The organism is Clostridium sp. UBA1652, from assembly GCF_002320975.1.
Taxonomy (GTDB): domain Bacteria; phylum Bacillota; class Clostridia; order Clostridiales; family Clostridiaceae; genus Clostridium_T; species Clostridium_T intestinale.
The window spans coordinates 1-57,671 of the sequence record NZ_DCLI01000096.1 but is presented as its reverse complement, the minus strand read 5'-3'; the positions used below and the strand labels follow the sequence as shown (position 1 = coordinate 57,671).

Sequence of the window (57,671 nt, the reverse complement as noted above, 5' to 3'; positions counted from 1 at the left end):
GTAGCATACCACGTAGTGGTTGCATTAAATTCCTTTTAACCATATTGCTGTAGCACGTCACGCAGTGACTGCATTAGATTCATTCGTTTTATATTACTCATTGATTCATTAGTTTATTAATCCTGTAGCATGCTACGCACTTATGCCCTGTAGAAGATCGTAGATCTTCATTAGAATCCTTTTAAGTAGCTGCATTAAATTCATTAGTTTTTTACACACAAAAAAGGATTAGACTGAAGCTGAGAACCGCTTCTACCGAATAGTAGTGCACCATATTGCTGTAGAAATTCGAAGAATTTCATTAAATTCATTAGTTTTATATTACTGTAGAAGTCTCGCAGAGACTTCGTTAAAATTATTAATGCTCTAGGAATAGATTTACCTCTAGATATAAAAACTAGTTCTAACGAAATAAAAAGTAGAAATAATCATATTTGAGCTAAATATCCCCATATGATAACATAAAATAAATAATCTATTTAAAAAGGAGATTTATCCATGAGTATAATTTATAACAGAAAAAGTATTAGAAAATATACTAATGAACAGGTAAGTGACGACCAAGTTAAAGATTTATTAAAAGCTGCTATGGCTGCTCCTTCTGCTGGCAATTCTCAGCCTTGGGATTTCATAGTAGTTAGAAATAAAGATACCTTTGAAGAAATCATGAAGATTAGTAAATATTCTACTCCTCTAAAAACAGCTTCTGTTGCAATAATAGTATGTGGTAATAAGGATAAAGAAAAGTTCCCTGGATATTGGGTTCAAGATTGTTCTGCTGCTACAGAAAACATACTTTTAAGAGCTGAGGAAATTGGTCTTGGTGGAGTTTGGCTTGGAATTTATCCTGAAGAAGGCAGAGTTAACGGCTTAAAGAAAATTTTTAATCTTCCAGAAAGTATTACTCCTTTGGCTGTTATTTCTATAGGGTATCCTGATGAAAATAGAGCTACAACTAACAGGTTTAATGAGGACAATATCCACTTTGAAACTTGGGGAAATAAAGATTACTAGATTAATTAAAAGCTCTTGCAAATTCACTTTAATTTGCAAGAGCTTTTTATCTTTATTCTAATATTAACTTTTCATAAATCTTATCTAGAAATTCATCTTCATTAATGTTGTCCATTTCTTTTCTTGTATCTATTACTCTATCTTCTGACACCACAACATATGATTTTTTCTCATCATCACTATAAACTCTAATGTTTTCAGGAAGTTTAGTTTTCTTTAATTCTAAATCACTTCCGTAACCTTTCAGTCTTCTTAAAAGTGTTACCTCTTGAAACTTAATTACTACGAAAGATTTGCTTTTAAAGGATGTATAACTAAAACTATTTTCATCCCCATAATAACTATAATCTACTCTATCAGCTATTATACTTTTATCATAAACGTTAAATGGATCTTTCTCTTGTTTATATCCAAAATCCTCAATGCTCATTTTAACCTGTTTTACCCCAGTGAATTTATCAACGGTGGAAAAAAAACTTAAAGAAATTGTTGCTCCTATAATATAAACAAATGCCACTGAATATCCTAAAATCAATATTCCATTAGAATACTTATAATATTTTGGGGAGTTAAAAAGGTATATAATACCTCCCATAAATATCCCAAATACTACTAGTGATATAAAAAATATAGATAGGGCTTTTGTATTGTGTATATTTTCATTAATAACAGCTAAAAAGCTAAAGAAAATTATACCAAAAGCACCTAGGTTAGAAAGTATATTTTTCCTTTTTAACTGTTTATAATTATTGTAAGGCATAAATTCATTTTTGCTTAAACTTCTTTTTGCTTTTACTCTCCATAAGAAAAAGTTAATTACTTTAATAGTACTGCTAATTCCTCCAACACTTATTGCTAAAAAGGTTATTATCGATAAATTAGAAGCTAAAAAATCATCTGGTGAACTTATAAATAAACTCATATAAACCCAATAAGCACACATCAATATTAGTATTATTTTTAGAACAATATTTGATAAGGACATTTTAGAAACCACCCTAAACTTTTCATTTTGGTCTGTATGAATGTCTATTGTCTTATCATTATCCTCTGCATAAAATATAAAATTGCTCTCTAGTTTATCTAAATATCTCCACCCAGCAGCTTTACAATACTCTATATAATCGCCAAGTCTATCTTCCCTCACATTAGGTATATCTACATAAAATCTTAAGTTTTGAGGCTCTATTCTTTTAAATCTAAAAAATGGTCTGTTTATTGTATCTAATAACCATCCTTGTTTTGCCATCATCTCTAGGTATTCTTCTACAGCTAAACATTCATAAGGCTCAAAAGTAAAATACCTTGTCTTTATCTCCTTCATCCCTAATTCTCCTTTAATAACTTCTCATATACTACATCTAAAAACGCACCCTCATCATCTGTTTTCATTTTATTATACAATTCTAAAACCCTATTATCTGAAGAAATTATATATCTTGTCCTACCTTCATTCCCATAAACTTTAACCTCTTTAGGAAGCCTAGTATCCATAAGCTCTAGGTTAAAATCCTTTAACCTATTCTTTAGCCAAACTTCATGTGATTTAATAGCTAGTCTATAATTGCTATGAAAAACTGTATAATCTAATAAATCTCCATAGTTATACTCTAATTTCTGAGCTAATATACTTGAGTTAGTGTAGGATATTAATCTATCATTATGCTCTTCATATCCAAAATCACTTACACTAAGATTAAACCCTTCAGTTATGTTTTTCTGTTCATCAATTCTACTTATAACCAAAACCACTAGCCCCACAAAAAACGCTAAAGTAATAACCACTGTAAGAGCCTCTGCCCCAATTCTAAGTACAACATTAGTACCCTTAGAAAATCTCTTATTGTTCTTAATATATTGAACCCCTCTTAGAAGAATACTTACAACTATAAAAGCTATCGCCGTAGCAATATTTACAGTTTTATCTCCATTTTTTTCAAAGATCATAAATAACGGAACCCCTAAGCCAATCAAAACAGCATATGCTTTTATAAAAAGATTTTTGCTTTTTAATTGTTTGTAGGTATTATATTCTATATATCTACCATCCTCTAATGTCCTTTTGGTTTTTATAGCCCATTTCGAGAAACTTGCCAAGCTTATAAAGCTATAAATAATAAAAACAATAGTCAAAATTACTGCAAGTACTCCTATATTTGAAGTGAGAATACCATCGATATTAAAAAATGCTTGTATACAAATGTTTAAAATAGCTAAAATTGTAATAAATAATGTATTTGATAATCCTGACAAAGATGATTTAACTATAGCCTTAAATTTTTCATTATTATCAGTCTTTATATCAATAGTTTTATCATAATCCTCAGTATAAAAAACTTGAATTTTGTCCTGTTGACATACATATTCCCAACCAGCAGCTTCACAATACTCTCTATAGTCTAAAGCTTTTTCACTATTTTTTGGATCAAGAGTGGAAATCCCTTCAAATATATCAACTGAAAATTTTAATCTCCTAGGTTCTATTCTCTTAAACTTAAAGAAGGGTTTTCTTAGTGATTCTATCATCCATCCCTTTTCCGCCATTATCTCTAGATATTCCTCTACTGCTGAACACTCATAAGGAGAATATATAAATAAAGTTGTTTTTTTATCTCTCATACCCTAGTTCTCCTTCAATAACTTCTCATATACTATATCTATAAATGTATCTTTGTTCATATCCTTAAAATCAGCATCTATTTTCAATACTTTATCCTTTGACACAAATATATATGCCTCTTCATTTCTATAGGTATACACATTAATATCTTTTGGAAGATTAGTTTCAAATATCTCTAAATCATCCCAAACCTTATTAATCATTTTTACCAAACTTTTTTCTTGAAGCTTAATTAAATAACTGTACTTACTTTTAAACAAAGTATAATCTAATCTATTCTCCTTATTACTAGAAGAAAAATACACTAATTTTTCAGCAACCATACTTCGTTTATAATTAGCGTGTACATCATTACTTTCCTCATATCCAAAATCATTAATGGTAAGTTCAATTTTATCCTCTGGAACTTTATTTCTATCGTAATTATCTAAAGTATTAAATGAAAGTATTACTCCAGTAATGGCTAAAAATATAAATATATATGCAAACCCTCCACCTATAGCTAAGGTAATATTAGTTTGTCTAGAATATCTTTTCTTTCTAATATATCTAGTAATAAATATAGTACCTATAACTGTACCGAAGATTAGTATTAAAGATATTACAGCAGCACTTCTAGATAAATTATCATTACTTAGTATAAATACTGCAAGTAGCACCATATAAATTATAGTAATTGAAGATATGAAAATATTTTTTAACCTTAATTGCTTATAATTATTATATTTTATAGATTTATTCTCTCTTATTCTTTTTCTTGATTTTAAGGCCCATATAATAAAGCTAATTGGTTTAGTAGAGTATATTAATACTAAGCTAAACATTAAAAGTAATGAAAACAAAGAAAAATTAGATGTTGCTGTATAACCGATGTCTCTACTAAAATCCATTTTAATATTAAATCCCCATACCAAAACAAGAAAAAAATACAAAAACATATTTCCTAATGAAGCCTTAATCACTGATTTAAACTTCTCATTCTCATCTGTGTGAATATCTATAGTCGAGTTATAATCCTCAGTATAAAAAACTTGAATCTTATTATCTTGGCATACATATTTCCATCCAGCAACTTCGCAGTATTCCCTGTAGTCTAATGCATCATAACTGTCATCGGGATCATATTTTGAGATTTTATTTAATATATCAACTGAAAACTTTAGCTTCTTAGGTTCTATTTTTTCGAATTTTAGAAATGGTCTGTTTATAGATTTAATTAACCATCCTGATTCAGCCATAGCTTCAAAATATTCTTCTAATGCAGAACATTCATATGCTTCATAATCAAAATAAACCTTCTTTTTATCTCTCATCCCCTAGTTCTCCTTTAACAGTTTCTCATATACTACATCTAAAAACTCGTCTTTATCAATACTAGAAAGATTGGTATGCATATCAATCACCTTACTTGGGGTTACAAATATATATGCTTCATTTTTCTCATCAGAATAAACCTTAACATTACTTGGTAGGCTCGTATTTCTTATTTTTAAATCCTCTTCAAATCCACTAACCCACTCTACTATCCTATTTTCTTGTAACTCAACAATCCAAGGATACTTACTACTTAGAACTGTATAGCCCAAGCTATTGTTTTCATCACTATTTGAGTAACGTACTCGTTCTGCAAGTAAACTCCTCTGATAATCCCCATAAAAATCACTCTCATTTTCCTTATATCCAAAATCACTAATTGTAAGGTTACTCTTGGTTTTTGCTCTTTCATTTATATTGTCTTCACTTAATAAAGATGTTGAAATTGTTATTCCTACTAGTATTAGTCCTATAAATACTGCTGCAAAACCTCCACCTATTGCTAAAGTAATATTAGTTTGTCTAGAGTATTTTTTCTTTCTAATATATCTCGCGACAAATACGGATATTATAACTACTGATATCATTAAAACTAAGAAAGTAATATTCCCATTCTTATATTTAGTTTCATCAAGAATTGATAAATATAAAAAAAGCCCTAACCAAATTACCATATAAGAGTTTAATAAAATATTCTTCCTTCTCAATTGTTTATAGTTATTATAAGGTATAGATTTATGTTCTTTTACTTGTTTCCTTGCCTTAAAGAACCAAATTATGAAACTTATTATTTTACTGCTATATATAAATATAAAAATACATATACCCACCGATGCAAAGAAGCTAAAATTAGATGTTAGTGCATAGCTTATATCGCCTATGAATAACATTTTTACATTTAATACCCAAAGCAACACAAGAAAAAGATATGAAAACACATTCCCCATTGATGCCTTAACCACCGACTTAAACTTCTCCCCCTCATCTGTCTGGATGTCTATAGTCGAGTTATAATCTTCAGTATAGAACACTTGAATTTTTTTATCTTGGCATACATATTTCCATCCAGCAGCTTCGCAGTATTCTCTGTAATCTAATGCATCATCACTGTCATCTGGATCATAAGACGAAATCTTATTTAATATATCAACTGAAAACTTTAATTTCCTCGGCTCTATTTTTTCAAATTTTAGAAATGGTCTGCTTATAGATTTAATTAACCATCCTGATTCAGCCATAGCTTCAAAGTATTCTTCTAATGCAGAACATTCATATGCTTCATAAAGAAAAACAACAGTTTTTTTATTTCTCATAGTTCTCCCTCCATATTTGATAACCCATCATTCACCATAGTAACTAATCTTTTATATTCCTCTACAAGTATCTCCTTGCCTTTATCCGTAATTATATAACTTCTTTTTCTACCTTGAACTTCTGTCTCCATTATTATATTTTCCTTTTCAAACTTTCCAAGGAGAGCGTATAAAGTCCCTGGTCCAACCTTAACACGACCATTAGATATTTCTAATACAGCTTCCATGATGTCTACCCCACATCTTTCTTTAAGCAAAGCCATCAATATATAGTACATTGGTTCAGTCAGAGTCTGAAGCTGTTCTCTTGCCATTTGTTATCACCTCTTTAATATCGAGTATCGATAATATTATTATATTATCGATACTCGATATTTGCAACAAATTTATATAATTTTCCATAAAAAAAAGAAATACCAATACCTTCTTAATCATTTTTACCCCTCCAACATTCCATAATTTTCACATATTGCTATTGTATTGCAGTAGCATTATAAATACAATTATAAGTATAGACAAACTGATTTCTTCTAAAGTTTTTTATATTTAAGAAATAAATAGACCACTTTGTGAGTACTCATGTATATGTACAAACTTATACTGCTGATAAAGTAGTATAGAATATTTAATTTACAAAACAGGAGGTTATTAATTAATGGGATTTTTAAAAAGAAATGAAATTAAAGAAAAAGAGGTGCCTATTATGCCAGAACCTAAAGTAGAAGTTAAAGAAATTGAGCCAAGCTTTTCTCAGAAAAAAAGTTTATCTCAAAGAAGGAATCTATCCTTATTTGAAGGAGATACTGTTAAATATCTAATAGAGAATTTTCCAACTATGTCTATAGAGATTCAAAATGGTCTTAACAATTTAGCTGATATTTTAGAAGATACAATAAACTACATTGAAGATAGGTCAAGCGAAATAATCAAAAAGAACAGAGAATTTACAACAAGCCAGGAGCATAGAGATACTTCAATAGCTATCTACGACGTTGTTCAAAACATAAACAACTATGTTAGCTGGATGCAAGATGAATATGAAAGCAATATGAGAAAAGAAGCTCCTACTGAAGATTCTAAAGCAGCAATCCTAACTAATGAAATTAAAGAAAAATCAGTAAATACCACTAAAGAAGCTTCTCCCTCTCAAGCTACTACAGAAGAACAAATAGAAATATATAAAGACTTTTCATTAAAGGACCCTAAAGGATTTACACTTCACAATCACAATGTTTTAGTTGAAGACTGGGACGACTTACTTGTAAAAACTGCAGCAATTCTAACAAAACAATACAGATCAAATAAAAATAGTAATAAAATCATAAAAAATATCCAACCACTTGAGAAAAAATCTCCTCAAAATTCTTTTAGAGACACAGTTATAGAAATGCTTACAGAATACAAAATAAATCTAGATGAATTCAAAATCATAATTAAAAATAAATAGTCTATAAAGACTTAAGGTCATGCCTTTATAAAGCATGACCTCATTTTTTAGCTATAACTGGTACCCAAAGTTCACGTCTTGGCTTATGACCAGCTCCATAATAATGTTATGAAAATAATAGAAAATTATTTATATAGAATTATGCTTCTACAACAATATTTTCATTAACTAAATTTGATGAAATAAAACTTTTATATAACAAAAATGCAATAACAGTAACAATAACATCAGATATGACTTGTGAGCCGATAACCGCATTTACTCCAAAAAGTTTACTAGTAATAATTAGAACCGGGATAAATACTATTAATTGTCTAGATAATGTAATCATCAGGGACTGCATTGGTTTTCCTACCGCTTGGAACATAGCATTAACAATATTGCTTATACCTAGTATAGGATTAGACAATGTAATAATACATAAAAAAGTAGTTGTGACACCAATAAATTCAGCATCCTTTATAAATAATGCCGCTATAGGATTTCTAGCTAATATGAATATAATAGTAAAACATACCCCCATTGTAATAGAAAATCCTGTAGTAAATCTAATAGTTTCCTTCAATCTCTTATAATTCTTGGCACCATAATAGTATCCAATTAAGGGTGCTACGCCCTGAGCCAAACCAACAGTTAACATTACTGCAAAAGAGTTCACCTTGCTTGCAATTCCATAAGCTGCAATTACTATTGATCCATAGGTTGAGATAGTATTATTAAGTATAATGTTTGAAATTGATAACAGTACAGTTACCATAGCACCAGGTATACCAACCCCTATTACATTAGATGCTATTTCCTTGGATATTTTAAAATACTTAGGAGAAATAGATAAAACTAATTTCTTTCTACCAAAAAGATATAAATAGTATAATACATTCATAATGTTTCCAATAATAGTTGCTAAGGCTGCTCCTGTTACACCCATACTAAATGGAACAATAAATATATAATCTAAAATAATATTAGTTACTGTTCCAATTATTAGTCCCATAGACGCTTCTTTTGCCATACCTGTAGAACGAATTATATGAATCAGCATATTACTGTAAAATATGAATGGCGCTCCAAGTATTATAATTTTCAAATAGTTATAAGTATGAATAAAGTTTTCATCCCCTGCACCAGTTAAATAAGTTATGGGCTTTAATCCTACAATACCCACAATTAATACTAATAAACACAATATTAAACCACTATAAACACAAAAAGCAGATACATTTTTTATTTTTTCATCTTCTTTTTGTCCTAACAAACGAGATATATAGCTACTTCCCCCATAACCAAATACAGCTCCTAAGGACATAATTATCAATGATACTGGCAATGCCAAAGTAACAGCAGCAATCTGATACTCATCATTAGTTAATGATACAAAATATGTATCTGTAACATTATATATTATAGTTGATAGTTGTCCCAACATCGTAGGGATTGCAAGCGTAAGTACAGCTTTAGGAACACTAAATTTCTCAAATACTTCATTTTCCATATTTTTCACCACCTCCAAAAATATAATATCAATTTAAATTGCTTTTAGTTGTGACACGTGTCATAATCATATACAAAATGGAGGTATTATATGAAAACAATTAAATCCCAAGAAAAATTAAATGAGTACTTAAATAAATATAATATACTGTCATTATTTGATACTCCTAACCTAGAGTTTTTCTTATTTGAATATAAAAAAGGAGAAACTATTGTTAACTCAATAAATCCTTTGAATTATTTTCTTTTTCTAGTAAGCGGTTCTATACGAATTTATTCAATACTTGATAATGGTATGATTTACTCAATTCATAAACAAAATGATTTCTGCGCACTTGGTGATATGGAATTCGCAGGTTACACCATTTCACAAAATTATGTAGAAGCACTTAGCGATGTATATTGCATTGGGATTTCTTTTCATAAATATAAAAATCTTTTACAAAATGACAATAGTTTTTTAAGATTCATAATTAAGTCCCTTGCTGATAAAATGAACCACTCTTCTACTGATAATAAATATAGTGCTCCACTAGAAGAGCGTATTTTTGAATATTTTAAACTAAATTATACTGATAAAGTAATTGAACATATGGGAGATATAGCGTTAACCTTTAATATTAGTACACGTCAGATACAAAGAATATTAAAAAGACTTGTTGAAAAAGAGTTGTTAGAAAGACTGGCAAAAGGTAAGTATAGGCTTGTTGACGATAAAAAAAGTGGCTAGCGCCACTTCTCTAAAAGGCAGGTGATAGAAGTCACTCGTATTGATAATTATTTAGGTACAACAGGAACCCAAAGTTCATGTCTTGGCTTATGACCAGCTCCATAATAACATTCTATACATGGAAGATTCCCAAGCTCATAACCTGATGTGGGAATCCATTCAGAATATAACCTCTTCCATGCCTCCACTATATTAGGGAAAACTGCCCAAGTGCTTGATGGAATTATAAGTTCTTCCAAGTCTTCTTGTTTATCTTCCGTATACCTTACTCCCATAAAATACTCAAACTCATCATCCATAATGGCAGCTTCTTTTCCGCAAACTCCAAGTAGACCTTCCATTTTACATTTAGGATTCTCCCATGACATATCAATTAATCTTTGAGTGAAACCTTCTTTTTTGGATTTACTCCAAAGAGTAGGTATAGTTTTAAAAGCTCTATTTGTCTTTACTAACCCTTTCTTCCCTACTATTCTTATTTCGAAATCAATATTCTCAATCCTATACTCCATTTCCTTATCTCCTTTTATAGATATTTGAAAAGAGATTTTTGGAAAGGCTTTTAGTTGTGCTCCTGAATTACGTGCCTCTGAAGGTTTTATTCCATGAGTTTTTTGAAATGCTCTTGAAAATGAGTCCCCAGATTCATACCCGTATTTAATAGCTATATCTAGTATACGTATATCAGTTTTTTGAATTTCAAAGGCAGCAAGAGTCAATCTTCTACGCCTTATATATTCTGATAAAGCTATTCCACTAATTGCCGAAAACATTCTAGAAAAATGATATTCAGAACAATAGGCCCTTTTTGCAATTTCTGAATAAATAATCTCGCCTTGAATATTTTCTTCTATATATTCTAAAGCAGCATTCATTCTCTCTATCCAATCCAAAGCCATCTCCCCTTTCATACTCATTTTAAAGGAAATATAAACTATGAGTCCGATATTCCTCGCACCAATATGTAGGTTTAAGAATGTTCATAAATTCGGACATTCTTAAACGTTGCATTTTAATATTAAATAAATTTTTTAAATAAATTTCTCTTCCCATCCTTAAGCTTATTAATATCATGATTTATACTATAAAGCCCAACTGAATATAGTACAATTGAAAGCCCTACACAAAATCCTTCAACCACATCAGGAATATTTATAAACCCTCTTCCAAAAAAATATACTAGGGCTGCTAAACTTGCAAAAAGTAAATATTTATTAGACTTAATTTCTCTCATAAAAATCTCTCCTTAAAATTTATTTCTATAATAAACCTTTAAAATTCCCTTTACTAACGCCATAAAAATCAACGCTCCCATTAATGATAAAAATACTATTTCATTAAAGAATCCAGAAATAATAGTTGCTGTTGCAATTCCACCTAAACAAATATTAAGTCCTGTCCCGCCTATTTTATCTTTAATAAGCTTTCTTCTCTCATCCATTTCTTCAATATATAATTTTTTAAGTTCCGTTTCACTTTTAAGTGCTTTTCTATATCTAAAAACAAACATAACCATCATGAACTCTAACCCAACAAATATTCCTAACTGAAACCCATGAATCATATCAGCTATATCAACATTTTTTGTATAAATAGTAGACCTATAAATATTTGATAAAGCTATAAAACTAACAGCTAAAAGATTAAAAGTATTCATAACAACAATTCTCTTATTCAACACATTTTTAAACTTTTCCATTTTTACACTTCCTCCACTTCTGAAAAATCAAATACTTCTTGTATCGTAAGCCCAAAATTTTTAGCTATTTTATAGGCTAGAATTAAAGAAGCTGTATACTTTTCACCTTCTAATGATGTAATAGTCTGCCTTGTAACTCCAACCGCCATAGCTAATTCTTCTTGCGACATTTTATGCTTTTTTCTTAACTCTTGAATTCTAGTCTTCATTAGTCTCCTCCTTGCAAAGTTCGCTTTACAATTTTAGTATAGTATACTTTGCATTATTTGTAAAGTATACTTTGCATAAAAAAGAAAAAAAATAAAAAGCTAAAGCAATTTTAATACTTTAGCTTTTCAATATGGTATATCTAACAAATAACTTCATATCTTTCATTAACAAGGGCTTCTACAGTATTATCTATATCTTTGTTTTTAACAAGAATATAATCTGTATCATAAGTAGAAATCGCAAATATAGTTATGCCCTTTTGAGCCAAAATTGTACTGATAGATGCCAGTATTCCTACTAAAGAAAAAACTAACGGACCCTTGATTTTAAGAATTTTCCAATCCCCTTCACACTTTACATCAGAAGGAATGAATTCTTCACTACACACTATTGATAACTCATCAGCTGTTCTTGTTATAGAAAAAAAATCCCCATTTTGCGCCCAATTAGGAATTAACTCATTTTTATCTAATCTGCATACGCCGTATATACCATCTAATAACTCCATCGTTAGTATTTTCTTATTCATCTTCTTATCCTCTCTCATTTAAATATACTTTATATCCATAATTATATATTATACTGTTTTGAACAAAATATTTAAATAGAAGGATGTAACTCTAATCTATTTCTTTTTCTCACCAAATTAATTCTAACCCTACACCTACTTCCTTCACTGGCAAACTCTTATACATTTCCGCTCTAACCTCAAAAGAAGTACAATGACAAGGATATAATTCATTAATATTATTCTCATTTAAGTAATCAATTGTATTTCTAACTTGCTCATCCACTTCAAACAGACTTAACTGGTTTCTTTGATAAGTTCAGATTACGCTTTTCTTTTAAGTCTTCCTTTAAAATAGGTGAACAGATTTTAATATTACCTAAAGATTTTTCGTTAAAAGCATCTGGATGTGCTGTAATAGTTATTTTATGTTTATTATTTTCTTCAAAATAATGTTTTAATCCACCAGTATGATCATCATGTCCATGGGAAATTACTATATGGTCCAAATCACTTAAATCTATACCTAGTGCCTTAGAATTTTTGATAAATAACTCTGAATATCCTAAATCAAATAATAATCTAAATTTAACCATTAAATCAATGTGACTATATTTAGTAGAAGCCACCTAAAGAATTTTGTAACATGCTATCTTTAAAATATAAATTTATAATAAAACTTAGTTATGTACATATACTACACTAAGATATTAAAAATTTTAGAAAGAAGGTAGTAATATGGGTAAAATTAAAATTCAAGCTATAGACAATGCTCCATTACTTATTACTGGGGATTTAGATGATGTAGAAATACTCGATGGTGAAGGAAATGTTATGGAAAAACCTCAAGGTGTATGGCCAGAGGGAAGATGTTATTTATGTAGATGCGGCTTAACAACAAATCCTCCATTTTGTTCTGGTGCCCATAAAGGTGTATTTAAAAATGAAGCAAGAGCTAAAAAATAATATTATAGCTAAACAGCGGTTATATCTTAAATATACTGCTGTTTTTATTTTTATTACTTATATACATAATATGGTATAATTTTAATAACAAAACCTAAGCTAATTATGGGAGAATATATGAAAAAGATACTAAAATCAAAGAGAGTTATTATAATGTTCCTACTTCTTATAGGTGTTGTTTGGCAAGGAGTGATGCAAAAGTATGAAAATAATAAATATGAAGCTCCTGGAACATACGTAAACACTGGTAATTATGATGCTCATTGTTATGTTAAGGGTAATGGTGATAGCACTTTAGTTTTCATTACAGGCTCAGGCACGCCTTCTGCTTATACAGATTTTTATTATTTACAAGACACTTTAGCTAAATACTCAAAAACAATCTCTTTTGACCATGCTGGGTATGGTTGGAGTTCTAGAACAAAGGCCAGCAGAGATATGAATAACCTAACTACTGAACTATCCACTATAGTGGATTCTTTAAGCAAAGAAACTAAACCCCTAATATTAGTATGTCATTCTTTAGGATCACTAGAAGCAATTAATTTTGCTCAAAGGTATAAAGAAAAAGTTGCTGGAATAGTGTTTCTAGATGGGGGAAGCCCTGAATTTTATAGCACCTCTTCTGAAATATCCTCTATAGCTTTTAATAGAGGGACATCCCTTCTTCGTTTTTTAGGAATCAATAGACTTTTAGGTAATTTTTCTTTACTTCTTCCACTGTATGGTGAAAATATAAGAAATAAAAACCTTCCAGAAAACTTAAAAGAAGTTGATAAGTCAATGTACTATAACTATACAGGCGCTTCAATAAACTTAAGCAATTTAAAATCTATAAATGAAAATGCAAAAACAGTTCTTAATTATGGTTCTACTATCAATATCCCAATTCTTGTATTATCCTCTGATAGTGGAGAAGAGTGGGCAAAGGCGCAAGAAGAGCTTTCATCTTGGTCAACAGATAGCCGTCATATAACACTTAAGGACTCACAACATTATATTCATTGGTCAAATTCTGATGAAGTGGTAAGTTATATAAAAGAATTTACAGAGGAGCTTTCCAAATAATTAATATAATCTTTTGCACTTTGATCTATTTCTTCACTGATTACCTGAAATAACGCTCCAAAAACAGCAAAATAAGGTAATGTTATAGCCCCAACATGCTTCATACTAGCCTTAAACGGTGTAATCACTTCATCAACTGTAAAAGAAACTGAACCTGTAGGTGAGTAATTTTCTTTTTTATCTCCTATTGATAAAGCAATTCCAAACTTTTTATCTTTTAATTTATTTCCTTTTGAACCATATGCCCAACCATAGGTAAAAACATCATCAAACCACTTTTTTAATAAAGGCGGATAGCTATACCAATATAGAGGACACTGTAAAATGATATGATTATGTGCTTCAAGCAGCTGTTGTTCCCTTTCAACGTCAATATTCCAGTCTGGATATTCTTTATAAAGCTCGTGAACCATAATATCATTAGGGTATTTCTCTAATTCCTCTTTCCACCTTTTGTTTACCTTTGAATTATCAATGTCAGGGTGAGCTAATATTATAAGAGTTTTCATAAAATCACCAATCCTTTCTATATACATCTGATTATCTTTAATCCTTTCAAGACTGATTTTACAGCACTTGAAATTAGCTTTATAATTATTATTGTCCTAAAAATATATATTGTAAATACACACAATAAAGTCAGTAAGATACTTACTTTGAAGTGTGTATTACTCTAATATAAACTGATAAACTATAATAAAATTGGAGGTGATATTTTGAAACAATATAATTTAGGAATTGAAGCAACTCTAGAAATCCTCGGTGGTAAATGGAAAGCTTTAATTGTATGTCTACTTATGTCTGGCGCTAAAAGAACCAGTGAGTTAGAACGTCTTATTCCAGATATCTCTCAAAAAGTACTAATACAACAACTTCGTGAACTAGAAAGAGATGGAATTGTGGGAAGAATAAATTATCATCAAATGCCCCCAAAAGTTGAATACTATGTTACTGAATATGGGAAAACAGCTAATAAAAATATAGATGTAATGTGTACTTGGGGAAGAGAAAATATTAGACTTAGAAAACTCCAAGGGGAGGATATAAATCTATTAGAAAATTGACTGCATCAAACTTAACGGAGGAGCTAACCAAATAATTAGGTTAAAAATAACTATTTATAGCTAACCTAACCAAAAAGTAGCTTCTCTCATCATCCATTTCAAAAACAGGCCTTGGTGAATAATTCTTTTTCATAACATCAATAATTTTAGATAAACCTGTAGCCTTTCCTTGTGCTAATTTCATAGCTTTTAAAAACTCACCTATTTTTCTATTTCTATATCTTCTTGCAAATACTCTTCCCTCATTAATATCCTCAAGCCTTATGGACTTGTCTGCACCTGGATAATTAATTATTATTATTTCATCTTTATATATTCTGACCTCAATAGGCTCGTTCCCTAAATAATCTCTGTGATAAACGCTATTAACCAAAGCTTCTTTAATAGCCTCATAAGGGTAGCTAAATATTCTTACCGCTTCAGACTTATCATTAACTTTTATAAATTTCTCTTTTATAACCGAATTGCTAATGTATACTAAAGCACCTATTAACTGAGTATATATTGAGCCTGTAAAAATCTTCTCCGTAAAATCTGCTTCAAAAGATTTCTTTGTAAAATCTATTACTTCAATCTGACACATAGGAAAAAACTTTTGAGGAAAATTACTAAACATTAACAACCCTACATTTTTAACTTTTAATCCCGCTTTAGAATTTTCAACTATTCCAAGCTTTTTCCCTAAAGCTTCTAATGAAAACTTACTAACCTCCCAATAAAGCTCACTTTCTGATGTTCTAAAATATTCTTTAATTAAATCTCCACTGAGCTCTTCAATTCCTCCATTAACATTTACCTTGTCGTCAAAGGGAATCGCATAATTTTCATCATAGATAATATCTCTAGTAGCTTTAGCTAAACCTACACTTCTAGAAGCATTTAACTCAACCTTTTCTATAACAAATCCACCTTGATCCTTTATAAATTTATAATAATACCTTATGGAATCATCTATTATTCTGCTAATTCGAACATTAGCATTAGGATGCATCATTCTTAAATCACTAACCATATTAGCAGTAGATTTTCTAAGTTTAATATTTTTACTCACATTATATACTTCTGCTTCATTTCCTATATCAAATATATTCAGATCTACTTGTTTATATAAATTTTCACTATTTATATCCTTATAATCAACCCTTGTAAGTGTTTCATCCTCTTTTCTTTTATCAACTTTCTTTGACTCTTCTTTAGGTTTCTCTCCAAAATAAAACTCATCTATAATTTCACCCTTAACTTCATCAGTATCATGCCAATGTGCCTCACTTAAAATATCACTACCATTATCGACACCTATTTGTGTATCCATTTCTTTTTTATTCTTTCCCATAAAAAACTTCCTTAAGTTCCCAATTTCTTTACTCTCTATATTCTATGTGAACATATTGAAATAATTTCTACATTTGGACATTTTGACACTTTGCCACTTTGACATTTTGACACTTAGCTATTTTGACATTTTCACACTTTTATTCTCAGCTTCATTAAACTCCTTTTATATCTTAATACCGCCCTAAAACCGACAAATTCTATTTTATTAGTTAATTTTGTAGCAATCTTCGACTTAAAACATAATATAATCTTATAAATAATTATTAGGAGGTCGTTAAAATGATAATTGATAATTTAAAATCATTATCTTTAACCATTGAAATTGAAAATGGCGTAGACTCAAAAGGAGAAAAAGTTTTCAAGAAAAGAACGTTCTCCGGTATAAGACTAGATGCCCCCTATGAAAATATTTATAACGTGGCAGATGCAATTTCAGAGATTTTAGAAACAGAAACTGGAGAATTTTTGCTTAACAAGATTATAATCATTGAAAAAACTCCAGATGAAGAATAGGAGGTGTAAGTTATGGAGAGATCTTTAACCCTAACCTTCGTGACATCAAATGGCAGCAAGGCAACTTTAACTATACAAGGTGTTAAAGACGGCTTAACTAAAGAACAAGTTAAGGCATTGATGGATGTTATTATAGCAAATAATATCTTTCTTACTAAAAATGGCTCATTATTAAGTCCGTCTAAAGCTAAGGTTACTGAAAAAAGCTCACGTGATATGATCTAGTTCTTTAAAATAAAGGTCCCTATACCTTAGACCTAAGAAATCTACTGTATAGGGATTTGTTTTTATTATCTCCATGATTCATGATGTGTATATAATGTAGGTGGAACACCTATTAGATTAACATCAAATTTTAATGAAGGTTCTACCTTAGAACTTGCATTGTGTATTCTCATTGATATTGTCCAACCTCCATCACAAACTACATGTATTGTATTTCTTGAACTAGGTTTGAAATCTATATCAAAGAATCTTTTTGGCATACCTAATTGAGGTATTCGTACTTGTGGTTTTATTTTTCCTGCAACACGATTTAATGTCCCATAAAGACTATATGCTTGAACTTGAGTAACTTCTCTTTTGTCATTAGTTATTACTTTGTAAAAATCATTTACTCCTAAAAGGTAACTTAGTAATTTCCCAGGTATTTGTCCGGGATTCTCTACATCAAGTCTTCTTAGTTCTTTCATAAACGCTTTTAATAACGGTATATAAAAACGTTCTTCTTTATTCTCAACTTCTCTCCAAAAAACACCCTTACTTTTTAGAATTCTTAATTCTTCAAACATAGAGTTTATTTCTTCAAAATATTGTGGTGAGCAAGGAATGCCAAACCATACTTGTCCAAAATTTATATTAGGTGATAGTCTACTGTGTTTTACAGCAGAATGATTATGCTTACAGCTCAATCCTACTTCCCACTGGTTTTGTTTTCTAATACACAAAACATCTCGTACATCCCCAGATATTCCAGCTGAATCTTCTTGTATTGATAAATACAATGGACTATTATCTAACGGATTCTGCAGTTGTGGTTCTAATCTTAAAATTACCCTTATAGCTGCATTTGCTGCCAAATCCATTTTTTCTTTTGTTTCTTTACTAGCACTATTATAAAAATCTCTAGCTACATTTAGTGAACTATTATCTTCTATAACAACCTCTTGTTGCATAGAGAGTTCTAAATTAATAGAGTTTAAGCAAGCATATTCAAATGCTTTTCCCATCCGTGTTTGTATAGCCAACCTCTTTTCCCCCTTTTTTTAACTAGCTACCTTAATTTATAATTGCTTCTAGCAGTACATTGCTAGTAATCTTATTATCAATATATAAATTAAGTCTTGAGTATATTTCCTCAGCAACAATTTCCGCTAACTTAACTGGAACTGCATTTCCTATTTGCTTATATTTACTAGTTATATCTCCTACAAACTCTAAATCTGATGGAAATGTTTGTATTATTGCCGCTTCCCTCCATGAAAACCTTCTAGTTGCTCCGTTATCTCCGAACCTCCATAAATCTGTGCCTAGCTTCTCCATATTAGGACTAGATGGATGTAATGTTACCTGTTTAGCCATAGCCGGTATAGTATAAGAAACATCATCCCAATCCCGTTTACGATTTCTAGACATATATCTTGAACTATATGGAGCATTACAAATATCTTCTGGAAGTGGTTCAGGGATATTAGATAACGCATCTTTTAATGTCACTTTATATGGTAATGGTTTAGGAAATTGAAATTCCTTTATTCCTAAATCATTTCTAAAACCAATTATAATCACTCTTTGTCTATCTTGCGGAACTCCATAATTACTCGCATTAAGAAGTTCATAAAATAATGTATATCCTTTTGAATACATATCTTGTTTAATAGCTTTAAATATTTCGCCATTTCCCAAGGTAAGCATTCCCTTTACATTCTCTCCAACAAACGCCATTGGTTGTTTTTCTTCTAAATATTTAACGTAGTTTTTATAAAGTCTATTTCTACTATCATCTAACTTACGCGGTCCAGCTAAAGAAAATCCCTGACAGGGCCAACCACCAAGTAGTATATCTGCCTTCGGAATTGTATCTACATTTATTTTACTTATGTCTCCACATACAACCTCGGCATCACTCCATAAACGATGCGTTGCGCAAGCATCCTCTTCTATGTCATTCGCCCAAATAGTCTTAAACCCAGCGTTTTCAAACCCTAAATCTAAACCTCCTGCACCACAAAAAAAAGAAACTACAGTGAAATTTTTATTAATTTTGTTAACCTTTCTCTTATTACCAAGCTTCATTATTTGCACTCCTTTACCAATTAATAGTATATATCAAAACTGTATATTCCACCACATTCTTAGATAATTATATCAGCTAATTAACTAAAAGGCCAGCTAATTATTGCCTTTTTAATCTTATTAATTACTTAACTCATTTATATAAGTTTATATTACCACATTTAGAACATACGTTTCTATAGATATATTTACCATTTTTAAAACATGTTATTCATGTTATTCATTATCTTGTTATTGCCAGCACTTTCGACAAATTACATTTTCCAAACTAATTTTGTAACAATCTTCGACTTAAATCATATTATATTCTATATTTAATTTCCAAAAAGAATTAAGGAGATATATTTATGTCAGAAGATAAAACTAATTATTTATTAAGTAGGGCTATGAAAACACGTGAAGTGGTTAGTATTCCAGTTTCTTTATCTAAATCTATAGAAGGAAAGTACTTTGTAGGTCAGACTGAACCTTTACATGTATGTAAGGGGTCAGATGCTTGGGCAGGTTTAGTAAATCCTCGTAATTCTGATGTCATCTTATTCGTAAATGTATTTACTATTTCTAATTTTTCTGATGAACATTTAACTGCCGAAATATGGCTTAACGCTAGTCTTCCTGAGAATTTAGATAAATCATATAATGTTTCTCCAACCAATACTGCTATAAAACCTCTTCCTAAAAATAGGATTAACATTCTATCTTCAGATTCTGATATAGTTACTCCTAAAAAAGGAATTAATGTTTATAAAAGAATTGTGCAACCTAACGAAACATTAGTTGCTGAGGAAGACGGAAAATTTATTATAGCTCCAGGTGGAAACTATTCATTAATTATAAAGTCAACTAATTTAAATCATAGCAAAGTTGTAGTTGCATTTGGTTGGTGGGAAGAAGAAATATGCTAAAATAAACAAAGGATCCCTATATGGTAGATTTTTAACTACTGTATAGGGATTTGTTTTAGCTTCTATAAATTTAGTAGCTCTTTTTTCTTTTTATCAAATTCTTCTTGGGTTAATGCTCCCATATCCAGCAACTGCTTATATTTTATTAATTCATCTGCAGGAGATGTAGAGTTTACTGAGTTCCCTCTATGTGAAGTTTTCATTTCCTTATATAGTTGCACTTCCTTATTAACTGTATCAGCAAAAAAGCTTACAGTTACATTTGGTACATTCTGTATAGTTCTTGTAACAGCTCCATCTGTAATAGCTATTTTACCAAGTCCTAATCCTTTATAATGGGATATACTATTAATTTTATCTAATGGAATATCTATTAATCTTAATCCATAAAGCATACCTTTATCCAGCATTAATACACGTCTATCAGTACATACTATAATCCATGTATTACCTTCAGTAAAACCACTAGTTATAGCTTTAATATGTTCATCTTTATTAAGTACATTTGGCAACTCCATTATTTCTTTTTTAGTTCCCCAATCATCCTTATATGGCAAGTTTTCTATTTCTTTTTGAATATCAGCGGCACTTTTCTTATTTACTTTTCTATTTTTATCTCCATAATTCTCTTTTAGATATTCTACAGCTATTTCGCCTTCTTTTTTGTACTTATTAGAATATACTAAATTTATAATTTTACCTCTTACAGTAATTTGTATCAATCCATTTGTAGCAAACGTAGGTCTAGAAAATACATCCACTGCCTGTATTTCTGTAAGCAATATTTCTCTTTTATTATAAATTATCCTATCGCTAAGTAACGTCCATGGCTTTTGCATCATAGCTTTAAACTTTAAATTCATTTCATTATTAAAATCCATTATTTTACTCCTATATCAGTATAATTTATTTATATAATCTTATCACAACTATGCTTATTTTTCTATTTACTGATACTTCCATCTAATAATATTGATTTTCTTGTACATAACAAAATTTTTACCTATATAAACATTTTATATTTCCCACTTTATTCCTCTATATATTTTCTACATTTATAGTGTTACTTATAGAAAAAATCTCAAAAAAATAGTAGCCCCACATCGCAATTGGAAAGCTACTATTTTTACACAAAAATAAGTGATACCAGTTGCCTGAGCAACTATAGTTGTATATAGTAGAGTGTTAGCGCACTCTACTTTTTTATCTCTCATTTACGCCTATAAGCGTAAATTAAAAATTTAGTATCTTATTTATATTATATCAAATTTTAATAAAAAATAAACAAATAAATTTTTGTCACGTATATTACATCTATTGTTTCCTATTTATTATATTCCAAAAATCAGCTTCATTTATTATATCAATTCCAAATTCTTGAGCCTTAGTTAACTTACTTCCTGCATTTTCACCTACAACAAGCATATCAGTTTTCTTACTAACACTATCTGTACTTATAGCTCCATATCTAATTGCAATAGATCTCATTTCGGCTCTATCTTCTTTCATATCTCCAGTAAAAACTATTCTTTTATTGTTAAATACATTCACTATAATATTATCTTTAGCATACTCTAATTTTTTTCTGTCTTCTTCTCTCTTTTTACTATCATTTTCATAATTCCTTACTCTTTTTTCTTTTTTATCTTCTCTGTATTCCCCTAACGATATCCACTTTTCAATCTTAACTATTTTTAATATTTCTAATAAATCCAAAACATCCTGCATAGCATTATGAGATTGCTCTTGCTTTATACCATAATGATTTAGTAGATATTCGAGCTTATAACTCTCCAAGGTTTCCTTAGATTTTATATTATCTCTACTACAATAAAATTCTTGTTTATCATCTACCCAATTCCAATATCTTAGGAATCTTCTATCAAAACTAGCGTTATGTGCAATTATAGGACATTTATGCTTTGATATGAAATTTTTGAAATTTTCTTTTGATACTTCATCTTTTTCAATTGCTTCTAATCCCGCTCCATATCCTTGCTTATATTTTTCTTCATCATTTATAATTGCAAGGTGAAGGCTATCAACTACTCTAAAATCTTCAACCGCAATTACAGCCACTTCCCTTATCCCATCTTCCGATTTAAAACTCATTGGTGTTTCAATATCTAAAATTATAAATTTCTCTTTTTTCTGCATATCTAAAAAATAGTCAGGATGAATACTATGCAATTCTCCATTTATGTATAATATAATTTCATTACCATCTACATATCCTGCTACATCACATTCTACAGCCTCTTTAGTATAGGCTCCTTTATAGTAGAATTTCTTTATTTCCATAGCTTTAGGTGAAATAAGCTTCCATTCTTTTAGCTTTTCCATTTTTTCTTTTTCTGAATCAAACGCTCTCCATTCTCTTGTTGGATTTATCAATATTATTCTCCTCCTATAATTTTATGAAATAAAAATAACTTGTCCACTGTTCTATTAATTATAGTTTTCTGTAATTCTTCTAAATAATCTTGTATTTGAAGTAATTCTGCTTTATATTCTGCTTCTTTTTTCTTATCTTTTAATGAGGTATTATATTTTACTATTAGACTATTAATACTTTCTTCCGTTATCCAATTATATATTTTAGACATATTTTCCTTCAGTTCTTGAATCTTACTCTCTTTATTCTCAGATATTTTTAGACTTTCTATTATATTTATTGTCGTAGCCCTACTTGAGCAGATAATTCTAAAATTCTCTGATACCTTATCTATATCTATATCTCTTCTCTTGTCTTTATCTTTAGTCCATTTATTATTTATACTGTTTATTATTTGTTGCTCTATTGCCTCTAGCATTCATCCCACTCCCCACATAACATTACATATATTAATATTATACTATTATTCCATATTAATCAAAATAGCATATTAACCCTTGTATAAAAATAAAAAAATAGTAGCTTTAATTTCTAACACTAAAGCAACTATTTTTAACTATAAATATTTAGTTTATACGATAAGCCACCCATCTAAAAAATCTTCCTATATTTTTAAATGAAGCTATATTACAAAGTAGTTCTGTGAATTTTCCAAACTTCCTATAAAATAAGTTAAAGGCTAGAAATGGAATCCATTGTTTTTTAGATTTTGGAAGTCTTTTTATTATATTTTTGAAGGTATATATTTCTTTATAGATCCATAAGTAACCATCGTACAGTTCTTCTGGTGTAATATTTTTAGGTTTATATACCACATGTGAGGTATTATAATTTGATAGGTTAAAGTCTACAATTCTATTTTCCGCTAATAATGATTCATATAGTTTTGTTCCAGGATAGGGGGTAAGGATATGGGAGGTTACTGTTTCTATCTTGTTTTTAATTATCCATTCTAAGGTGTCTTTAAATACAGCGGCATCATCTTCATCTAATCCAAAGACAAAACTTGCATTTATCATTATTCCTCTTTTATGAACTTCCTCCACAAGTTTTTCATATCTTTTTACACTGTTTTGTATTTTGTGAACACTTGCTATTGATTTGCTGTTTATGCTTTCAAAACCTATAAAAAGACTTTCACAACCTGCTTCCTTCATCTCATCTAATAACTCGGGCATATTCCCTATATTAGAGGTAACCGCAGCATTCCACTTTAACTTAAGAGGTTTTATTTCCTTTAAAAGCCTTTTTGTCCATGGTGGATTTCCTATAAAGTTATCATCAATAAACATTATATGCTTTGTTTTTAAAGCTTTTATATCCTTAATTACATCCTCTACTGGTCTATTTATATATGTTCTAAGTCCACTTTTGCAGCTATTATAACAAAAATCACATTCGAATGGGCAACCTCTACTTGTACTAATTATGTTGGTGTATAAGTATTTATTAGTGTCAATAAGCTCATACTTTGGTGATACTATTTCACTTCCTTCTATATTGTGCATATCAGAATATATCTTTTTTAGGGAGTTATTTTCTTTATCTTTAAGAATTTTTTCCCAAACTCTCTCAGCCATTCCAACGCATATAACATCAAAACTTCTACTAGCACTTTCTGGATCTGCGGTAATATGTATCCCACCTGCTACTACTGTTACTCCACGCTTTTGAAATTCTTTGGATATTTCCACAGCTCTATTCATAACATCTACAGTAACAGTTATGGCTACCAAATCTACAGCTTCATCAAAATTTATACTCTCAATGTTCTCATTTTCAATAATAACTTCATGCTTTTTTGGAGTAAGATTAGCTATTGTTAATAAAGCTAATGAGGGAGACATTCTTGTTTTTAATTTTGTATCCATAGGTCTTTGGCGCATTGCAGGTTGAATTAACTTTATCTTCATATATTACCTCACATAATTTAATTACTAACTTATTTTATAAGCATCATGAAATGTCCTTTAAGCTGAATTTTCTTACTGCTAAGCTAACTAACCCAGGAATATAGATAAGTATGTAGACAATCATCCATATACTTGGAGCTGTACTTGTTATACCGCCTGAGCCCATGAAAGGACCTGTAATACCAATATTTCTAAATATGGACGAAATCATCTGCCTGTATATTATATCGAAGGGTGAAATTAAGCTAGAAATAATCCCTAGATTTATAAGACTTTGATTTGAGAGCATGGAGCCTACCTGTTCCATTACTCCACCTATAAGTCCTAAAATATATATTGAAATAACAAATATTCCATTGCTTAGTGTTTTAAATGTAGCGCTTCCTAAAATAGAAAGAGCTAAAATAGCTATTGGTTCCAAAGTAAAAAATAAAAGACCTTTTATTATATTTAGTGGTTCAAGGCTATTTACTATAGGAAGTTTAAATATTGTACATATTGTAATTATTGATATAAAGAGAAAAACTGAATATATCACTGATAATGCTCCAAGTCCAAGATATTTTCCAATTACATAACTAGATCGTTTAATTGGACGTGTTATTATAGAATGTATTACACCACTTTCAATTTCTGAAGAAATTGAACCTATAGATGCCATAATTGTGAGAAATGCCACAAGCATACTTGAAAAATAAAACCCTAAAAATGATATTATATTTGAAGCTACATCAAGAGCATTTATTGTATTTAAAGACCCTGCTCTTGCAAGATCCTCTACTGCAAAATGAGTGATTACCCCAAATAATGTAAGGTAAACAAGAGTAAGTGCTGCAACAAGTATTAATATTTTTTTCCTTAAAGCCTCCTTAAAGGATGCTGCTGCTATTGCAATCACCTTTGCTCACCCCCTTCTATCAAATTTAAAAATACATTTTCAAGTGAAATTTTCTTTGGTGAAAGTTCAAATAGTCTTCCTCCTCCGTTAATTATTATAGATGCTATGCAATGTATGTCAGTTTTGCTCTTAATTTGCATATTTAGCTTGTTGTTTGATTGTGTAAGAGAGCTATCAAACTCTTTAAGCTTACTTAAAATTTCATTACTTAAATTTTCTGCATTTATCTCAAGGATTAACTTGCTTTCAAGTATGTCATCCATTTTTCCGTACTTAATTATACTGCCCCTTTTAATTATAGCCGCACTATCACACACAGCTTCAACCTCACTTAGCAGATGACTGTTAAGTAACACTGTTTTCCCCTTAGACTTCAAGGTCGTCATTATTTCCCTTACTTCTTTCCTACCCACAGGATCAAGTGCTGAAGTAGGTTCATCTAAAAAAAGCAGATCTGGATCTGTTAAAAGAGCACATGCTAATCCAATACGTTGCTGCATACCCTTGCTATAGGTGCCTACACGATAACTCTCATGACCTTTAAGTTTGACAATATCAAGAACCTCTTCTATCTTTGATACTGCACTTTTTTTGTCCAACTTATATAAGGAAGCATGAAATTTTAGGAGGTCTTCGCCTGTCATCCAATCCTGATATTTAAAGTTTTCAGGCAGATATCCTATTTTCTTTCTTACATCGATATCACCAACAGGCTTACCCAATACAAATGCTTTTCCACTGGTTGGAAATAATAAGCCTACCATCATTTTTATAAATGTACTTTTTCCTGCCCCATTAGGACCAAGAAATCCAAAAATTTCTCCCTCACCTACTGATATTGATATGTCTTTACAGCCAATTTTATTTCCATAATATTTTGTTAAACTTTCTGTCTCTATTACCATCCTATCACCTCATAAGCAAAGCTTTATTTAACAGATTTTGCAATCTTTAAAAGCTCTTCACTGTCTACTTGTCCGGATACAACATAGATAATACCCTTATCGTACCAAATTACTGCTGATTCAAAGTTCTCTTCTGAATTTCCATAATCCTTAGACATATATCCTTTTGCACCGTTTATATTAACTTCTGTCATTTCTGATTCTATCACTGGAATATACAGAGTGCTTTTCCAATCCTTCATAGACTTAAGCTGTGATTGTAGCCTTTGAGGAATTATAGGCATTTCTACAACTGCATCATACACTGCGTCAATATCCACATCATCAGGTACTGTTATTTCTGGAGATTTTGTCTCCATAATTGTTATAGGTTTATTGTTTATACTGTAGTTCATAGTCACCTGAGAAGCAAAATCTATTTTAAAAGTCTTACCATCAATATTTGCTGGCAGAATTTTTGTAGCTCCATAGGATTTCATTATTTCATTTACATTCTCTGCCTTAAGTGTGAACTCAATAGCTGTAGGTTCAACAACATTAACACTTGGTACTACCCCATCAAGAACTGATGGAAAAGCTACTGTAACATCTGTAATGTTTTTTACATCTTCTTTTGAAGAAACTTTCTTCTGTCCTCCTTGTACCTTTATGTTTCCCATCTTTTCAAGGCTTATCTCTCCCTGCCCACTTGAAAGCTTACTCTGAATCTGTTGAATATCATCAAGAGTTACAGTCACTCCTTTTAAATCCTGAGCTCTAAAAATAGATAGTGTTTTTGAAATTGCTGCATTAACTGTTTGACCATTTATAATTGCCACAGCTAGTATAGCTGTACAAATTAAAGCTATAGTTTTTTTATTCTTTAACATATAGATAAACCCTCCTAAAAAAATTGATGATTTTTAATCTTATTCTAATTTGTAAATAAAGAATATCATATATTTTATTGTTTATCAATAAATATTTATCTATTTTCACTTTATATTTATTTTTTAACAACAAAAAAAGCAGTCCTCACTTGTAGAACTGCTCTTTATACACTCTTTATACTTTACTATAATTTTTATATTAAAAAGTATCATCTATTAATTAAAAAGAATATCATAGATTAAAGTAATTATGTCTGAGGGGAAGCTGTGAATTTTAATGGGTGGAGTAATTTTGAAGATTTTGCTAGAGCCTGCGGCTATACTAAGTCAAACAATGAAAATGAATCTACTAATGAAGGTTGCAAGGATATCCCCAATGGATTTCAAAGCTTAAATCCTGAACTATTCGTTATTATAGGAGCTATTCTTGGAGAAATATTGGCAGGTAATATGCCTTTTAACGTTCAGAATGCACTCGGAAACTGGTTTGAACTACTTGGACAAGTAATATTAACATATAATGCACAACAACAATATTTCCAAGGTGGTCCAGGGTTATATTATAATCCTAAAAATTATAATATAAACAATCCATATTGTGGCCCGAATAGTCCTACTGCCCCAAAACCTGAAAATACTCAAAGTCAAGCTGATAAAATCAATGAACTAGAAGCCCGTATTAATTCCTTGATGGCTGAAATAGAATTGATTAAAAATAAAACTAATGATTAACTAAGTTTTCTATCTTAGTTTCATCATTAAGTGTTCATTTATTCCCTCTCTATACAAACTTGGTATGTAGCCTACTTCAGTATATCCGACTTTTTCATATAGCCTTTTTGCATCTGGATTAAAATCTCCAACCACTAAAAATACTTTTGAAAAGTCTTTAAAACAAGTATCTTCAAAGTATTGTAATAGCTTTCCGCCTACTCCATGGTTACGACTTTCTTCTTTTACTGCAATTATATGTAGATATGGAAATGCATGAAATGCTCCACTTAAAATAAACCACAAAAATCCCAAACAGTTGTTGTCCATATCTACTGCTACATATATTTCTTCTTTAGAAAATCCTTCTTCTAATGCCTTCCTAGCTCTTCCTGATTCTGTGAAATATCTTTTTCCTAGTTCTGAATTTATTAGGGCTTCTCCGCAGTCATTTATGTGATTTAGGTTTCCTTTTATTATCTTAATGTTCATATTTTGATTATCTCCTAAAATTTAATTATACATTTTATCAAAATCTACTATTATTCCTAAATTACTATTCTTATTCAAACTTTCATTTTTAATTCTATTTTTATAATAAAGAAAAGCATCCTGATTTATACAGAATGCTTCTAACGACTATATAAAATAATATATAACTCATTTATCTATAAAAATCACTTTTCTATTTCGTTTCGATAATTACTAATAAATCTCTAACTCCAAACACTATGAAATCTCCTTCTTATAAATCCCCATACATTTTTCTAGGGTTTTAATCATCTTACTAACTATTTTTCATAAGTGTCTATTTTGTATTATAAATGGAAATTTTACATAATATTGTTGAAATTTGCAATAAAGTTTCTTATAATATAAATGTATTAAGATCCTTCTTGCATAAAAGGAGGTACACTTAATGGTAAATAATTTTTCAGTTATATTAGCTGCTATACTGGGATTTATAGAAATACTTGATTATAATATTAAGAATAAATCTTTTAAGAAACTTCTTAAATTTTGTCAAGTGGCAATTATATTTACTGCTGTTGGGTTCCAACTCGGAACTTCAGTGTAATATTCATAAGATAAAGAATAATTCCACAATATTTCTGTTTAGTTTGGTTTCTCTACCATATTAGATAATAAATAACATAAATGTATTGTGTGCGGAAGGTGATTATGCACCTGCTAAACAAGAGAAAAGCACTGGCTGCAACCAGTGCTTTTTGCTGTTAATAAAATTTAATAATCTATATTTATTAAAAATATAGTATCTTAATATGTATGCTTAAACTAACAGCGTTTTTTTTAGTGAACCCATATATTCACTAATAAAATAAACAATAAAAAGTATGTGTGGGTTACACTCACTTTTCTCAGTTATTAGCTTACTATTATTCTACACTATTCATAGCCATATAATCAACAGTTTTTAGTTAATTTTTCCCATAAATTACTTCATTTTTCTAAATTTATTATTCTTAAACCCTAATTTTCTTTTGTAAAAATAATTATTTTACTGATTTTATTGATATAATCGTAATTATGAATAATGCTAACTTAATATTTCTATCTATAGTCAAATTGCCCAAATCATATATTTGAAACTGCCAATTACAGTATTATTTGTATAAAAAATAAAAAATAGTAACCCCAGATCGCAATTGGAAAGCTAATATTTTTACACAAAAACAAGTGATACAGTTGCCTAGCAACTATAGTTGTATATAGTAAAGCGTTAGCGCACTCTACTTTTTTTATTTTGTTCATTTCTTACTTATCTTATATCAGATTTTCTTAAATTATCATAACTAAATTTTATTTGTTTTTTAGTTTTAAAATAAAAAATACAACCATGTAAAACTATCCTATTATGGGTATCTTTTTGCAACAAAATTTATTATTCATATACCTTATCCACCCTAAACATTCTATTCTCAGTTATTATTTTGGCTCCTTTATTTAACCTAGGACAATATGAATATTTTAATCCTAATTCAACACAAATACCATCTTTTACTCCATTTTTACTTATAAATATTGCTGGATTCTCACCCCACTCAATAGGCGCTCCATATGAACTAGAATTACCTGTAGTAAACACTGACCATTCTTGTTGGCTATAAGATATATCTGTTACTCCTTTTGAATCAAAAAAATCTTTGAGTTTTTTGAGGTTTTCATTCATAGGCAAAGGGTTTAACTTTTCCATTCTAAGCAATTCTAACTCCATCTTTAATTTTCTATTTTCTTCTTCTAAAAACATTCGACTTTGATTATACTGTTCCTCTTTGTCTTTAGATATAATTTCATCTGCCTTTATCCAACCAACTAAATCATATTCTTTCTCTATACTGTTTAATTGCCTATGAACTTCTGCCCTAATTCCATCCATATTATTATAGAATCCACATATTTTACTTTTAACTAATTCTTTGAATTCACAATATTTATTTCCTTCGAATGTTTCAATTATTTCTCCTCCCTTTATTTTAATTCTTCTTTCAAGCTCTTCATCACCCAGTACAACTGCAAAAAAAGGCTTACTTTTTCCTAGAGCATATTCATATTCTAAATGAGTATAACTCTTACCACTTTTGGGTTCTATCGAACCATATCTTCCACCTAAAATTAACATATATGCGTCAGAATCATCTATCCATTTGTAAATTGTATCCATTTGACTTTTTCCCGATTTAAATAACTCCATCCCTGCTGGTATATGCCCTGCATCTAATATAGCCTTAACAGCAACCTCTCTATCCTCAATTAAATCCTTATACGTAGATGAAATAAATACTTGTAATTTCTTTTCCATATAACAAACTCCTTACTCAATCGTTATATTTTACCACACCGTATATGTTCATAAAATCATCCTTAAATAATAAAACCTATATTATATATATTAATATTTGAGAACTTACCTCTTACTTATTATTCTTCTTAAATATATTTGAGCACTCTATACTACTAAATAATTTAAATTAATCTTTAGAGTTTATGCTATTATTCATATTCATACATTTTAATACCACTTACCTATTTAACCTTTGGTTTATGAAGTTATGGAAAAATACCAAAAATGCTATTAGTGTATCATCCTACCGTATTTAATTCTCATGTCTTACTATGCTTAATATATAAATTATGCTATACTATCCAAGTAAAACTCGTATCCGTAGAAGTGGATGGCTACGGTGGTTTATACGTTTCTCCCACCTTGGGCTATTGGTGATATTTCACTATAGCTTAAGGGGGTGGTATTGGATATGCACCTCTATCTTGTAGAATAAAACTTTTATAGTTTTATTCATCAATTCCTTAATTTCAAAAACAACTGCCGCAATTTTCTTTCCATCAGTAAAATTAAATGATTTTAATGAAATACTTGAGGTATTTCTACAGCAATAATGTACATAATCTTTTTATTTCAACTGTAAAAATCAAAGTGAAATTTATTGCTTTAGATATAGAAGTTTAAGAAAAAGAGAAAAAGTACCCCTCCTCAAGATTAGTGCTTTTTCCTTGCTAACATAACTCAAATTCAATAGCTCCAGAACTAAAACCTTTCTAGAAAAAGTTCGGTGTTCCCTCACTAAGCTTTTTCTCATTTACACTTCAAGTGTAAATTGTGTTAAATATTCTTTATATTATATAATTTATTAATCTATATATAAATAAATTACAAATAATCAATTATTCCATCTTCTAGCTGAAATTCCTTCATAGTAACTTTTTTACCCTGAAGTATACTTTCAAAAGCATCATAATTATCTTTTAAAGATGGAAATATTTCATCTATAGATTCTATTTTTTTCTCACTACATATAAAGACTATTTCAGTAATTAAAATTGCTAAATAATCATATAAATGCTCTATATAACTTACTAAATATTTACTTTCTTTCAATGCTGAATGAGCAATTTCATTTCTTACTCTATATAATCTTTGAATATGCCAAGAAATAGTTTCATAATACTTCTTTATCTTCAGCACAACTGAAAGATTATCTTTTAATATGTCTTTTAATTCACCTAATCTATAAATTAATAAGGAGTTTACAGCGCATAGTTGTTTTATTTCATTAAATGTTTCATCATCTCTAATAGCTCTAATTAACTCTCTTACCATTTCTTGTTTATAATCATTATTAAGGTCTATAGCTCCATTGGTCAAATTTAATTCAACTTTACATCTAATACAATCTTCACCAAAATTTCTTACTATTTTATAAATATATCTCTTACATACTATAGGTGGTAGAACTTCTTTAATATGTGAAATAATATTGCTATATTGTCCAGTTCTCATAAATGACTCCAAAGCTATCCATAAATTCATAAATTTTTCTTCTGGATAAACTGATAATAAACTAATATTTGTATAATTAAACACTCCCTTAAATGCATTATTTGTTAGCTTTAAATTTTCATTACTTTTTGAATATACTTCCATTGCATTTTCAAAAACCTTATTTGAACTGTCTAAAAATAAATATGTTTTATATAAATCTTCAATTTTAAAACTCCAAATGTAAGAGCTCTCTTCCATAATTACGAAACCATCAAGATCCTTCAGTGACCATGAATTGATTTTATTATAAAAAGCTAAAATAGTAATTTTACTATTTAAATTATTAACAGCTTCTAGGGCTGCTGCTTTTACATCCTTAGCTTTAGCAGTAAAAATCATATATTTCTTTTCATTTTTAACTGGTAACTTTTTCTTTTCAATAGTATTATGTTTGTCCAATATTTCGTTATATCCCAATATGGATATACCTAATTTTTTTATTAGTTCAATTACTTCAATATCACTTGTATTAGCACCTTTTGCATTCAATTTTAGATTTATGTATATGGTAAACTCTTGATCTTTTCCTAATTCATCAGTAAATTTGCTCCAATTAGATTCAAAATCTACATTATCGCTTAATAAGAAAATTCTATTAATTAAAGTTGATACACCATATGGTGTCCATCCATTATAAATGCACAAACTTGCTAATACCCTTATATAAATATGTACTTTTTGTAAATCTCCATTCTTAATGTTATCAAATAACTCCTTCATAAGCCATTCTTGATATTTAGGTTCAATTAATTTTAGTGAGTAACTCATTTCACATTTAGCACGTAGCAATTTAGATTTTTCATCTTTTTTTATAACATTACCTAAATGGCTCTTTATTCTCCCACAAAGCCCTCCCATATATTTCTCAATAATATCATCATCATTAATTACTCTTAACAATTCTAACCTACATGCATCTACATTATCCATAGTTAAAAAGGATCCATCTAGTGTTTTCTCAATTACTTCTAAATATTCTCTCATTCCTACCACAACATTCCATATAGAATACTGGTATGTATCTAATGTCCTTGGCTCAAATATTTCTAAACATCTTTGTAAGAAAAAAATAACTGCCTTATTATTAATACCCTTATTTAAAAAATGATTATCATTATAGTTTTTTAACATGATTCCTCCTATTGACATATATTTTATTTACTTGTATAATATCAATATAAGTTGAGTAGAATATAATATATTGAATAGATGAGGAACATTCTTTAGTGTTGAGACTTTGTCCACGCAAAAAGAATCATCCTCTTTTTTATTTTACAATATATTTCAGATTAATACTATAATTATAAAAATTTTTCATTCTATTATTAAATAAAAAGCTATCACATATAAAACCTAGTAAAATTTATATGTGATAGCTTATTTTTTATTTATATTAAATATTATTTTCTTTTTTTACTATGTTACTTATTTTTAATTACTACACAATTTTTGTTGTCCAATCCTCACAATTCCATATCTCAGTAACTACATCTCTGTAGAATTCTGGTTCATGGGATACTAATAATATTGAGCCTTTATATTCTCTTAAGGCTCTTTTTAATTCTTCTTTTGCTTCTACATCTAAATGGTTTGTAGGCTCATCTAGAATTAGTATATTTGTTTCTGTGTTTAGGATTTTGCATAGTCTAACTTTTGCAGCTTCTCCTCCAGATAAAACCATTATTTTTGATTCTAACTGTTTAGTTGTTAATCCACATTTAGCTAAGGCTGCTCTTATTTCATATTGAGTTTTGCTTGGGAACTCTTGCCATACTTCCTCTATACAAGTGTTAGTATTTCCTGATCTATCTTCTTGTTCAAAGTAACCTATGTATTGATAATCTCCAAGTTCAACTTCTCCACTTAAAGGTTTGACTTTGCCAAGTAAACTCTTTAATAGGGTAGATTTACCTAGTCCATTTGCTCCAACTAAAGCTATTTTTTGTCCTCTTTCCATATAAAGATCTAATGGTTTAGTTAATGGTGAGTCATATCCTATAACTAATCCTTTAGTTTCGAATATTACTTTTCCTGAAGCTCTAGCTGCTTTGAAGTTAAATTCTGGTTTTGGTTTTTCTTTTGAAAGTTCTATTACGTCCATTTTATCAAGTTTCTTTTGTCTTGATTTGGCCATATTTGCAGTAGCAACATTTGCTTTATTTCTTGCAACAAAGTCTTCTAGCCTAGCTATTTCTTTTTGTTGCTTTTCATATGCTGCTTCTAATCTCTTTTTGTTTTCTTCATATAGTCTTCTAAATTCATCATAGTCTCCAACATATCTTGTTAGCTTTCTTTCTTCTACATGATATATAAGATTAACTACTGAATTTAAAAATGGAATATCGTGGGATATTAATATAAAAGCATTTTCATAGTTGTTTAAGTATCTCTTTAACCATTCTATGTGCTCTTCATCTAAATAGTTAGTAGGCTCATCTAAAAGTAATATTTCTGAGTTTTGCAGTAATAACTTACCTAATAATATTTTTGTTCTTTGTCCACCAGATAAATCATCTACATCTCTATCTAAACCTAAATCTAAAAGTCCAAGACCCTTAGCAACTTCTTCTACCTTTGCATCTATTACATAAAATCCATTATGGTCTAATAAGTCTTGAATTGTTGCTGTTCTTTCTAGCATTTTTTCTAATTCTTCTGGTTCTACTTCACCCATTTTTCCATAAAGAGAATTCATTTCTTCTTCTAAATCAAATAGGTACTTAAATGCATCTCTAAGTGCATCTCTTATGGATATTCCTTTTTCTAAAGCTGCATGTTGATCCATGTATCCAACTCTAACATTATTTGACCAAAGTACCTTACCTTCGTCTGGCATAAGTTTGTTTGTAACTATGTTCATGAATGTAGATTTTCCTTCTCCGTTAGCTCCAATTAAACCTACATGTTCTCCTTTTAATAATCTAAAGGACACATCTTCAAATATAGCTCTATCACCAAATCCATGGCTCATGTCTTTAACTGTTAAAACACTCATTTTCTTCTCTCCTTAGTATTAACTTCGCTAGGATAATTTTAATAGATGGTCAAGTTTATTACAAGAGTATTTCACTTTATAATTTTATCCAATGTATGAATTGTTTTTATAGCATTTATATTTTTTACGTGGACAAAATAATATTGTTGAAGAAAGATTTTAAAGATTATCAAATGTGATAAATCAATAAACCTCAACTTCAATGAAATAAGCAGCTATCAACTTAAAGAAATACACTGGCTTACTTTATAGTTTGTCGGTGTATTTTTTTAACTTCCTTTTAATAATTCTTAACGATATTAAACATTAAATTTTACTAATTTACTGTTATTATTATTTTATAAGATACAAATATTTATTTAAGGAGGATTTTTATGAATAATAATTACACAATTAAAAGCAAGATAGTAATTGAAGTTGAAACAATTCTAGGTCAAAGCATTATCCCAACAGAAAAAATGTTTAAAAATTTAATTAATTCAGATCTTACCCAAGCTTCATATTTAGTAAAAGAGGTAGAAATATTAAATTTTGCTATTGAAAAGTATACTGAAAATCTTGAAAAAATTTGTGATTAGTTTTACCTAGAGCTTCTTTTATTGAAGTTCTTTTTTTGTTTTAATTGTAAACCTATTTTAAAATAATTTGGTTGACAATTGTTTTTTGCTCTTTTATACTATGGTATATATTTACCATATAATTTATTTTAAAGGAGTTTTATTATGAACCAAAAATTATCTATTAGAGACTTAACCTTTATAGGTATGGGAGCTGCTATATTAGCTGTTTTATCTCAATTTTCAATACCTATTCCCTTTTCTACAGTTCCAATCACTCTACAAGTGCCAGCAGTTATATTATTAGCCCTTATTTATACTCCAAAGCAATCATTTTTATCCGTTATAATTTTCATTCTATTAGGTGCTGTTGGTTTACCTGTTTTCTCTAACTTTCACGGAGGATTAAATGTAATTCTTGGCCCTACAGGAGGATATATTATAGGCTTCCCCCTAATGGCTTTAATAATTGGCTATTCTAAAAAACTGGACAATCCTATATTAACTTTCATTTTAGTTTATATAGCTATTGCAGTTGATTATTTTACAGGTGTTTTACAATTATCCATAGTTGCTCACTTATCTCTTCCAGCTGCACTTGCTGCAGGATTATATCCATTTATTATTAAAGATATTATTGTTGTATTTTTAACTGTTTTGTTAGGAGTAAAAATTAGACAAAGACTCTCTACTGCTCTTCTTTAAATCTATGTTGGGGTATGATAAAATAATATTATTATTTTAAAGAATAGAATGGGGGCTAATAATAATGATATCTAATAAAATGAAAGATCTTGTAGCTGGCAGTTCTACAATAAGAGCAATGTTTGAAGAAGGAAAAAGACTGGCATCAATATATGGGGAAGAGAATGTTTTTGATTTTAGTCTTGGAAACCCTAATGTAGAACCTCCAGAAGTTGTAAAAAATACTATAATCGAAATATTATCTGAGGAATCTCCTAATTTTGTTCATGGCTATATGAGTAATTCAGGTTATGAGGATGTTAGGCTTAAAATTGCTGAGTTTACTAACAAAAAACATAATCTAAATTTAACTGAAAATAATATTGTAATGACTTGTGGTGCTGCTGGTGGATTAAATATAATTTTTAAAACACTAATGAACCCAGGCGACGAGGTTATAACTTTTGCTCCTTATTTTGGAGAGTATAGAGCATATACCAACAATTATGATGGAAATCTTGTTGTTGTTCCATCAAATACAGATACTTTTGAGCCAAACTTAGAAGAATTTGAAAATAAAATAACATCAAAAACTAAAATCGTAATTATAAACTCACCTAATAATCCTACTGGAGTTATCTATTCAGAAGAAGTTATAAAAAGTCTAGCTAATATACTTAATAAAAAGCAAAAAGAATTTAATAGTAGCATTTATTTAATTTCTGATGAACCATATAGAGAAATTGTTTATGATGATATTAAAGTTCCGTACTTATTAAATTATTATAATAACTCTATAATAGGATATTCCTATAGTAAATCACTATCTTTACCTGGAGAAAGAATAGGATACATAGTAGCAAATAGCTCTCTTGATGATTTTGATATTTTCATGCAAGGTTTAAATGTCGCTAACAGAGTACTAGGTTTCGTTAACGCTCCTTCTTTATTCCAAAGAGTAATTGCTAGAACTTTAGGTGCTGAGGTTGATGTTGATATTTATAAGAAAAATAGAGATTTATTATATAATCACCTTACAAAAATAGGTTTTTCTTGTGTAAAACCTAATGGAGCTTTTTATCTTTTCCCTAAATCTTTAATAGAAGATGATGTTAAGTTCTGTCAAGATGCTAAAAAGTTCAACTTATTAATCGTTCCTGGTACTGCCTTTGGTTGTCCTGGACATTTTAGAATTTCTTATTGTGTTTCTTATGATAAAATTGAAAAATCTTTAGCTGCTTTTGATAAACTAGCTGAATTATATTTAGGATAATAGGTGGTTATTATGAGTACGCTTTGGTTAGATAAAATAAGAAAAGTTGACCCCTATATTCCAGGTGAGCAGCCTAAGGTAGTTAATATCTTAAAGCTAAATACAAATGAAAACCCTTATCCTCCAGCTCCTAAGGTTATTGAGGAGCTTAAAAATATAGAGGGTTCAAACTTAAGATTATATCCTGACCCTACTGCTGGTGAATTAGTAGAAACTTTGGCTGATTATTATGGTTTAGAAAAAGATCAAATTTTTGTTGGAAATGGTTCTGATGATGTTTTAGCTTTATCTTTTATGACTTTTTTTAATTCAGACAAACCACTATTGTTTCCTGATATAACTTATTCTTTTTATCCTGTATACGGTGATTTATTTAATATTAAATATGATAAAATTCCTTTAAATGAGGATTTAACCATAACTAAAGAGGACTACTTTAGAGAAAATGGAGGAATTATATTCCCTAATCCTAATGCACCTACTGGCGTTGGTGTGGATTTGTCCTTTATAGAAGATATTTTGGTGAAAAATAGAGATGTAATAGTGATTGTTGATGAGGCTTATATAGATTTTGGTGGAGAATCCGCTGTTAAGCTTATAAATAAATATGATAATCTAGTTGTTATTCAAACTTATTCTAAATCAAGATCTTTAGCAGGTTTAAGAGTTGGTGTAGCTTTAGGTTCTAAGGAAGCTATATCTTACTTAAATGATGTTAAGAACTCTTTTAACTCTTATCCTTTAGATTATATATCTCAAAGATTAGCTATAGCTTCTCTTAAGGATGATGAGTATTTTAAAGATACTTGTGCAAAAATAATTAAAACTAGAGAAAATACTATTAAGGAATTAAAAGAATTAGGTTTTATAATTCCTGAATCAAAGGCTAACTTCATATTTATAACTCATCCTACTATAAAGGCTAAGGATTTATTTGAAGCCTTAAAGAAAGATGGTATATTCGTTAGATACTTTAGTTCTTCTAGAATTGATAATTATTTAAGAGTAACCATCGGTACTGATTCTGAAATGGAGAGATTTTTAAATTTCATAAAAGATTATATAGCTTAATTTAAAGAGGTCTTTGAATAACAAAGACCTCTTTAATATATTATTTTATTTTTTCATCTTCAAAACTTCTATATCCCTTATCTACTTTATCATTTCCTTTATTATCTTGCTTTTCATGAAGTTTTTGTCTTCTTTCACCTTTTTGCATTGAGTTATTAGGTTTATTTTGTGGCATAATAATCAACTCCCTTCAATAAGTATTTTTTACTTATTAAAGAGTTTTAATTCTAAGTATTATCTTCTAAAATTGACTAATCTATTGAAGGCAAGTGCTAAAGTAGGTAAATTCATTACTATAAAATAAATAATAATAGTGGCTATTAAAGGTCCATTTAGTACTCTTTCTTTTGTTGAAAGTATGTCTGAAGTCACTTCTGTGACAGAATTAGAGTCTAAATCTACTCTCATATAAGAATGTCTTGAACTTGCTCCTACTCTCTCATAGGAATCATATATTCCTCTAGATTTACAGTCATCCTCAATTTTTTTGATTATTATTATAGATATAGCTCCAAATATTATCCCTAAAAATCCCCATACAGATAATGCTGCCATTTTCTCACTCATACTAAATTGAGAAATAGCATCAGGGCTCACATTGTTCTCCATAAATAATGAAATTACTTTTTGCAAGGTTACTTGAAGTCCATTTATCATAAAATGCATAACTACTGATGCAAATATACTATTTGTTATCCTAACTAAATATGCTAAAACCATTCCTAAAACTGCTGCATATAGAAACTGCTGTGCATTTAAATGAAATACTCCAAATAATAATCCTGTAACTATGGATGCTACCCATTTGTTTTTAAAATCGTATCCTGATAAAACTATACCTCTTAGTGTTACCTCTTCTGTAATAGCAGGCATTACTGCTATTAATAAAAGTAATATTGGATATGGTGTGTCCATTATAGATCCAATAAACGCGCCTACATCATTTGAAAAAAAGAAACCTGATATTAGTGAAAATAACATTACAACAGGTTGAATTGCAAATGCTAAAATCATTATCCAAAGTATATTTTTAAAACTTATAGGATTTAATCTAAAAGTTTTTTTTGCAGATGATTTTGTTACTAGTATATATATAGCTGCTGGAACTAAAAATAATATTACATGATTCAGAAATAAGATAATTCTAGAATCAGTTAAATTTATGTTTTCATATACTATCCCCAAAAGATATGGAACAAAAGTGCTTATTAAAAGTATCATTAGAAAATACAAATTAGCTCTAAAAATCTTTCTCATAAAATGCCTACTTCCTTAATTTTTTTTTATTATTTTGTATAATATCCATTAGAGTTGTCTAAAATATAAATGAAGCTACTAAGCTTTATATGATATTGCCTCTCCCCCATTTTAATATAATTAACATCCCTCTAGGAGTCCTTATGAGTCTTGGAGGGTTTGTTGTTTTATTCCTTTATAGTTCTTCTTACAAGGTCAAGTGCACTCATAGTAGTTCTTACTCTAACTCTATTTCTATCACCTGTAAAGTTAAATTCTTTAACTAAACAACTCCCTTTATAATATACCCCAATATAAACTAGTCCAACAGGTTTTTCAGCTGTTCCACCACCTGGTCCTGCAATTCCTGTGGTTGAAACTCCTAAATCAGCTCCTGCTACTTTAGCTATACCCTGGGCCATTTCTCTAGCAGTCTCTTTACTTACTGCACCATATTTATCTAATGTTTCTTTTTTTACACCTAATCTCTTCATTTTAGCTTCATTTGAATAAGTAACTGCCCCTTCCAAAAAGCTTTCAGATATTCCAGCGTAGTTAATAAGTTTCTCTGCCACCATCCCACCTGTGCAACTTTCTGCAGTTGCTATTTTTATTCCTTTTTTAACTAAGAGTTCTCCCACAACCTCTTCTAAAGAAGTTTCTCCCTCTCCATATATATATTCTTCTAATCTTCTTCTAATCTCTTTTTCAACTGGTTTTATAAGTTCTTCTGCTTCTTTTTCATTTTTAGCTTTAGCTGTTATTCTTAAAATAGCTTCTATATCTTTAGCATAAGGTGCTACTGTTGGATTAGTTTGATTTACTATTAAGTCGTTAACTATTTCTGCCATACGACTTTCCCCGATTCCAAAAGTTCTTAACACCTTTGAAACCAAAACACTGTCTGTAAATTGTTTAAGGTATGGAACAACATAATTATCAAACATAGGCTTCATTTCTCTTGGAGGTCCAGGCAATACTACAATCTTCTTACCATTATTGCCTTCTATAATTGCTCCTGGAGCTGTTCCATAATCGTTTTTAAGGACTATCGCATCAATAGGAAAATAAACCTGCTTCTCATTACTTCCTACTAATTCTCTTCCACTTTTATCAAAAAACTTTTTTAAATTCTCATAAGATTCTTTATGAAGCACAAGCTCCTTATTAAAATATTTAGCTGCCATTTCTTTTGTCAAATCATCTGGTGTTGGTCCAAGTCCACCTGTAGTTATTATAATATCTGAATTCTCAAAAGCATTTTTAAAACTTTCTAAAACTCTTTCTTCATTATCTCCAACAACTTCTTGTTTATATACATTTATTCCAAGGTTAGCTAACTCTCTAGATATATACTGAGCATTCGTGTTTACTATATCTCCTAATAAAATCTCTGTACCTACTGCAATAATTTCAGCGTTCATTTAATTCACCTTCTTAATAAATTTATTAATTATAATGATATCATTTGTTGTTGGAATTTTCTAGGCAATAGCTTAATTTAAACTTTCAAAAAATTATCAAATCGCTAATGTTGCAAATTTCTTATGCAATAAAAAAGTGGCTACGCCACTTCGCTAGGGAACCCTATGGTTCCCTTCGACGACACTACGTGTCTGAGCACCCTCCTTAAGCGGCGGGGAGCACAACCTCCCCTGCACCCCTTGCATTTTTTATTACATAGGAAGAATGCACTTTCCTATGTAATAAAAAATCTGTCCTAAAAGTAGAGTAACTCTACTTCGGACAGACCTTTATGTGAAAAACTCTCTTACCTCAAAACCTAAACATCTAAGTATAATTAAGTAGTTTATATTTGTAACCTTTAGCTTTAAGGTGGGGTAAAAGCTAGATGGAGGTTATGTATGAGGCAAAAGAATTTATTGCCAAGTTACTGGGGCTGATTGTTTCTTTCTAGTTTTATTTTTATTTTTGCCTTCCTCTGATGCTGATGTATCATCCCAATTAGATTTCAATTTTCTAGATAATTTATTATCAACTTGACTATCTTTCGGCATATTAATCACTCCTATTCGTGAATTCTTGTCCTGTACACTATTTAATCTATGCAAATTTGCTCTTTTTATTCTTAGAAATTTTTTCATTAGTTATTTTATATTGACCGGACAAGCTTTTAAGGTTATAATTGTTATTGCCGTTTTTAGATAATATTAATGGGCTATAACTTACATAAAAGTAGGACAGAATTTTAAAATTCCGTCCTACTTATCTTCTTATTACCAGCCTTTTTTTATGTAGTCATCTTGATAATGACTAGTATCATTTTTAAATTCTATATTATATGTATCTTCTTCAATAGTTATCTTTGTAAGAGAAGTTTGTCCCATAACTATCCCTTTAATAGTTTCTTCAATTCCTAAGTTCTCAAAATACCCAACCATCAGCTTTAAAGTAATTCCATGAGTAACTATTAAAACATCTTTTCCTTTATTGTTCTCAATTATCTCCTCTAAAGCTTCTTTAGTTCTTTTTTCAAAAATATCTATTTCTTCTCCTTCAAAAGGTTTATATTCTTTAGGGTTATAATATAGGTTATATAGTTCCTTTCCATATTTCTCAGAGTTCTCTATTTCTTCCCATACCATTCCTTCCCATAGTCCAAAACCCATTTCTTTTAAACCTTCATGAAGTTTTATTTCTAAATCTTTTTCTCCTTTTAAAATTTCTGCTGTTTTAAACGCTCTCTCTGAAGGGCTTGTATATATTACATCAATCTTTATATCTTCTAGTCTTTTGCTTAAATTTTTTGCCTGCTCTATTCCGTCTTTTGTCAAAGGAGAGTTATTCCATCCTTGTAGTCTTTTCTCTAAATTCCATATAGTTTCTCCATGTCTTGTTAAATATATAGTAGTTTTCATATTCTCCTCCTAAAATTTTTTCTCTTTTAATTATAAGTATAAAAAAAATATCTCAAAAGAGATATCTTTTTTATAAAATCATTTTTTTAAAATATTAACAAAATATTGTCCTGAAGATATCTTTGTTGCTTCTATAGAACTTTCCCCTATTTTTGAAAACTTTAATTTATAGAAATTTTCAGCCTCTAGTATTCCATAGTCACACGCTTTTAATATATATTCCTTTGATTTCCTTAAATCTTTTCTATGTCCTTTTCCATAATAATATAATAGCCCTATATTAAAGCAGCATCCGCCATGTCCATTATCTGCTCCAACTTCTAAAAATCTAAATATACTACTATATTTTTTTATTATTCCACCTAGTTTATATTGATTTTCCGCAAGCTTAAGTGCCGCATCCCATTCTGCCTTTTTAAAAGCTTGTATATAGTAATCTATGGCTTTACTCTTTTTTCTTTTTACACCCAATCCAAGTTGATAACAATCCCCCATTATTAAAAACGCTCTAGGATTTTCTAGCTCTATTCCTTGATTTAATAAAGCTATGCCCTTTTCTACATCCTGTTTAACTCCATATCCAAATATATAACATTCACCTAATTCCGCTGAAGCATATTTATATCCCTTTTCATAAATGCTTGAAAAAATATCAAAAGCCTTTTTATAATCTTTTTTTACTATCATACCATCTTTATAGAATCTTCCTATAGCATAACTAGATTGGTTAAGCCCATATTCATATCCCATATAATAATACCTATATGCTTCATAGTGGTCTTTAGATGTTACTCCATAAGAATACTCTAAATAATCTCCTACATACGCTGCAGCTTCCAAATCTCCTAAGTCAGCCGCCTTTTTAAAGTATTCAAAGGCTTTAATTCCATTAATTTCACCTAATTCACCATTTCTATATAACATAGCAATGTTAAAGAATGCCTCTGGCATTTCCTTTTCACAAGCTTTATTATAATATTCTAGAGCTTTGTTAACATCTCTTTTCAAAAAATCTTTTCTTTCGTATATATAACCGGCATTTATATATGCACTCCCATAATCTAGATCAGAGGCTCTAATAGATAGCTCTAATGCCTTATCTAAATCCTTCTCAACATAGTAACCTTCAATATACATTATTGCTAGTCTTACCATTGCACTAGGATCTTTTTCTTTATCTGCAAGCTCTGAAAATATTTCATAAGCTCCTTTATAGTCAGTTTGTCCGGCATAACCATATAATTTATACAATCCAAGAGAAAGTTTTCCTTCAATATCATTTAACTCTGTAGACTTCTCATAATAGTCTAGCGCTTTATTAAGGTCCTTTTCTTGTCCATAATTACCTTCATATAGTTCTGCCAAATAATTGTATGCTTCCGTCATTCCCTCTTCTGCCGCTTTCTCTATGAACTCTATTCCCTTATTTTTATCTTGTTCTATATTAAAACCTTGTGTTAATAGTTTTCCTGCTATTAATTGCGCTGGGGGATAACCATGCTCTGCTGCCTTTTTACACCAATACACAGCCTTTACCATATCTTCTTCTATCCCTAAAGCATTTTTATACATAGTGCTTAACATGAATTCCGCTGGTGAATAACCATACCCTGCCGACTTTGAGTAATACTTGAAAGCTTCCTCATAGTTTTGATTTACTCCATCACCATCATAATATAGATTCGCAAGCTGATATTGTCCTGGAGCATATTCATTTTCCGCTGACTTTGTAAACCAATATAAAGCCATCTTATAGTCATTATCCGGCTTTTTGTCAGAGAGATACATCATTCCTATTGCCCACTGAGAATAGGCATTGTCGCTTAAGGAAGATTTTTTATACCATTCTAACGCTTTGTCGTAGTCTTTCTCTACTCCTAGCCCAAGTTCATACAAATATCCTATCCAAGATTGAGCATAAGAACTTCCTAAGTCTGCAGCTTCGCTAAAACATTCAAAACACTTTTCCAAGTCCTTCTCTTTATCATTTCTTCCATAGTAATAATCTTCACCATCATTTATTAAAGCAGATAACTCCTCGTCCTCAACTTCTTCTTCATAATAAGGAAGTATATTCTCTAGTGTTTTTAAATTCTCTTCTTCATTTTCTACTATTTCAATACTTATTTCTTTTGGATAGATGTATTTCTTAAATATATTCTTTTCCTTTTCTGTTAGGTTGTCCATAAATAGAGAATAATCCTCTTCTCCAAATTCTGTTACAAGCCATGTACTTACTTCATACATGACTCTCCCACACTCCTCATCAAAGCTTCTCTTTGTATTTAGGAGATTAATAATATCATGGTATAGTTCTTCATTTATATATCCTTTAACCATAAGGTTTCTAAGGCATATTTTAATGTCTTCATTTATATATTCTATTGAAAGTTTTTCATAAGCTCTTTTTACTACTAGAAGAATTGCATTTTCCAGAATATAATGATACTCTTCTGATGGCATCTCTAGCTTAGTTAGCTCTTCATATATGTCTAAAAATTCTAGTTTCAAAAATCTATAATTATAATCCATGCCTTACTCCTTACTGTATTTATTTTCCTATTCTTAATATTATATATCATAATATTTTTTCAATGCAATAAAAAGAAGTTTCACATGAAAAAAAGGTAAGGATCAACAATCCCTACCTTTATACAAAATCTATTTACTTTCCATTATAGCTAGAGCCACAGCTCCTAGAACACCAGCATCTGTTCCTAATCCAGCTGGAACTATCTTGCAGTATTCTGCCATTGATTTGAAGCATCTTTCGTTTACAACTTCTTGTACTTTATTAAATAGTACATCTCCGCCCTTTGAAACGCCTCCACCTATTATAACCTTATCTGGGTCAAAGCTTGCTATTATGTTAGCTACACCAATTCCTAGATAGTTGAATGCTTCATCTAATATCTTCTTAGATACAGCATCGCCTTTTTCTGCTTCTTTAAATACTTCATATGAAGTAACAGTTTCATAATCTCTTAATGATGTTTCTACTTTACTGTTTACTGCTTCATTTGCACGTCTACCTATAGCTGTTCCTGAAGAAGTAGCTTCTAGACATCCTAAATTTCCACATCCACATCTTGGGCCACCTGGGAATACAGTAGTATGACCTACTTCTAAGGCATTAGTGGTGCTTCCTCTATATATTTTACCATTTAATATAGCTCCTCCACCAACACCTGTGCTTACTGTTATATATACCATATTTTCAGTTCCTTTACCTGCTCCAAACATAAATTCTGCTATTGCAGCTACATTAGCATCATTGTCTAGATAAGTTGGAATAGAAAATTTTTCTTCTATTGGCTGTACTAATTGAAAGTTTTTAAATGGAAGATTCGGTGTAGTTACTATAATTCCTTTTTTTGCATCAAGAGGTCCTGGTGATCCTATTCCTATTGCAGCTACTTCATTAGTTGCAACGTTTCCTTCTTCTAAAACCATCTCTATAGTTTTGATTATTCTTCCTAATACAGGATTATCTCCTTCATGTGCTAAAGTTGGTATTGTAGTTTGAGCTACAACTCTACCCTCAAGATCAGATAAGGCACAGCTGATCTTTGTTCCTCCTAAGTCAACACCTACTACATAATTTTTCATAGATTTCCCTCCTAGATTTATAACTTGTCCCAATAAAACTCTAATAAAATACTAGTTCGCTTAAAACTAGTATTCTCAATACATAACATACTTATTATAACATAAGTATATACAAATTCTCACTTCTTTTTTATAGCATTAATAAAATAATTTCCTTGTGAATCTTCCCCTTGATACACTATGCTAAACTTATTATCTTTAAGCATTGAGCATATTATATCTAGGTTTTCAGCTTGGGATGAATCTAATGTTATAGTAAAGTTATCCGCAGTATCTACAACTCCTATATAATCATAAATATTACTATAATCACTTAATCCTATTTCTCCTTTTATCTCCATTTTATATTCTGACATATGTGAACCCTCCTAGTGAACCACTCTAATTTCAGGCACCTATTACTTAGCATATTCCCCTTTATATTCCTATATTCTTTATTGAAATTAATTTAACCAAGAAAGCATAAATATATACCCTATTTAATAGAAAACACCCATAGGAAATTTTATCCTATAGGTGTTTATATTTCTCATTATTATATTATTAGGCTTCGTTTCTAAGCTCCCTGCTCCTCTTTACTTCATCTATTATAATTAAGGTTTCTGAAGCTGGAACTTCTTCATATCTCTCAAACTTCATTTCAAAACTACCTCTAGCTCCAGTTATACTTCTAAGGTCTGTAGCATACTTAAACATCTCAGCCATCGGTACTTCTGCTATAATCTTTTGAAGCTTTTTATCTGGTTCCATTCCTAAAACTCTTCCTCTTCTCTTGTTAATATCTCCTATTATATCTCCCATATAGTCTTCTGGTATACTTATGGTTACAGACATTATAGGTTCTAACAAAATAGGATTAGCTTTCTCTAGACCTTTTTTATAGGCCTGAGAAGCAGCTATCTTAAATGCCATTTCTGATGAGTCTACTGTATGATAAGAGCCGTCATGAAGAGTAGCTTTTAATCCTATAACTGGATAGCCAGCCAATACCCCGTGACGAATACATTCTTTTAAACCTTTTTCAACTGCTGGTATAAAGTTTCTAGGTACAGACCCACCAACAACCTTATCAATAAATTCTAGCTCATCTTCTCCATCATTTCTTGCCTCAAATTTAATCCATACATCTCCATATTGACCATGTCCACCTGATTGCTTTTTATGTTTTCCTTGAACATCAGCAACGCCTTTTATAGCCTCTCTATATGGAACCTTTGGTTCTTGAAGCAATACATCCACTCCAAATTTATTCTTTATCTTTGCAGCTATAACCTCTAGATGTGCTTCTCCTACCCCGGATACTATGGTTTCTGCATTCTCTATATCTCTACTTATTTTAAAGGTTGGGTCTTCTTCTAATAATTTGCCTAAAGACAATGATATCTTCTCCTCATCACCTTTACTCTTTGGCAATATAGACATAGATATTACCGGCTCTGGGAAGTTAATTTTATCATATTTTATTTTGAAAGTAGATTCACATAAGGTATCCCCTGTTGCACTATATTGGAGCTTAGCTATGGCCCCTATATCGCCAGCTATAATTTCTTTAGTTACTACCTGCTGCTTTCCTCTCATAAAATATAAATTACTTAGCTTCTCACTTTTATCTTTATTAGAATTATATATACTTAAATCATTTTTAGCTTTTCCTGTAATTACTTTAAATAGAGATAATTTTCCTACAAAAGGATCTGCAATTGTTTTAAATATAAATGCAGAAAAAGGCTTATTTTCATCATAGTTCATGAAAACCTCTTCATCAGTTTGTAAATCAATTCCCTTTTGCGGAAGTGCATATTCAGGTGATGGGAAACATTCGCATATATCTTCAAGTAATACATCCATACCTATAGCTGATGTAGAACTGCCACACATAACAGGTGCCACATCCCCATTTGCACAGCCCCTAATTAGTCCCTTATATATTTCTTCATCAGATAATTCACCTTCTGAGAAGTATTTATCTAGAAGCTCTTCATCAGTCTCTGCAACAGCTTCCATGATAGCCTGTTTACAGCTATCTATCTTTCCCTCTAGTTCAGGTGGTATATCACAGAAAACCCCTTTAGGATTTCCTTTACTATATATTCTCGCCTTTCTAGATATAACATTTACTACTCCGTGAAAATCATCTTCTTTTCCTATTGGATATTGAATAGGTACAACACTTATACCAAACCTATTTTTTAAGTCTTCTAAAACTCTATCAAAATCAGAGTTTTCTCTATCTAGCTTATTTATAAAAAAGCTCCTAGGGAGTTTTATTTTATTACAATAATCCCACGCTTTTTCATCACCTACTGCAACACCTGATACACCGCATACTACTATTGTTGCTACATCTACTGCTCTCATGCCTTGAACCATTTCGCCTACGAAATCGAAATAACCTGGAGTATCTAATAAATTTATCTTTTTATCATCATATTCTAAAGGTAAAATTGTGGTGTTTAAAGATATCCTCCTTTTTCTTTCTTCTAAATCATAGTCACTTACAGTAGTTCCTTCCTCTGTCTTTCCTAATCTGTCTATTGTATTTGTTGTAAATAATAAAGCCTCTACCAAAGATGTCTTTCCTGATGAACTGTGTCCAACTATTCCTACATTTCTTAAATTGGAAATTTTGTACTCTTTCATACGTGTGTTAAGGTCCTGCGCCTCAACATTCACCCACCTTTCTTTAAAGTTTAGGCTATATGATGCTGAAAAAATTTCAGCTAAGTCATCTATATTAAAATATTAATAGTATTAAAATATTATTCCTAACTCTATAGATAGAACGCTTTTATTATTATATATTCTCCATATTTATTATATTTCCTTTTAATTTTCTAAATATTCAAACAATTTCTATTTATAAATAAAAAAGAATACAATATTTTCATACTGTATTCTTCCATATATTAATTAGGTTTTAAAACAACCTTTATACAATTGTCTTCTTTAGCATCAAATATACCATAAGCATGTTTTCCTTCATCAATTGATAACCTATGAGTTATTATATCAGTAGCATCAAATTTACCTTCTTTAATTAGCTCTAATATAGGATCTACATATGTATGTGCTGGACATTGCCCCATCCTTAGAGTTATGTTTCTTGAGAAGAAATCTCCTAGTGGAAATGCATTATATTTAGATCCATAAACACCTACTAAAGCCACCGTTCCACCTTTTCTAATAGCTTGAGAGGCTATTTCAATGGCGGATTTTGAGCCTCCTTGAAGTTTTAAAGCAGACTCAATCTTTTCTATAGTAGACATCTTACCATCCATACCAACACAGTCTACTACTGCATCTGCTCCTCCACTAGTTATTTCTTTAATATATTCACCTGTATTATCATAATCTTCAAAATTGATAGTTTCAACTTGATTATACTTTCTAGCATGCTCTAATCTATATCCTACTCTATCAACTGCAATTACTCTTTTAGCTCCTTTATAAATAGCCCATTTTTGAGCTAATAATCCTACTGGTCCGGATCCTAAAACTACAACTGTATCATTTGGTTTTACTTCTGCAATATCAACACCCCAAAGTGATGTTGGTAAAATATCAGTTAAAAACAAAACTTGTTCATCTGTTAACTCTTCTGGAATTATAGTAGGACCAACATTTGCATAAGGAACTCTTAGATATTGTGCTTGCCCTCCATCATAACCTCCAAAAGTATTACTATATCCTAATAATCCTCCGGTTTCTCCATTTGGATTTGAGTTATCACATTGACTCCATAAATCATGTTCACAATACCAACAATGCCCGCAAGAAACCGGAAACGGAACTATTACTCTATCTCCTTTTTTAACCTTAGTTACATCTTTTCCTACCTCTTCTACAATCCCCATAGTTTCATGTCCTAATACAAAACCTTTAGGAAGGTTAGGTATAAATCCATGAACTAAATGTAAGTCTGATCCGCAGATAGCTGTAGAAGTTACTTTAACTATTATATCATCCGATTTTTGAATAGTAGGATCTTTTACTTGTTTAACTTCTACATCTCTAATACCTTCATAAACTATAGCTTTCATCTGTAACTCCTCCAAATAAATTTATTTTATTCTTAGGTAGTATCTGCTTAAAACCTATAATTTATTTAGTTATACTTTATTTTTATATTAAACATAAATCTCATTATCAAAATATATTTTTAAACGCAAAAAAGCTATAAGATTAAATCTTATAGCTTCAACATTTACAATAATTATCTTCTATTGTTTTGTTGTTTTTTAGCTCTTCTACAATCAACGCATCTTACTGGTTCATTGTCGAATCCTTTTTCTTTGTAAAAAGCTTGTTCTCCTTCAGTGAAAACGAAGTCTTTTCCGCAATCTCTGCAAACGATAGTTTTATCTGCCATTTCAATTCCTCCATTTTTAAAGATTTATAAGTGATTAACAAATTCTCTAAAACTGGAGAAAATTATTATCTTCTTATATCTTTACTTTTTATTACTTGTTTATAATATCATAATTATTGTATTGATGCAAGGATTATTTTACTCATAAGAACAGTATTTCTAAGGGACAAGTCTACTTTTATCCCTTGGAAATAGGCTAGTTTCCCTCACATTGTTAACTTCTAACAATAAAGCTAAAAACCTTTCCAATCCTATAGCAAACCCACCGTGAGTTGGTACTCCATATTTAAAGGTATCTATATAACTTCTAAAGTCTTCTGGATTTAGTCCTTTAGCTTTAAAGCTCTCTATTAACATTTTGTAATCATTAATTCTTTGTCCTCCAGATGTTATTTCCATTCCTCTAAATATAAGGTCAAAAGATTTAGTACCCTCTTTTCCTTTAGGCATTGTATACATAGGTCTTTTTTCTCTGTAATAATTAGTTATGAATATAAAATCTGAATCAAACTTCTCTTTAGCATATTTACTTATAAGTTCTTCTCCTTCAGAATCTAAATCAATGTCATTAATAATCTTTCCATAACTTTCTTCTAATATTTTTAGTGCTTCTTTAAATTCTATTCTTGGTATTGTATTAATTTTAGGCACATTAATGTTTAGTAATTTAATATATTTTTCACCTTCATTAACTAATTTTTTAAACATATACTGTAGAAGTTTTTCTTCTATCTCCATAATTGAATTTTCATCTTCTATAAATGCCAATTCTACGTCCATACTTGTAAATTGATTTAAGTGTCTCCTTGTGTCATGCTCTTCTGCTCTAAAAAAATTGCCAATTTCAAAAACTCTTTCATATCCTGCTGCTATCATCATCTGTTTATAAAACTGTGGACTTTGAGATAAATAGGCTTCTTTCCCGAAATAATTTAATTTGAATACAGATGTTCCTCCTTCAGCACCCTCAGCTACAATCTTAGGAGAAAATATTTCTGTAAAATCTTCTTTTGATAGAAACTCCCTAAACCCTTGTAACAATATATGCTGAATTTTGAAAATTGCATTATTTTTTTCATTTCTAAGACTTAGCACTCTATTATTTAATAATGTTTCTAAAGAAATATCTAAAGAATTTTTATTTACTTCTATAGGAAGTATCTCTTCTACTTTATTTATAACATTAATTTCTTCAACTATTACTTCAAAATTATTTAAAGAGTTTTTTCCTTCTTTAGCTACTCCAGTTATCTCTACTACAGATTCATTTGTTAAATTATTTAAATCTATATCCTTGTCAACCACACATTGAACCATTCCACTTCTATCTCTTACTATTACAAAGGAAATGTTTTTTAAAATTCTAACTCTGTGAACCCATCCTTGTATAAATATTTTTTCTCCTATAGACTCTTCTAGCCTACTAATCATTATTCTTTTCATAATTGACTCCTTTCATTTATAAAAACTTTTATTTAATTTTTCAAATGTCCAAATGTTCGAATGTCCGGACATTTGAATAAAAAATACCAACTCCTAAAGAATAAAAAAAGCTTCACTCCATTTAGGAGCAAAGCTATACTTCACGGTACCATCCTAATTAACCTTAAAATATATATAAATAAAAACAAAAAAACTCACTCCTTAACAGGAGTGAGTTTACCCACGGTGCCATCCTTATTTAATCTAATATATAAAAAGATTATCTTTAAGCCTTTTAACGGTAGCAACCGATTTATCCTACTAGATTTCAAATAAACTTCTCTAAGGTGTCTTTCACTAAAAACTTTTCTGCGAAGCTTTCACCATCCTTCGCTCTCTATAAGAATCCTAATTAGTTACTATCCTCTTCATAGAATTTATAATATTTTATATATTATATTCCTAAACTCAAAAGAAAGTCAATACTATTAAATATCTTAATACTCAATCCATGTAGTTAGATCTTTTGTTGATATTCTTTGTGCTACATCTTTAGAATTTGAGGAATAGCCTAAATATATAAATGCTAATACTTCATCTTTTTCCTTAAGATAAAAAAACTCTTTCATCTTAGGGTGGTAACACTCCTTGCCAGTCTTCCAATATGCAGCTATACCTAATGAATGAGCTGTAAGCAACATATTTTGTATTCCAGCATATACAGCTCCAAGCTCCTCAAGTCTTATCACTCTTTCTTTTTCACTTACTTCTGCTGCAACAGCTATAATGACGGGTGCTCTAAATGGTTTATTTCGTTCTAATTCTAATCTCTTTTTTCCTTCTTCGGTGTTGGGATCTGTACCTAAATCAATTGCAATCTCTTCAATTACCTTAGATAGAGATTGTCTTCCTTCCTTTGTTATAACAAAAAATCTCCAAGGTTGTGTTAAGAATCTTGTAGGTGCCCACTTTGCAGACTCTATTATTTCTTCAACTATTTCTTTAGGAACCTCTTTGTTCTCAACATTGCCTATGGATCTTCTATTAATTATTGCCTCTTTTAATTCCATAGTCATCACTCCCATTAACTGATAATTATTATTAATTAAATTATAGAATAAAAAAAGAGTTATAGCAAATTATTTGATAGTTTGCTATAACTCCCTTATATTTATATACTATACTTCTTTTTTAAGTGCTGATAGAAGAACTCCACTTACTACAGTTCCTGCTACCATAGCTATTAAATACATTCCAAGTCCAGTTACTACGTTTGGTAAAGCTAATACGAATGCTCCACCGTGAGGAACTGCTAATGTAACATTAAATAACATTGAAAGTGCTCCTGCTACTCCTGCTCCAGCCATAAGTGAAGGTATTACTCTTACAGGGTCAGCTGCTGCAAATGGTATTGCTCCTTCAGTTATGAATGCTAATCCCATTACCCAGTTAGCTTTTCCAGCTTCTCTTTCTTCAACAGTGAATTTTTTCTTTGATATAACTGTTGCTAATGCTATTCCTAAAGGAGGTACCATACCAGCTACCATAACTGCTGCCATTATAGCTGAAGAACTTCCATTAGCTAAAGTTGCAGTTCCAAATACGTATGCAGCTTTATTTATAGGACCACCCATATCTGCTGCCATCATTATTCCTAATATTAAACCTAAAAGAACTTTACTACTTCCGCTTAAACTAACTAATCCAGAATTCATTGCATCGTTAATTGCCTTTACAGGACCACCTAAAACAAATGTCATTATAATTGCTATTATAAAAGTTGATAATACTGGGATAATTAATACTGGCATTAATCCATCCATAGATTTTGGTAATTTGATATATTTTCTAATACCTATAACAACATAACCAGCTATAAATCCAGCAAGTAATGCTCCTAAGAATCCAGCACCTATAGTATTAGCTAAAGCTCCACCTACAAATCCAGGTACTATACCAGGTCTGTCAGCTATTGAGTATGCTATAAATCCAGCAAGTACAGGCACCATAAAACCGAATGCAGCCTTACCAGTTGAGAATATTACTTCTCCAAATGAACCTACATTTTCATAAACATAGATTCCACCAAATGCAAATCCTAATGCTATTAAGATACCACCTGCAACAACAAAAGGAATCATGTATGATACACCAGTCATAAGATGTTTATATACACCTTTCTTTTGTGAAGAGCCTTCTTTTTTGTCCTTATTTGTTTCTTCAGATACTTCAGCTTTTAAAACCTTAGCACCTTTAGCTTTTTCAATAAGTCCTTTAGCATCCTTTATTGCTTCTGAAACTGCTACTTCTACTAATGCTTTACCAACAAATCTATCTTTAGATACGTTAGTGTCTGCTGCTATAATAACACAGTTTGCTTCAGCAATGTCTTTTTCTGTTAATACGTTTTCAGCACCTACAGAACCTTGAGTTTCAACCTTAATTTGATGACCCATTTCTTTGGCTGCCATTTCTAATGCCTCGGCAGCCATGTATGTATGGGCTATTCCTGTTGGACAGGATGTTATTGCTACTATTTTCATAATAATACCCCCATAATAATTTTTAATATTTTACTCAAATACTTTTATAAATTCTTCAAAATTACTTGAATTCATGATTGCGTTTCTTACATCTGTATGCATTAATTTTCTTGATATTTGACTTAATGCTCTTAAGTGTATGTCGTTACTATCTTGTGGTACTGCTATTAAGAAAAATAAGTGTGCAGGCTTATCATCCATTGAACCATAATCTATTCCCTGATCACTTTTCCCAAAAACTATAGCAGCCTCATTTACTGAATCGCTTTTACCATGTGGTATAGCTATTCCCATTCCTATTCCTGTAGAAAATTCCTCCTCTCTTTTTAGTACTGCTTTTCTAAATGTCTCTTTGTCGTTAATCTTGCCATCTTTAACTAATATATCTATTAATTCATCTATTGCTTCAAGTTTATTTTTAGCTCCTAATTGTAAGCAAACTCTTTCTTTAGAAAACATATCTTTTATTTCCATATGTTATATCCTCCTTATAAGTTCCATTGATTTTGGTAGTAATTCTTCAACTTGTTTTTTGCTACATGCCTCTGTACCTTCTAAGGTAACTGTAGCTGCTCCACAAGCTTGAGCAAAACCTAATGTATTTTCGTCATCTAATTCTTTTACTATAGAATACACTAAAGCTGCAACCATGGAGTCTCCTGCACCTACAGTGCTTTTTACAGGTACCTTTAATCCTCCAGCTATGTATTTTCCTTTATCAGTTATATATAATGCTCCTCTGGATCCCATAGATACTAGTATCTTAGATATCTTCATATTATCTTTTACCAACAAGGCTTTTTCTAATATACTTTTTTCATCCTTTAAATCCTCGTTGAACATAATTGACAATTCATGATCATTTGGCTTTATAGCAAAGGGTTTTTCTTTCATTCCTTCTTCCAAAAGCTCCCCTTCAGCATCAATAATTACTAAAGCCCCTTTTTCTTTTGCAATTCCTGTCAAAACTTTATATATATCTTTTGATATACCTCGAGGCACTCCACCTGATAGAACAACTATGTCCCCTTCTTTGCAAACTTCTTTATATATATCTATAAATTCATTTAGCTCTTCTTTAGATATCTGAGGACCAGCTTCATTTATATCAGTATAAGTTTTATTAATATTATCTACTATCTTCATATTGGTTCTAGTATCATTTTTTATCTTAACAAATCTATGAGTTATATTCCTTTTATCTAATTCAGATTCAAAAGATTTCCTAAATACTCCGCCTAAAAAACCTATTGCTAAGGAATCTATTCCTAAATTTTTTAGAACCTTAGAAACGTTAACACCTTTTCCTCCAATATCATGTCTTACATCCATAGTTCTATTTACAGATCCCAACTGAAAGCCATCTACAATTAGTGTTTTATCTATTGCTGGATTAAGCGTCACAGTTATTACCATCAAATCACCTCCTATATCTAAGTTGTTATTATCTCCACTCCAACTTCTTCATATTCTTCAATTATTGTTTTATCAATATCATCACTAGTTATTATCATACTTACAGCTTTAACTGGACATATAACTGAAAACGAAACGTTTTCGAATTTGCTACTATCTGCCATCACTATAACTTTTTTAGCATGAGTCATCATAATTTTTTTAGTTTGAGCCTCTGCATAGTTAGGAGTAGTTATTCCCTCTTCTATAGATATACCGTTAGCCCCTAAAAAAACTTTATCTACTCTAAAGTTTCTAAGTACAGCTTCTGCCATGTTACCAACCATTGCTCTTGTATTAACTCTTAATGATCCACCTGTTACTATTATTTCTATGTCTTTATTACTAGATAGTTCTGATGCAATATCAATAGAATTAGTTATTATAGTCAAGTTTTTAGCTTTAATTCTTTTTGCTAACTCTAAAGTAGTTGTCCCAGAATCCATTATTATTGTATCTCCATCTTGAATGAATTCACTTGCAGTTTCTGCTATCTTTTTTTTCTGATCAATTCTTTCATCTTTCTTATCTTGAAATGAAGGTTCGTAATTAGTTTTATTATCTACCCCTACAGCTCCCCCATGTGTTCTCGTAAGAAGATTCTTTTCTTCCATCTCCTGCAAATCTCTTCTTATGGTTGACTCTGATACATTGAGCATTAATGATATTTCATTTACCTTTATACTGCTCTTTTCTTTTAAAATTTCAGAAATAATTTGTTGTCTTTGTTGCGCAAACATGATATATTTCACACCTTATCTTAAAATATTTGCTCATTTTTGCATTTGTTTGATTGCTTAATCTCATTTTATATTAAGAATTTAAACTTGTCAACAAAAATAATCATATTTATTCACAAATGAGCACAAACGAATAAATCGACATCTTATACTTTTCTTATATAAAATAAAACATTCAAATGAATGTTTTTAGGATACTATACTAATTATATTAGATTAAAAACAAAAAAACACTAGGAAAAATCCTAGTGTAATAATCAAATTGGCTCCGCGAAGAGGGCTCGAACCTCCAACC

The 57,671-nt window shown here is 30.0% G+C and carries 58 protein-coding genes, 1 pseudogene and 1 other annotated feature; of the genes and pseudogenes, 15 read left to right on the top strand and 44 right to left on the bottom strand.

The window, feature by feature from the left end; genetic code table 11:
- Nucleotides 1-498 precede the first annotated feature (498 nt).
- On the top strand, nucleotides 499-1,014 hold the full coding sequence (locus B3N22_RS23105; RefSeq protein WP_286910981.1) for a nitroreductase family protein: 516 nt from the start codon (nucleotides 499-501) through the stop codon (nucleotides 1,012-1,014).
- 52 nt (nucleotides 1,015-1,066) lie between these two features.
- On the opposite strand, the gene B3N22_RS23100 is transcribed toward B3N22_RS23105, so the two are convergent.
- Genes B3N22_RS23100 through B3N22_RS23080 form a run of 5 tightly spaced genes read right to left on the bottom strand, consistent with a single transcriptional unit; the run spans nucleotide 1,067 to nucleotide 6,575 of the window.
- Nucleotides 1,067-2,338 carry a DUF2812 domain-containing protein gene (locus B3N22_RS23100; protein ID WP_286910979.1) on the bottom strand — a complete coding sequence of 424 codons (1,272 nt, stop codon included), beginning with the start codon at nucleotides 2,336-2,338 and terminating at the stop codon, nucleotides 1,067-1,069.
- 2 nt (nucleotides 2,339-2,340) lie between these two features.
- Nucleotides 2,341-3,633: a DUF2812 domain-containing protein gene (locus tag B3N22_RS23095; protein ID WP_286910978.1), complete on the bottom strand. Its 1,293-nt coding sequence runs from the start codon at nucleotides 3,631-3,633 to the stop codon at nucleotides 2,341-2,343.
- 3 nt (nucleotides 3,634-3,636) lie between these two features.
- The gene (locus B3N22_RS23090) at nucleotides 3,637-4,947 is read right to left on the bottom strand and encodes a DUF2812 domain-containing protein (protein WP_286910976.1); all 1,311 of its coding nucleotides are present in this window, start codon (nucleotides 4,945-4,947) and stop codon (nucleotides 3,637-3,639) included.
- Between the two features lie 3 nt (nucleotides 4,948-4,950).
- Nucleotides 4,951-6,261, bottom strand: a complete 1,311-nt coding sequence (locus B3N22_RS23085) for a DUF2812 domain-containing protein (protein WP_286910974.1) — start codon at nucleotides 6,259-6,261, stop codon at nucleotides 4,951-4,953.
- A complete protein-coding gene (locus tag B3N22_RS23080; RefSeq protein ID WP_073022209.1) occupies nucleotides 6,258-6,575 on the bottom strand; it encodes a PadR family transcriptional regulator in 318 nt (105 codons plus the stop codon). The genes B3N22_RS23085 and B3N22_RS23080 overlap by 4 nt, the downstream gene beginning before the upstream one ends.
- 341 nt (nucleotides 6,576-6,916) lie before the next feature.
- On the opposite strand from B3N22_RS23080, the gene B3N22_RS23075 reads away from it, so the two are divergent.
- Nucleotides 6,917-7,708, top strand: a complete 792-nt coding sequence (locus B3N22_RS23075) for a hypothetical protein (RefSeq protein WP_286910972.1) — start codon at nucleotides 6,917-6,919, stop codon at nucleotides 7,706-7,708.
- Nucleotides 7,709-7,847: 139 nt separating this feature from the next.
- Here B3N22_RS23075 and B3N22_RS23070 read toward each other — a convergent pair whose 3' ends face one another.
- On the bottom strand, nucleotides 7,848-9,200 hold the full coding sequence (locus B3N22_RS23070) for an MATE family efflux transporter (RefSeq protein ID WP_286910970.1): 1,353 nt from the start codon (nucleotides 9,198-9,200) through the stop codon (nucleotides 7,848-7,850).
- 90 nt (nucleotides 9,201-9,290) lie between these two features.
- Between B3N22_RS23070 and B3N22_RS23065 the strand changes: the two genes are divergently transcribed.
- A complete protein-coding gene (locus B3N22_RS23065; RefSeq protein WP_286910968.1) occupies nucleotides 9,291-9,929 on the top strand; it encodes a Crp/Fnr family transcriptional regulator in 639 nt (212 codons plus the stop codon).
- Between the two features lie 47 nt (nucleotides 9,930-9,976).
- Here the strand turns inward: B3N22_RS23065 and B3N22_RS23060 are convergent, their stop codons facing one another.
- From B3N22_RS23060 to B3N22_RS23035, 6 genes and pseudogenes are all read right to left on the bottom strand, one after another.
- Nucleotides 9,977-10,828 carry an AraC family transcriptional regulator gene (locus B3N22_RS23060; RefSeq protein WP_286910966.1) on the bottom strand — a complete coding sequence of 284 codons (852 nt, stop codon included), beginning with the start codon at nucleotides 10,826-10,828 and terminating at the stop codon, nucleotides 9,977-9,979.
- A gap of 119 nt (nucleotides 10,829-10,947) precedes the next feature.
- Nucleotides 10,948-11,163, bottom strand: coding sequence for a hypothetical protein (locus tag B3N22_RS23055; protein ID WP_286910964.1), 216 nt, complete (start codon nucleotides 11,161-11,163; stop codon nucleotides 10,948-10,950).
- A gap of 12 nt (nucleotides 11,164-11,175) precedes the next feature.
- Entirely contained in the window at nucleotides 11,176-11,628 is a 453-nt protein-coding gene (locus tag B3N22_RS23050) for a hypothetical protein (protein ID WP_286910963.1), read from the bottom strand.
- 2 nt (nucleotides 11,629-11,630) lie between these two features.
- The gene (locus B3N22_RS23045) at nucleotides 11,631-11,837 is read right to left on the bottom strand and encodes a helix-turn-helix transcriptional regulator (protein WP_286910961.1); all 207 of its coding nucleotides are present in this window, start codon (nucleotides 11,835-11,837) and stop codon (nucleotides 11,631-11,633) included.
- 140 nt (nucleotides 11,838-11,977) lie between these two features.
- Nucleotides 11,978-12,367, bottom strand: a complete 390-nt coding sequence (locus tag B3N22_RS23040; RefSeq protein ID WP_286910959.1) for an ACT domain-containing protein — start codon at nucleotides 12,365-12,367, stop codon at nucleotides 11,978-11,980.
- Between the two features lie 109 nt (nucleotides 12,368-12,476).
- Nucleotides 12,477-12,924: pseudogene (locus B3N22_RS23035) on the bottom strand (MBL fold metallo-hydrolase); the annotation flags it as partial.
- Nucleotides 12,925-13,084: 160 nt separating this feature from the next.
- Here B3N22_RS23035 and B3N22_RS23030 point away from each other — a divergent pair.
- Both B3N22_RS23030 and B3N22_RS23025 read left to right on the top strand, forming a co-directional pair.
- Nucleotides 13,085-13,312 (top strand): CDGSH iron-sulfur domain-containing protein, encoded by a 228-nt coding sequence (locus B3N22_RS23030; protein ID WP_181602143.1) that lies wholly within the window; start codon nucleotides 13,085-13,087, stop codon nucleotides 13,310-13,312.
- Between the two features lie 117 nt (nucleotides 13,313-13,429).
- Complete coding sequence (locus B3N22_RS23025; protein ID WP_286910956.1) at nucleotides 13,430-14,380, top strand: alpha/beta fold hydrolase; 951 nt, start codon at nucleotides 13,430-13,432, stop codon at nucleotides 14,378-14,380.
- On the opposite strand, the gene B3N22_RS23020 is transcribed toward B3N22_RS23025, so the two are convergent.
- Nucleotides 14,344-14,889, bottom strand: coding sequence for an NAD(P)H-dependent oxidoreductase (locus B3N22_RS23020; protein WP_286910954.1), 546 nt, complete (start codon nucleotides 14,887-14,889; stop codon nucleotides 14,344-14,346). The genes B3N22_RS23025 and B3N22_RS23020 overlap by 37 nt on opposite strands.
- A 207-nt stretch (nucleotides 14,890-15,096) precedes the next feature.
- On the opposite strand from B3N22_RS23020, the gene B3N22_RS23015 reads away from it, so the two are divergent.
- Nucleotides 15,097-15,444 (top strand): winged helix-turn-helix transcriptional regulator, encoded by a 348-nt coding sequence (locus tag B3N22_RS23015; protein WP_286910953.1) that lies wholly within the window; start codon nucleotides 15,097-15,099, stop codon nucleotides 15,442-15,444.
- 40 nt (nucleotides 15,445-15,484) lie between these two features.
- Here the strand turns inward: B3N22_RS23015 and B3N22_RS23010 are convergent, their stop codons facing one another.
- Nucleotides 15,485-16,777 carry an ATP-binding protein gene (locus B3N22_RS23010; protein ID WP_286910951.1) on the bottom strand — a complete coding sequence of 431 codons (1,293 nt, stop codon included), beginning with the start codon at nucleotides 16,775-16,777 and terminating at the stop codon, nucleotides 15,485-15,487.
- Between the two features lie 281 nt (nucleotides 16,778-17,058).
- Here B3N22_RS23010 and B3N22_RS23005 point away from each other — a divergent pair, with 281 nt between their 5' ends.
- Both B3N22_RS23005 and B3N22_RS23000 read left to right on the top strand, forming a co-directional pair.
- On the top strand, nucleotides 17,059-17,292 hold the full coding sequence (locus B3N22_RS23005; RefSeq protein WP_286910949.1) for a DUF1659 domain-containing protein: 234 nt from the start codon (nucleotides 17,059-17,061) through the stop codon (nucleotides 17,290-17,292).
- Between the two features lie 12 nt (nucleotides 17,293-17,304).
- Nucleotides 17,305-17,517 carry a DUF2922 domain-containing protein gene (locus tag B3N22_RS23000; RefSeq protein WP_286910948.1) on the top strand — a complete coding sequence of 71 codons (213 nt, stop codon included), beginning with the start codon at nucleotides 17,305-17,307 and terminating at the stop codon, nucleotides 17,515-17,517.
- A 65-nt stretch (nucleotides 17,518-17,582) separates the two neighbouring features.
- Here B3N22_RS23000 and B3N22_RS22995 read toward each other — a convergent pair whose 3' ends face one another.
- Together B3N22_RS22995 and B3N22_RS22990 are read right to left on the bottom strand one after the other, a co-directional pair.
- Entirely contained in the window at nucleotides 17,583-18,539 is a 957-nt protein-coding gene (locus tag B3N22_RS22995) for a HaeIII family restriction endonuclease (RefSeq protein ID WP_286910946.1), read from the bottom strand.
- A 31-nt stretch (nucleotides 18,540-18,570) separates the two neighbouring features.
- Complete coding sequence (locus B3N22_RS22990; protein ID WP_286910944.1) at nucleotides 18,571-19,587, bottom strand: DNA cytosine methyltransferase; 1,017 nt, start codon at nucleotides 19,585-19,587, stop codon at nucleotides 18,571-18,573.
- A 347-nt stretch (nucleotides 19,588-19,934) separates the two neighbouring features.
- Here B3N22_RS22990 and B3N22_RS22985 point away from each other — a divergent pair, with 347 nt between their 5' ends.
- Nucleotides 19,935-20,492: a DUF6143 family protein gene (locus B3N22_RS22985; RefSeq protein WP_286910942.1), complete on the top strand. Its 558-nt coding sequence runs from the start codon at nucleotides 19,935-19,937 to the stop codon at nucleotides 20,490-20,492.
- 62 nt (nucleotides 20,493-20,554) lie between these two features.
- On the opposite strand, the gene B3N22_RS22980 is transcribed toward B3N22_RS22985, so the two are convergent.
- The 7 genes from B3N22_RS22980 to B3N22_RS22950 all read right to left on the bottom strand — a co-directional run bounded on the left by B3N22_RS22980 (nucleotide 20,555) and on the right by B3N22_RS22950 (nucleotide 27,472).
- Nucleotides 20,555-21,373: a PH domain-containing protein gene (locus B3N22_RS22980; protein WP_286910940.1), complete on the bottom strand. Its 819-nt coding sequence runs from the start codon at nucleotides 21,371-21,373 to the stop codon at nucleotides 20,555-20,557.
- Nucleotides 21,374-21,806: 433 nt separating this feature from the next.
- Complete coding sequence (locus tag B3N22_RS22975; RefSeq protein ID WP_286910938.1) at nucleotides 21,807-22,886, bottom strand: 3'-5' exonuclease; 1,080 nt, start codon at nucleotides 22,884-22,886, stop codon at nucleotides 21,807-21,809.
- Between the two features lie 2 nt (nucleotides 22,887-22,888).
- The gene (locus B3N22_RS22970) at nucleotides 22,889-23,305 is read right to left on the bottom strand and encodes a hypothetical protein (RefSeq protein ID WP_286910936.1); all 417 of its coding nucleotides are present in this window, start codon (nucleotides 23,303-23,305) and stop codon (nucleotides 22,889-22,891) included.
- A gap of 148 nt (nucleotides 23,306-23,453) precedes the next feature.
- Nucleotides 23,454-24,800 carry a B12-binding domain-containing radical SAM protein gene (locus B3N22_RS22965; RefSeq protein ID WP_286910934.1) on the bottom strand — a complete coding sequence of 449 codons (1,347 nt, stop codon included), beginning with the start codon at nucleotides 24,798-24,800 and terminating at the stop codon, nucleotides 23,454-23,456.
- A gap of 43 nt (nucleotides 24,801-24,843) precedes the next feature.
- Nucleotides 24,844-25,698: an ABC transporter permease gene (locus B3N22_RS22960; protein WP_238907274.1), complete on the bottom strand. Its 855-nt coding sequence runs from the start codon at nucleotides 25,696-25,698 to the stop codon at nucleotides 24,844-24,846.
- Nucleotides 25,695-26,603 (bottom strand): ABC transporter ATP-binding protein, encoded by a 909-nt coding sequence (locus tag B3N22_RS22955; RefSeq protein WP_238907275.1) that lies wholly within the window; start codon nucleotides 26,601-26,603, stop codon nucleotides 25,695-25,697. The genes B3N22_RS22960 and B3N22_RS22955 overlap by 4 nt, the downstream gene beginning before the upstream one ends.
- A 23-nt stretch (nucleotides 26,604-26,626) precedes the next feature.
- Complete coding sequence (locus B3N22_RS22950) at nucleotides 26,627-27,472, bottom strand: DUF4367 domain-containing protein (protein WP_286910931.1); 846 nt, start codon at nucleotides 27,470-27,472, stop codon at nucleotides 26,627-26,629.
- A gap of 267 nt (nucleotides 27,473-27,739) precedes the next feature.
- On the opposite strand from B3N22_RS22950, the gene B3N22_RS22945 reads away from it, so the two are divergent.
- Nucleotides 27,740-28,204, top strand: coding sequence for a hypothetical protein (locus B3N22_RS22945; RefSeq protein WP_286910929.1), 465 nt, complete (start codon nucleotides 27,740-27,742; stop codon nucleotides 28,202-28,204).
- 9 nt (nucleotides 28,205-28,213) lie between these two features.
- On the opposite strand, the gene B3N22_RS22940 is transcribed toward B3N22_RS22945, so the two are convergent.
- Nucleotides 28,214-28,675 carry a GNAT family N-acetyltransferase gene (locus tag B3N22_RS22940; RefSeq protein ID WP_286910928.1) on the bottom strand — a complete coding sequence of 154 codons (462 nt, stop codon included), beginning with the start codon at nucleotides 28,673-28,675 and terminating at the stop codon, nucleotides 28,214-28,216.
- A gap of 427 nt (nucleotides 28,676-29,102) precedes the next feature.
- Here B3N22_RS22940 and B3N22_RS22935 point away from each other — a divergent pair, with 427 nt between their 5' ends.
- Nucleotides 29,103-29,261 (top strand): hypothetical protein, encoded by a 159-nt coding sequence (locus tag B3N22_RS22935; RefSeq protein ID WP_286910926.1) that lies wholly within the window; start codon nucleotides 29,103-29,105, stop codon nucleotides 29,259-29,261.
- An 825-nt stretch (nucleotides 29,262-30,086) separates the two neighbouring features.
- Here the strand turns inward: B3N22_RS22935 and B3N22_RS22930 are convergent.
- The 3 genes from B3N22_RS22930 to B3N22_RS22920 all read right to left on the bottom strand — a co-directional run bounded on the left by B3N22_RS22930 (nucleotide 30,087) and on the right by B3N22_RS22920 (nucleotide 35,538).
- A complete protein-coding gene (locus B3N22_RS22930; protein WP_286910924.1) occupies nucleotides 30,087-31,004 on the bottom strand; it encodes a DUF4062 domain-containing protein in 918 nt (305 codons plus the stop codon).
- A gap of 867 nt (nucleotides 31,005-31,871) precedes the next feature.
- Nucleotides 31,872-33,674: a hypothetical protein gene (locus tag B3N22_RS22925; RefSeq protein ID WP_286910922.1), complete on the bottom strand. Its 1,803-nt coding sequence runs from the start codon at nucleotides 33,672-33,674 to the stop codon at nucleotides 31,872-31,874.
- 307 nt (nucleotides 33,675-33,981) lie between these two features.
- A complete protein-coding gene (locus tag B3N22_RS22920; protein ID WP_021803769.1) occupies nucleotides 33,982-35,538 on the bottom strand; it encodes an ABC-F family ATP-binding cassette domain-containing protein in 1,557 nt (518 codons plus the stop codon).
- Between the two features lie 374 nt (nucleotides 35,539-35,912).
- On the opposite strand from B3N22_RS22920, the gene B3N22_RS22915 reads away from it, so the two are divergent.
- The 4 genes from B3N22_RS22915 to hisC all read left to right on the top strand — a co-directional run bounded on the left by B3N22_RS22915 (nucleotide 35,913) and on the right by hisC (nucleotide 39,123).
- Nucleotides 35,913-36,116, top strand: a complete 204-nt coding sequence (locus tag B3N22_RS22915) for a hypothetical protein (protein WP_286910919.1) — start codon at nucleotides 35,913-35,915, stop codon at nucleotides 36,114-36,116.
- A 144-nt stretch (nucleotides 36,117-36,260) separates the two neighbouring features.
- Nucleotides 36,261-36,800: a biotin transporter BioY gene (locus tag B3N22_RS22910; protein WP_181602122.1), complete on the top strand. Its 540-nt coding sequence runs from the start codon at nucleotides 36,261-36,263 to the stop codon at nucleotides 36,798-36,800.
- Nucleotides 36,801-36,864: 64 nt separating this feature from the next.
- Nucleotides 36,865-38,052 carry a pyridoxal phosphate-dependent aminotransferase gene (locus tag B3N22_RS22905; protein ID WP_286910916.1) on the top strand — a complete coding sequence of 396 codons (1,188 nt, stop codon included), beginning with the start codon at nucleotides 36,865-36,867 and terminating at the stop codon, nucleotides 38,050-38,052.
- Between the two features lie 12 nt (nucleotides 38,053-38,064).
- Complete coding sequence (gene hisC / locus B3N22_RS22900) at nucleotides 38,065-39,123, top strand: histidinol-phosphate transaminase (protein ID WP_286910914.1); 1,059 nt, start codon at nucleotides 38,065-38,067, stop codon at nucleotides 39,121-39,123.
- A gap of 40 nt (nucleotides 39,124-39,163) precedes the next feature.
- Here hisC and B3N22_RS22895 read toward each other — a convergent pair whose 3' ends face one another.
- The 17 genes from B3N22_RS22895 to B3N22_RS22815 all read right to left on the bottom strand — a co-directional run bounded on the left by B3N22_RS22895 (nucleotide 39,164) and on the right by B3N22_RS22815 (nucleotide 57,376).
- On the bottom strand, nucleotides 39,164-39,298 hold the full coding sequence (locus B3N22_RS22895) for a clostri-philic family protein (protein WP_278335150.1): 135 nt from the start codon (nucleotides 39,296-39,298) through the stop codon (nucleotides 39,164-39,166).
- 59 nt (nucleotides 39,299-39,357) lie between these two features.
- The gene (locus B3N22_RS22890; protein ID WP_286910913.1) at nucleotides 39,358-40,380 is read right to left on the bottom strand and encodes a CPBP family intramembrane glutamic endopeptidase; all 1,023 of its coding nucleotides are present in this window, start codon (nucleotides 40,378-40,380) and stop codon (nucleotides 39,358-39,360) included.
- A gap of 167 nt (nucleotides 40,381-40,547) precedes the next feature.
- Nucleotides 40,548-41,783: a competence/damage-inducible protein A gene (locus tag B3N22_RS22885; protein WP_286910911.1), complete on the bottom strand. Its 1,236-nt coding sequence runs from the start codon at nucleotides 41,781-41,783 to the stop codon at nucleotides 40,548-40,550.
- Between the two features lie 456 nt (nucleotides 41,784-42,239).
- Nucleotides 42,240-42,377 carry a hypothetical protein gene (locus B3N22_RS22880; RefSeq protein ID WP_021803777.1) on the bottom strand — a complete coding sequence of 46 codons (138 nt, stop codon included), beginning with the start codon at nucleotides 42,375-42,377 and terminating at the stop codon, nucleotides 42,240-42,242.
- Nucleotides 42,378-42,596: 219 nt separating this feature from the next.
- Nucleotides 42,597-43,238: a histidine phosphatase family protein gene (locus tag B3N22_RS22875; RefSeq protein ID WP_286910909.1), complete on the bottom strand. Its 642-nt coding sequence runs from the start codon at nucleotides 43,236-43,238 to the stop codon at nucleotides 42,597-42,599.
- A 78-nt stretch (nucleotides 43,239-43,316) separates the two neighbouring features.
- On the bottom strand, nucleotides 43,317-45,770 hold the full coding sequence (locus B3N22_RS22870; protein ID WP_286910907.1) for a tetratricopeptide repeat protein: 2,454 nt from the start codon (nucleotides 45,768-45,770) through the stop codon (nucleotides 43,317-43,319).
- A gap of 129 nt (nucleotides 45,771-45,899) precedes the next feature.
- Nucleotides 45,900-46,847, bottom strand: a complete 948-nt coding sequence (locus B3N22_RS22865; protein WP_286910905.1) for an ROK family protein — start codon at nucleotides 46,845-46,847, stop codon at nucleotides 45,900-45,902.
- 119 nt (nucleotides 46,848-46,966) lie between these two features.
- Nucleotides 46,967-47,203 (bottom strand): hypothetical protein, encoded by a 237-nt coding sequence (locus B3N22_RS22860; RefSeq protein WP_286910903.1) that lies wholly within the window; start codon nucleotides 47,201-47,203, stop codon nucleotides 46,967-46,969.
- A gap of 187 nt (nucleotides 47,204-47,390) precedes the next feature.
- Nucleotides 47,391-49,487, bottom strand: coding sequence for an elongation factor G (gene fusA / locus B3N22_RS22855; protein WP_286910901.1), 2,097 nt, complete (start codon nucleotides 49,485-49,487; stop codon nucleotides 47,391-47,393).
- A gap of 266 nt (nucleotides 49,488-49,753) precedes the next feature.
- The gene (locus B3N22_RS22850) at nucleotides 49,754-50,887 is read right to left on the bottom strand and encodes a zinc-dependent alcohol dehydrogenase (protein ID WP_286910900.1); all 1,134 of its coding nucleotides are present in this window, start codon (nucleotides 50,885-50,887) and stop codon (nucleotides 49,754-49,756) included.
- Between the two features lie 173 nt (nucleotides 50,888-51,060).
- On the bottom strand, nucleotides 51,061-51,216 hold the full coding sequence (locus B3N22_RS22845) for a zinc-ribbon domain-containing protein (protein WP_073022141.1): 156 nt from the start codon (nucleotides 51,214-51,216) through the stop codon (nucleotides 51,061-51,063).
- A gap of 159 nt (nucleotides 51,217-51,375) precedes the next feature.
- A complete protein-coding gene (aspS, locus tag B3N22_RS22840) occupies nucleotides 51,376-52,659 on the bottom strand; it encodes an aspartate--tRNA(Asn) ligase (protein ID WP_286910898.1) in 1,284 nt (427 codons plus the stop codon).
- Between the two features lie 203 nt (nucleotides 52,660-52,862).
- Nucleotides 52,863-53,079: a binding site (T-box leader), on the bottom strand.
- Nucleotides 53,080-53,135: 56 nt separating this feature from the next.
- Nucleotides 53,136-53,708 carry a nitroreductase family protein gene (locus B3N22_RS22835; RefSeq protein ID WP_286910896.1) on the bottom strand — a complete coding sequence of 191 codons (573 nt, stop codon included), beginning with the start codon at nucleotides 53,706-53,708 and terminating at the stop codon, nucleotides 53,136-53,138.
- 108 nt (nucleotides 53,709-53,816) lie between these two features.
- Complete coding sequence (locus tag B3N22_RS22830; protein WP_286910894.1) at nucleotides 53,817-55,181, bottom strand: PTS fructose transporter subunit IIC; 1,365 nt, start codon at nucleotides 55,179-55,181, stop codon at nucleotides 53,817-53,819.
- 30 nt (nucleotides 55,182-55,211) lie between these two features.
- The gene (locus B3N22_RS22825) at nucleotides 55,212-55,655 is read right to left on the bottom strand and encodes a PTS sugar transporter subunit IIA (protein WP_286910892.1); all 444 of its coding nucleotides are present in this window, start codon (nucleotides 55,653-55,655) and stop codon (nucleotides 55,212-55,214) included.
- Between the two features lie 3 nt (nucleotides 55,656-55,658).
- A complete protein-coding gene (pfkB, locus tag B3N22_RS22820) occupies nucleotides 55,659-56,597 on the bottom strand; it encodes a 1-phosphofructokinase (RefSeq protein ID WP_286910890.1) in 939 nt (312 codons plus the stop codon).
- Between the two features lie 17 nt (nucleotides 56,598-56,614).
- Entirely contained in the window at nucleotides 56,615-57,376 is a 762-nt protein-coding gene (locus tag B3N22_RS22815; RefSeq protein ID WP_286910884.1) for a DeoR/GlpR family DNA-binding transcription regulator, read from the bottom strand.
- Between the last annotated feature and the right edge of the window lie 295 nt (nucleotides 57,377-57,671).

Excerpts from the sequence above, each read along its gene's own strand:
- B3N22_RS22895 (WP_278335150.1), bottom strand. The coding sequence starts at position 39,298 with ATGCCACAAAATAAACCTAATAACTCAATGCAAAAAGGTGAAAGAAGA.
- B3N22_RS23060 (WP_286910966.1), bottom strand. The coding sequence starts at position 10,828 with ATGGCTTTGGATTGGATAGAGAGAATGAATGCTGCTTTAGAATATATA.
- B3N22_RS22865 (WP_286910905.1), bottom strand. The coding sequence starts at position 46,847 with ATGAAAAATTATGTAGTAGGTGTTGACTTAGGAGGAACAAAGATCAGC.
- B3N22_RS23100 (WP_286910979.1), bottom strand. The coding sequence starts at position 2,338 with ATGAAGGAGATAAAGACAAGGTATTTTACTTTTGAGCCTTATGAATGT.
- B3N22_RS22905 (WP_286910916.1), top strand. The coding sequence starts at position 36,865 with ATGATATCTAATAAAATGAAAGATCTTGTAGCTGGCAGTTCTACAATA.
- B3N22_RS23075 (WP_286910972.1), top strand. The coding sequence starts at position 6,917 with ATGGGATTTTTAAAAAGAAATGAAATTAAAGAAAAAGAGGTGCCTATT.
- B3N22_RS22950 (WP_286910931.1), bottom strand. The coding sequence starts at position 27,472 with ATGTTAAAGAATAAAAAAACTATAGCTTTAATTTGTACAGCTATACTA.
- B3N22_RS22815 (WP_286910884.1), bottom strand. The coding sequence starts at position 57,376 with ATGTTTGCGCAACAAAGACAACAAATTATTTCTGAAATTTTAAAAGAA.
- fusA (WP_286910901.1), bottom strand. The coding sequence starts at position 49,487 with ATGAAAGAGTACAAAATTTCCAATTTAAGAAATGTAGGAATAGTTGGA.
- B3N22_RS22990 (WP_286910944.1), bottom strand. The coding sequence starts at position 19,587 with ATGAAGCTTGGTAATAAGAGAAAGGTTAACAAAATTAATAAAAATTTC.
- B3N22_RS22890 (WP_286910913.1), bottom strand. The coding sequence starts at position 40,380 with ATGAGAAAGATTTTTAGAGCTAATTTGTATTTTCTAATGATACTTTTA.
- B3N22_RS22915 (WP_286910919.1), top strand. The coding sequence starts at position 35,913 with ATGAATAATAATTACACAATTAAAAGCAAGATAGTAATTGAAGTTGAA.
- B3N22_RS22825 (WP_286910892.1), bottom strand. The coding sequence starts at position 55,655 with ATGGAAATAAAAGATATGTTTTCTAAAGAAAGAGTTTGCTTACAATTA.
- B3N22_RS22935 (WP_286910926.1), top strand. The coding sequence starts at position 29,103 with ATGGTAAATAATTTTTCAGTTATATTAGCTGCTATACTGGGATTTATA.
- B3N22_RS22835 (WP_286910896.1), bottom strand. The coding sequence starts at position 53,708 with ATGGAATTAAAAGAGGCAATAATTAATAGAAGATCCATAGGCAATGTT.
- B3N22_RS22965 (WP_286910934.1), bottom strand. The coding sequence starts at position 24,800 with ATGAAGATAAAGTTAATTCAACCTGCAATGCGCCAAAGACCTATGGAT.
- B3N22_RS23045 (WP_286910961.1), bottom strand. The coding sequence starts at position 11,837 with ATGAAGACTAGAATTCAAGAGTTAAGAAAAAAGCATAAAATGTCGCAA.
- B3N22_RS23070 (WP_286910970.1), bottom strand. The coding sequence starts at position 9,200 with ATGGAAAATGAAGTATTTGAGAAATTTAGTGTTCCTAAAGCTGTACTT.
- B3N22_RS23005 (WP_286910949.1), top strand. The coding sequence starts at position 17,059 with ATGATAATTGATAATTTAAAATCATTATCTTTAACCATTGAAATTGAA.
- B3N22_RS22875 (WP_286910909.1), bottom strand. The coding sequence starts at position 43,238 with ATGAAAACTACTATATATTTAACAAGACATGGAGAAACTATATGGAAT.
- B3N22_RS22920 (WP_021803769.1), bottom strand. The coding sequence starts at position 35,538 with ATGAGTGTTTTAACAGTTAAAGACATGAGCCATGGATTTGGTGATAGA.
- B3N22_RS22910 (WP_181602122.1), top strand. The coding sequence starts at position 36,261 with ATGAACCAAAAATTATCTATTAGAGACTTAACCTTTATAGGTATGGGA.
- B3N22_RS23025 (WP_286910956.1), top strand. The coding sequence starts at position 13,430 with ATGAAAAAGATACTAAAATCAAAGAGAGTTATTATAATGTTCCTACTT.
- B3N22_RS23010 (WP_286910951.1), bottom strand. The coding sequence starts at position 16,777 with ATGGGAAAGAATAAAAAAGAAATGGATACACAAATAGGTGTCGATAAT.
- B3N22_RS23040 (WP_286910959.1), bottom strand. The coding sequence starts at position 12,367 with ATGAATAAGAAAATACTAACGATGGAGTTATTAGATGGTATATACGGC.
- B3N22_RS23050 (WP_286910963.1), bottom strand. The coding sequence starts at position 11,628 with ATGGAAAAGTTTAAAAATGTGTTGAATAAGAGAATTGTTGTTATGAAT.
- pfkB (WP_286910890.1), bottom strand. The coding sequence starts at position 56,597 with ATGGTAATAACTGTGACGCTTAATCCAGCAATAGATAAAACACTAATT.
- B3N22_RS22985 (WP_286910942.1), top strand. The coding sequence starts at position 19,935 with ATGTCAGAAGATAAAACTAATTATTTATTAAGTAGGGCTATGAAAACA.
- B3N22_RS23020 (WP_286910954.1), bottom strand. The coding sequence starts at position 14,889 with ATGAAAACTCTTATAATATTAGCTCACCCTGACATTGATAATTCAAAG.
- B3N22_RS22870 (WP_286910907.1), bottom strand. The coding sequence starts at position 45,770 with ATGGATTATAATTATAGATTTTTGAAACTAGAATTTTTAGACATATAT.
- B3N22_RS23090 (WP_286910976.1), bottom strand. The coding sequence starts at position 4,947 with ATGAGAGATAAAAAGAAGGTTTATTTTGATTATGAAGCATATGAATGT.
- B3N22_RS22860 (WP_286910903.1), bottom strand. The coding sequence starts at position 47,203 with ATGTCAGAATATAAAATGGAGATAAAAGGAGAAATAGGATTAAGTGAT.
- B3N22_RS22880 (WP_021803777.1), bottom strand. The coding sequence starts at position 42,377 with ATGCCGAAAGATAGTCAAGTTGATAATAAATTATCTAGAAAATTGAAA.
- B3N22_RS22955 (WP_238907275.1), bottom strand. The coding sequence starts at position 26,603 with ATGGTAATAGAGACAGAAAGTTTAACAAAATATTATGGAAATAAAATT.
- B3N22_RS22930 (WP_286910924.1), bottom strand. The coding sequence starts at position 31,004 with ATGGAAAAGAAATTACAAGTATTTATTTCATCTACGTATAAGGATTTA.
- B3N22_RS23095 (WP_286910978.1), bottom strand. The coding sequence starts at position 3,633 with ATGAGAGATAAAAAAACAACTTTATTTATATATTCTCCTTATGAGTGT.
- B3N22_RS23000 (WP_286910948.1), top strand. The coding sequence starts at position 17,305 with ATGGAGAGATCTTTAACCCTAACCTTCGTGACATCAAATGGCAGCAAG.
- B3N22_RS22980 (WP_286910940.1), bottom strand. The coding sequence starts at position 21,373 with ATGGATTTTAATAATGAAATGAATTTAAAGTTTAAAGCTATGATGCAA.
- hisC (WP_286910914.1), top strand. The coding sequence starts at position 38,065 with ATGAGTACGCTTTGGTTAGATAAAATAAGAAAAGTTGACCCCTATATT.
- B3N22_RS23030 (WP_181602143.1), top strand. The coding sequence starts at position 13,085 with ATGGGTAAAATTAAAATTCAAGCTATAGACAATGCTCCATTACTTATT.
- B3N22_RS23080 (WP_073022209.1), bottom strand. The coding sequence starts at position 6,575 with ATGGCAAGAGAACAGCTTCAGACTCTGACTGAACCAATGTACTATATA.
- B3N22_RS22885 (WP_286910911.1), bottom strand. The coding sequence starts at position 41,783 with ATGAACGCTGAAATTATTGCAGTAGGTACAGAGATTTTATTAGGAGAT.
- B3N22_RS22850 (WP_286910900.1), bottom strand. The coding sequence starts at position 50,887 with ATGAAAGCTATAGTTTATGAAGGTATTAGAGATGTAGAAGTTAAACAA.
- B3N22_RS22925 (WP_286910922.1), bottom strand. The coding sequence starts at position 33,674 with ATGTTAAAAAACTATAATGATAATCATTTTTTAAATAAGGGTATTAAT.
- B3N22_RS23065 (WP_286910968.1), top strand. The coding sequence starts at position 9,291 with ATGAAAACAATTAAATCCCAAGAAAAATTAAATGAGTACTTAAATAAA.
- B3N22_RS23105 (WP_286910981.1), top strand. The coding sequence starts at position 499 with ATGAGTATAATTTATAACAGAAAAAGTATTAGAAAATATACTAATGAA.
- B3N22_RS22940 (WP_286910928.1), bottom strand. The coding sequence starts at position 28,675 with ATGAACATTAAGATAATAAAAGGAAACCTAAATCACATAAATGACTGC.
- B3N22_RS22970 (WP_286910936.1), bottom strand. The coding sequence starts at position 23,305 with ATGCTAGAGGCAATAGAGCAACAAATAATAAACAGTATAAATAATAAA.
- aspS (WP_286910898.1), bottom strand. The coding sequence starts at position 52,659 with ATGAAAAGAATAATGATTAGTAGGCTAGAAGAGTCTATAGGAGAAAAA.
- B3N22_RS22830 (WP_286910894.1), bottom strand. The coding sequence starts at position 55,181 with ATGAAAATAGTAGCAATAACATCCTGTCCAACAGGAATAGCCCATACA.
- B3N22_RS23085 (WP_286910974.1), bottom strand. The coding sequence starts at position 6,261 with ATGAGAAATAAAAAAACTGTTGTTTTTCTTTATGAAGCATATGAATGT.
- B3N22_RS23055 (WP_286910964.1), bottom strand. The coding sequence starts at position 11,163 with ATGAGAGAAATTAAGTCTAATAAATATTTACTTTTTGCAAGTTTAGCA.
- B3N22_RS22845 (WP_073022141.1), bottom strand. The coding sequence starts at position 51,216 with ATGGCAGATAAAACTATCGTTTGCAGAGATTGCGGAAAAGACTTCGTT.